Source organism: Bacillus mesophilum (assembly GCF_008923265.1).
Taxonomy (GTDB): domain Bacteria; phylum Bacillota; class Bacilli; order Bacillales; family Cytobacillaceae; genus Cytobacillus; species Cytobacillus mesophilum.
The window spans coordinates 634,053-691,367 of record NZ_WBOT01000003.1 but is presented as its reverse complement, the minus strand read 5'-3'; the positions used below and the strand labels follow the sequence as shown (position 1 = coordinate 691,367).

Below are 57,315 nucleotides of genomic sequence, written 5' to 3'. Positions count from 1 at the left end.
TACAATACATACTGCGGGAGTTTTTACACGTACAGGAACAATACCTTTGCTATATCGATGAATTTGCTTCTATTCATAAGGGGCAATATTCACATGAGAAGGTTCAGCTTTGGCAACGCATCATCATTCGAGCCTTTAAAGAAGTTGTTCTTAGATTTGTGCAGGAAAATCAGGTCTATTCTGAAAAGAAGCTGCTGGCACAGCAAGAAATCATCATTGAGCTTAGCTCTCCAATCATTACGATTAATAAAGGAGCAGCACTGCTTCCTCTTGTTGGCGATATTGATACAACGCGTGCAAAATTTATACTTGAGCATTCTCTAAATGAATGTTCGAACAAGGGGATTAATCACCTTTATATCGACCTTTCAGGTGTGGTCATGATTGATACGATGGTTGCACATCAGATTTTCCAGTTGATCAGTGCCTTAAAAATGATTGGTGTACAAACTACTTTATCAGGTTTAAGGCCTGAAGTTGCCCAAACAACTGTTCAGCTTGGACTTTCGTTTGAAGAAGTCGTGATAAGATCAGACTTGGCTGCTGCACTTTCTGCAAATGAAATAGATTCGGCAAAGTAGACTGGACAATAGTGCTTTTTAAGAGTTCATTCAATATTTTCTGTCATACTAATAACTTTCCATTATAAAAAGGGATCACAACACGTGATCCCTTTTACTGACCATATAATTCTTTATATGCAACAACTTTTAAAGCGAGGATTTCTTCCTCAGTCAAACTGGCTTCCATTTGTGAGATGACTTGCTCTTTTGATACAGTGCCTTCTTGAGCCTGAACCCGCAAATCATTTAATTCTGTTAAACCAACCTTTTGGATCAGCACTCTTGTCGCTTCTTCCTTAGTAGTAAAAGGCAGGCTTTCTGGGTCTGCTGCCTCAGCTTCAGCAACAAAAGCCATCAATTCCGGGTCACTTTCAATCGCAGACTTAATATTTTCCAATTCCCCACTATTCTCCAGCTCAGTAGAAATAGTTTCCATTACTTTCTCAGCAGCCATGTTTGTGCCAAAATAGTAAATAGCAAAACCAAGTCCTCCTATAACTACTAGCACAACAATAAGGATTTTAAAAAACTTCACTTTTTCCACTCCCAGAAAATTTCTTTTGTACACATCATACTATAGAAGCTGTCAGAAAGATACAATTACACTATTTGGAAATTATTTTAAAAATAAACTTATTATAATGGAACGTCGTCTAATGTATAAAAGTAAAAAAAGAGGTGAATTCCACTTGCAAAGTCATGACGTAATTACAGATTTAATGGACCGCCATGGCACATCCATTTTGCAGCTTGCCTATTCATTTGTCCGCAACAAGCAAACTGCTGAAGACCTGACTCAAGAAATATTTATTAAATGTTATGAAAAGCTCGATACCTTTGAAGGAAATTCGAGCATGCATACATGGTTGTACCGAATTGCAATCAACCATTGCAAAGATCATGTTAAGAGCTGGAACTATCGAAAAGTTCATGTCAGTCAGCATATCAGCAAATGGTTTACCAGCCACCAAGCAAGTCCAGAATCCAAAATGATTCATAAAAGCGAAAGTGAGCAGCTATTTAATGAAATACTGACACTGCCGCCAAAATACCGTGAAATTATATTTTTATACTATTTCCAGGAACTCCAGTTAAAAGAAATTAGTGAAGTCTGCCAGATCAATCTCAGCACAGTAAAATCAAGAATGACGCGGGCCAAACAATTATTAAAAAATGCAATGACAGAAAGGGGTGCAGAAGATGGACAACAAACTGATGAAGACGAAAGAAGATCTGTTAAAGGGTGAGATGCAGGGCCTGGTCTTTACCGAAGAAATGAAGAGAAACGTGTTAGCAGAAATCAGTCAAAGACCATCCATGTCCAGACAAAAGAAAAAAGTAAAAAACAAAACGGTACCTGCAGCCCTCAGCTTTGCAGCCGTGACAGCCTTCGCCATTGGCATGTACTATATTATCTCAAATGGACTATTGGAAGAACCTAATGCTGACAAGCCTCCTGAAGAAACAGAGATCATTACTCCGATTGAGGAAGATGTTAAAGAGAACGACAACGAGACAGAAGAGGAAACGGAAGAAAAACTCCCTGATGATACTGTGGAAGAGGAAGAGGAACCAGATTCCGATCCTGACAAAGAACAAACAGACACAGAGACAGATCAGGAAATAAATGACGATCAAAAACAAGATGAACCTGTGGTTGTGGAGCCGACGAAGGAGGAATTGGCCGATATAATCAATAACTTTACGGTTGAAATGGAAGAAATTGATAAAACTGTAAATTCTAATTATGAATTTGGATTTAAATATCCAGATATAGAAACAAGAGAAGAATATTATAGCTACTTTACACACCTAGCAACGCTAGAGGTTATTGATCAGTGCTTTAGCTTTCGTTTAGAAGAAAAGGATGACGGTTTATATATGTTACCAACCAATTACCCTTTTCATTTTTCATTTGAGAACCCATATGACATAAAAAAAATTAATGATAAAAAATACCAAATTCTACAAATTCAAAACAATGTTATGTTTTCACCAGATGACTTTCAACTTACCTTTACATTCGAAAAAATCAAAAATAGATGGATAATTACCAATATTGACCCAATATTTTAAAAAGCTTGCCACTCAAGGCAAGCTTTTTTTAAATTAAATATTCTTTCTTAGTATGAGTTTATTTGTAATAAAACAGGGTATAGACAACCATCTCTCATACGAAAGGACTATGTAAAATGTCACAAAATACCACAACAAGCCGCTTTATTAGCATCAAAGTCATTCTCGTCATCGCCATTGTGATTTCTAGTCTGATCTCATCACCGATTTCAGGTTTTTTAAACCAAGTTATTGCAGATTTAGGAGTATTGAGTGCAGGTGTCAAAACAGCTGTCACCTTTATCATTAATATTCTCATCAGCCCAATTTTAATTATCTTATTTACACGCTTTTTTATCCTAAAAAAAATAACTCTTATCAATAAGAAGCTTGAAGATATACAGCGCGGAGACTTTAGTTCATTGGATTTTCAGTTGAATGATGAATTCAGCCAAATTGCACATAACATAAACAATTTGTCACAAAGTCTGGAACAATATATTCAAACTGCTAATCAACAGTCTGCTGCGGTGAGTAAACAAAGCAATTACCTATTTCAATCCTTATCAAATGTTTCTCAATCAACTGAAAAGCAAAAGCAGCTGCTTCGAAATGTAGAAGATGAAAATAAGAGAATCGTTACTTCTATAGAAGAATCACATGCAACCTTAACTGAATTGGCTTCATCTATTGACGGGGTCACAAGTGCTACACATACCATTAATGAAAAAACTGCTGAGGCTTCAGGCATTTCTGATCATGTGAAACAGATGCTCACATTAGTAGATCAAAAGTTTACATATGTTCAGCAAAACTCAGAAGAATCTGTTCAGTCTATTGAGCATTTAAAAGAAAAAGGAATAGAAATCGGTAATATCATTTCTATTATTACTGGCATTAGCGGGCAAACCAATTTGCTGGCTTTAAATGCTACGATTGAAGCCGCACGTGCCGGAGAGCACGGAAAGGGATTTGCCGTCGTTGCCTCAGAGGTGCGCAAGCTTGCGGATGAATCTCTGAAAGCAGCAAACGATATTAAGGAAATTATAGATTCATTTACTGAGGATGTTGAAAAGGCAGTTGCTCTCATTTTAAATGGGAAAGAACATGTTCTGGATGGCCAAAAGTCCTTTAAGGAAGCAGACAGTGAAGTGGATGGCATCGCCCTATCGATTAGGCTGCTGGCAGATGAAGTAAACACCATTTATGCTTCGATGGAAGAAATGAATGCTGGAATTAAAGACATTACCATACAAATTGATCAGACCGTTGAATCAGCTGAGAATAATAATTCACTGCTGGAAACCTATACTCAGCTTCAGTCAGAAATTGATCAAATTATACATAATGAAAAGGACAGCGCTAAGCATTTATCTTCAAGTGCAACTTCTTTAGAGGGGATTTATCAAGGATAGGTTAGCTCTATTATTTTAGGCTAAAGGCTTTATTGGTATCTATCTAAAAAAAATCCTTCACAAATACTGTTTTTCACTTTTTTCCGGGGGATCTTATGTAACTGGCTCGTTTGTTTAGCATTTTATATACAATGACATTAAAGGGTGCTGGAGCAAAGCTATTTGTCATGGTTCTCTTTGTTTTTTGTTTCTTTATTAATTTTCCTTTTAGCAGTCCGAAACGATGAAAAATCAAAGCGTTCAACCTGGATATTTTTCGTATCTCCGACGTTATATAAATTTATCCGCCAAACGCATTATAAACAACGAAACAAACGAAAACGCAGGCAATCCATACTAAATTGGATCACCTGCGTTTTGCCATTTAACCAATATTATTCAGCGCAGCCTCAATCGTATCTACACCGCTAATCAAATCAAAAGAACGCTTAATCAACTTATCATTTTCCAGCGCTGCCACAATCACAGAAGCGACATCCTCTCGTGGAATCATTCCTCCGTGAATATTATCCGCAGCTGTAATTTTACCTGTGGCCCCTTCATTTGTAAGCCCGCCAGGACGAATAATTGTATAGTTCAGCCCGCTTGCCTCCAAATGTTTATCTGCGTAATACTTCGCAACATAATAAGGCTTTATTTGTTCATTCCAATTCTCGCGATTATGAGCCTGCAGTGCACTCACCATGATAAAGCGTTTAATGCCTGCCTTTTCAGCCGCTTCGATTGTTTTCACTGCTCCATCCAAATCAATGAGCAATGTTTGATCAAAGCCTGTTTGTCCACCTGACCCAGCTGTAAATACGATGGCATCACAGCCTTCTGCTGCGTCCGCAATATGTTCGACACTGCCATGCAGACTGGCAAGGACAGGTTCTGCCCCCAGCTTGCTCAGCTCTTCTTTCTGCTCTTCTTTTCTAACCATAGCTTTCACTGAAAAGTTGGGATGTTCTGCTAGCTTCTTCACAACGAATTGTCCAATTTGTCCGTGTGCTCCTACAACTAAAACGTTCATAACCACATTCCCTTCTTTATGAGATACTGTTCATTATTTCAAAATCAAGTTTATATTTCAAATGGTCTGCTTTAACCTAGCAGTATGCCAAAGGAACCATATGGTGGTTTTAAATTGCGATAACTTGGGTATATAATCATTGATCTCAAATCGTAAGGAGCATGATGATGACGAAAGAATTTGAACAGCTTATCTTGACGAAACAATTGTCCTTGATGACTTGGGAATATAAAAGATGTGAAATTAAAGAGGTAAAACAGCAAATTCTAACAGATATAAAATTGCTAATTAAAGCTCTGGATTATTTAATATAAATATAGATTATTCACATTTTCTCCCCAGCCCCCTTAACCTCGGAGCGTTCATATACACCCCTTATGAAACCTATAAAACATGTCCATAATGGAATTAGTACAGCACACTACTTCAAGGGGTGTTTTTATTTTATGCCGCATTTTTTAATGTCTAGATTTATCCGCTTACCGCTTGTTCTTCGAATTTTAACCATTGCACTCTTAGCTATATTTATTTTTGGCTGGTTAGTTCACTTAATTGAACCTCATAACTTTCCCAAATTAGCCGATGGAATCTGGTGGGCGATCATTACAGCATCTACCGTCGGATATGGAGACTTTGTGCCTGAAACTGCTCTTGGCCGTTTTACTGGAGTTGTTTTAATTATGACTGGGGCGGGTTTTCTGGCGAGTTATTTTGTTGCTTTAACAACTGCAGCTGTAACAAGGCAAAATGATTTTCTAGAAGGGAAAGTTGCATATAAAGGAGCTGACCATATTATTGTGATTGGTTGGAATGAACGGTCACGGGAAATTTTAAATACGATTTGCAGCAGTAAATCGAATCATTATGTCACGCTGATTGATGAAACTCTCGAATATAATCCTTTACCGCATAAGAATCTCCACTTCATACAAGGGCGCGCTAATCGTGACGATGTATTATTGAAGGCAAATATCCATTCTGCCCGAAAGGTCATTATTACAGCAGATCAAAATAAAAATGAATTACATGCAGACATGAATTCGATTTTGACACTTCTGGCTGTAAAAGGTTTAAATGCCAAACTTCCATGTATTGTTGAAATCTTAACAGCTGAACAGTCTGAGAATGCCAGAAGAGCAGGTGCGGATGAAATCATTCAAACTAACTTGTTAACAAGCTTTGTTATGATCAACAGCATCACCTCTCAAGAACTTGTTAACTCCTTCTTGGGATTGCTGAATCAGCTTGATAAGCGAAAATTAACCTTTCAGCCTGCATCAGAGGAAATCATTAATCAGTCATTTCTACATTTAAGTCAAATGTTTATCGCTGAAGGAATTTTACTATTGGGGATAAAAAGAGGAGAAGAAACCATTGTAAATCCTCCCCATCCTTTTATCGTCGCAGGTGAAGATCAGCTTATAGTAATTATGAATTAATCTGGCAATATATTCGATTCCAGCTCTTGTACAAGTGCTTTTCCTGCAGCTACATATTCATCCGGCACCATTCCATCTTTATCCACTGGCTCTGAAAACTGGTCAAATGATGCAGTGAAATTTGATGTGTATGCATGATCATCTAAACCAATTTGATAGATATGCGACAGGATAAAGGGATTGCCGCATTCAACAGTGCAATTACGCGAATCAAGCTGCCCATCAATGGCTTTAAATGGAATGCGCAAAAAATGATATCCTTTGTTTTCGGCATCCATTTTATAATCAAAGTAGCCATGATCATAATCCCAATTTCCTCCGATCATATAACCCATTGGCTCTAACAGCTGCTCTAGTTTGTATAAATTAAAATGTGTTCCCTTAACCTTTGAAGGTATTTCAACCATTATCATAGCCCCTTTATGTTGATTTACTATTAGCTTGTACAAAAAGGGAGCAAATCATGAAAAAAGAAGAAGCGCCTGCTTAGACGCTTCCTCAGAATTTTTATTACAGTCTTTTTTCAAGTTCAGCTTTTTTCTCTTCAAAGCCAGGTTTTCCAAGCAGTGCAAACATATTCACCTTATATGCTTCAACACCAGGCTGATCGAACGGATTGACACCAAGTAAATATCCGCTCATCGCACATGCTTTTTCGAAGAAGTAAGCAAGATATCCGAATGTATAAGCATCCATTTTAGGAATGGTTACAATTAGGTTTGGCACTCCGCCGTCAGTATGAGCAAGAAGTGTCCCCTGGAAAGCCTTGTCGTTGACAAAATCAACTGATTTTCCAGCTAAGTAGTTTAAGCCATCAAGGTCGGATTCAGCTTCCTCAATAGTCAGCTCATGACGTGGCTCGTCCACTTTAATAATAGTTTCAAACAAATCTCTTCTTCCTTCTTGAACATATTGTCCAAGTGAGTGAAGATCTGTTGAGAAGTTTGCAGAAGCCGGGAAAATTCCTTTTTGGTCTTTTCCTTCACTCTCACCAAATAGCTGCTTCCACCACTCAGAGAAGTATTGAAGCCCTGGCTCGTAGTTGATAAGCATTTCAATTGTTTTTCCTTTATTATAGAGAACATTACGGACAGCCGCATATTGGTAAGCTGCATTCTCCCCTAATTCAGATGTGCCAAAATCTCCGCGCGCCTCAGCTGCACCTTTCATCATTTCTTCGATATTAACGCCTGCAGCTGCAATTGGAAGAAGACCAACAGCCGTAAGAACAGAATATCTTCCGCCTACATCATCAGGAATAATAAATGATTCATATCCTTCTTCAGCAGCTAGTGTTTTAAGTGCCCCTCTTGCCTTGTCAGTCGTAGCATAGATTCGTTCACGCGCACCTTCTTTTCCGTATTTCTCTTCTAGCATTTTGCGGAAGATACGGAAAGCAATTGCAGGTTCAGTTGTTGTACCGGATTTAGAAATAACATTAACCGAGAAATCCTTCCCATCAAGAAGGTCCATAAGGTCTTTCATATAAGAAGAACTGATGTTGTTCCCGGCAAAGATGATTTGCGGTGTTTTTCTTTGTTCAGCAGAAAGTGCATTATAAAAACTGTGCTGAAGCATTTCAATCGCAGCACGCGCACCAAGATATGAACCGCCGATTCCGATGACGATTAAAACATCAGAATCACTTTTGATTTTTTCTGCAGATTTTTGGATACGTGCAAATTCTTCTTTATCATAATCTACGGGCAGATCAATCCAGCCTAGATAGTCGTTTCCTGCTCCAGTTTTTTCGTGTAAAGAATGGTGGGCAACCTTTACCGCATCCTGTAAGTATGTAAGTTCGTGCTCTCCAAAAAAGCTGAGTGCTTTTGAATAATCAAATTGGATATGTGTCATAGCGAAACCTCCTAAGTATTTATATTATCCGTACTCAATATCACTTTATCGAAATGCTTAAATATAATCAAGAAACAACCCATCGTGAAAACGTAATCATTTTTACATATTTTCAAACTTAAGGTGCTATTTGCATTTATGAATAAAGTTTTTAAAAAATGAGAAAGCCTGGAGCTTGTCAGCTCCAGGTTTCCATTTATAAAGAAGCCCTATAAATAGCCATAACGTCCTCTTTATTCAGTTTTGCAAAGTTGCCGAATTCTCCATTGATAACCGCTTTATCAGCCATCACTTCAATGCTTGATTCATCGATATTGTAATCAGCTAACGTCGCAGGTGCTCCAATGCTGTTCCAGAAATCTCTTAGTTTTCCAATTCCCTCAAGCGCTGCCTCTTCATCAGATTTCCCTTCTGGATCTACGCCAAATACACGAACAGCCAGCTTTTTAAAGCGTTCTGGCTTTACATGTAAATTATGCTTCATCCAATTAGGGAAAAGGATAGCAAGACCGCCGCCATGCGGTATATCATGAACAGCTGAAACAGCATGCTCAATATTATGAGTAGCCCAGTCGCCGCGGTAGCCCATGGATAGCATTCCATTTAATGCCATTGTTCCGCAGTATAAAATGGTCGCTCGATGCTCGTAATTTGATAAATCCTGAAGCAGCTTTGGTGCTGTTTCCATGACCGTTAATAATAATGATTCACACATACGATCCTGAAACTCTGTGTGCTCTGTTAAGTGGAAATAGTGCTCGAGTACATGTGACATCATATCAACGATTCCATAGATGGTTTGATCCTTTGGAACACTGTATGTATGAACTGGATCTAGAATTGAAAACTTCGGAAATACAGCTGGACTGCCCCATCCATATTTTTCATTTGTTTCCCAGTTGGTAATAACAGAACCCGCATTCATTTCCGAGCCAGTTGCCGCTAATGTCAAAACCGTACCAAATGGCAATGCGTCTTGAGCGAAAGCCTTTTTAATAACTAGATCCCAAGCATCTCCTTCATACTTGGCACCTGCAGCAATTAGTTTTGTGCAGTCGATTACACTTCCTCCGCCTACTGCAAGCAATAAATCAATATTTTCCTGCTTGCATATCTCTACACCCTTGCGGACGGTAGAAATACGGGGATTAGGTTCAACACCAGATAATTCAAAAACACTGCATTCCAATTCATTCAAAAGGTTCATGACTTGATCGTACAGGCCATTGCGTTTGATGCTCCCGCCGCCATATACCACTAAAACTCTTTTTCCATATTGCGGAACTTCTGTTTTTAGCTGTTGAAGCTCCCCTTTTCCAAATATTAATTTAGTTGGATTCCAAAATGTAAATTGATCCATTAATATCAACTCCTCTATTGTTTATTATCATGCAAACTGAGTTGTTAATGCAAAAACTATGATCTCTTTTTATTTTAATTTGATTGCATAATATCGTATATGGAGCAAAAACTACAGAATGTAAAACCTATAAGGAGGTTACATCATGAGTACAATTCAACGTATTGCACTAGTTCTTACCATTATTGGTGCCATCAACTGGGGACTAATCGGTTTCTTTCAATTTGACCTTGTGGCTGCCATTTTCGGAGGACAAAATGCTGCTCTTTCCAGAATCATCTATGGATTAGTTGGTATTGCTGGATTAATCAATTTAGGATTGCTCTTTAAACCAAGTGAAGAAGTAGAAAGAGCTCCTGTTACAGATTCAAACAATAGATAATAAAAATAAAAATCCTTGCCATTTCCGGCAAGGATTTTTATTATGAAAGGACCTTTTTCACCTTTGCAATCGCCCAATCCAAATCTTCTTTACTGATAATGAGCGGCGGAGCGAAACGGATGACTGTATCATGTGTTTCTTTACAAAGCAATCCTTCTTGTTTCAGCTCTTCGCAAAACGGGCGAGCTGCTTCGGTTAACTCAACACCAATAAACAAACCGCGTCCTCTTACTTCTTTAATGATTGGGTTATTTATTTCTTTTAGGTTTTGCATAAAGTACTCGCCAAGCTCAAGAGAACGTTCTGCAAGCTTTTCATTTTTCAGAACATCAATGGAAGCTATGGACACTGCACATGCCATCGGATTTCCTCCAAAAGTGGAGCCATGTGATCCTGGATTAAACACTCCCAGAACTTCTTTGCCTGCGGTTACACAAGAGATTGGGAATACTCCGCCCCCCAATGCTTTCCCCAGAATATACATATCCGGTTTAATATCTTCCCACTCACATGCAAGCATTTTACCTGTTCTGGCTAAACCTGCCTGAATCTCATCGGCAATGAATAAAACATTCTTTTCCTTACAAAGATCGTATGCTTTTTTCATAAAGCCTTCTGTAGGGATAATGATCCCCGCTTCACCTTGAATGGGTTCGATTAAAAAAGCTGCAGTGTTTTCTGTTATAGCTTCCTGTAACGCATCGAGATCACCATATGGAACTAATTTAATCCCTGGCAGCATTGGTCCAAATCCTCGCTTATACTCCTCTTCTGAGGAAAGAGAAACCGCTGTCATTGTACGTCCATGAAAATTCCCGACACAGGCAATTATTTCAGCTTGGTTTTCTGCCACACCTTTGACATCATATGCCCAGCGACGTGCAGCTTTCACGGCTGTCTCGACCGCTTCCGCCCCCGTATTCATCGGTAAAGCCATATCCATGCCAGTTAATTCGCAAATCATTTCATACCAAGGGCCAAGCTGGTCATTGTGAAATGCTCTTGAAGTAAGTGTAACCCGGTCTGCCTGCTCTTTCAGGGCTTGAATGATCTTTGGATGCCGATGCCCTTGGTTGACAGCAGAGTAAGCGCTTAACATATCCATATATTTATTTCCTTCTGGATCCTCTACCCATACACCTTCTGCTTTTGCTATGACAATCGGAAGAGGATGATAATTATGTGCACCGTATTTTTCAGTTTGTTCAATAAGTGTTTTTGATTTCATCGTCTCTTTACTCAAGCTCATTCCTCCCATTCAAAATTCTACTTTCTATTTTAACGTTAATTGTCCCGCCTTAAAACTAAATAGAGCGAATTTTTTTGAAAAAGAAAAGAAAAATCTTTTAAATGAGCTGTACGGCTATTAACTTAGTCACCAAAAAATCTACTTCATTTTAAACAATCAAAAAAGCCAGGCATCCGCCTGACTTTACTCTATATTACTTTTTAATTAGATCATCACGTTCAGACTGGTCAATCCACTCTTGAAGTTTATCTTTCAAAGTATTAAACCCTTGAGCTGATTCATCTTCAAATTTAATTGGTGCAGCTTGGCGCTTGCGTGGTTTCTTTGGTTTACTTTCCGCTTGTGCAGGTGCTTCTTCTGTTGCACGAATAGAAAGACCAATTTTTCCAGCTTGCTCGTCGATAGATAAAACTTTTACGTTTACCTCATCACCAACTTTTAAATGTTCATTGATATCTTTTACAAATCCGTGTGTAACCTCTGAAATATGCACAAGACCTTGTGTATTTTCATCTAAAGCCACAAATGCTCCATATGGCTGAATACCTGTTACTTTCCCTGTAATTACACTTCCAACTTCAACTTTCTCTGACATGAAAACACTCCTAATTGATTAAATTTATACGTTAATTATTCGCAATAAATAATTATAACATAAGGTGATACACATTACAAAAATAAGCAAAGAATATGTTCTAATGCAAACGGACACAAATTTTACAAGCGCACTGGATTTAATCACACTAATGCGTGTTAAAATAAAGATATTAGATTAAAAAAGAGGTGGGAACATTGTCTTATTTAAGTGAAAATCTAAAGCTTGCACGGCAAAGAGCAAAGTTAACACAATCTGAATTAGCCATGAAGATCCGAGTTGGCACTGCAACAATCGAAAAGTATGAAAAAGGTGAACAAGTACCGGATACCAATACCGTTTTAAAAATCTCTACAGTATTGGACATTCCCGCATCAGAGCTGCTGGAGCAGGAACTTCATACAGAACATAATGGCATTGACAAAGAAATTGAACAGCTGGTTCAGGAGATCGGACTAAAAAAGGCTAAGCTAATCCTCCGAAAAGCGAAGGAATTTCGGGAAGAAGATTTCCTTCGAGTGATGCAAATGCTCTATGAAGTTAAATATGAATCTCAATAAAGAAGTATAAAGGCATACAGAATTGGACATGATAGTTTTATAAGCTTTCTAGTATTCCCCCCTTTTTGAAGTGACAATCTAATTTTGGATTGTCCTTTTTTTTGTTCAGATTTCCCCCTGATAAAAAGGGGATTTTTTCTTTTTTTATGTGTAAAAGTTTGGTATAACGGCAAAATAAACTATAGTAAACTTTGACATGTAAAAGGAGGAGCACTGTGAAAAGTAAGTTCTATTCTGGCATTGAAAATATAAACGGCAATGAGTTTTATTATGAATATTTTAAGCATCCATCAGCAGGTCCAACGATTATTATGCTGCATGGCTTCCTCTCCTCAGCATTCAGTTTTCGCAAGCTTATTCCACATTTGCAGGAAGAATATAATATTCTAGCAGTCGATATTCCTCCTTTCGGAAAGAGCGGAAAGTCGAAACGATTTCTTTATTCTTATCAAAACATGGCAAGTTCTATATTTGAACTTACTGATCGCCTGCAGATTTCAAATATGATATTGGCCGGACACTCTATGGGCGGACAAATTGTCATGAATATGCTTCTGCAGAGGCCTGCAGCAGCAAGCAGTGCACTGCTCCTGTGCAGTTCTGCTTATCTGCCCAAATCACATCAATCTTTAGTCTATACAAGCTATATTCCTTTTTTTCATCTATATGTTAAACGACATCTTGCGAAATCTGGACTGGAGAAAAACTTAAAGAATGTCGTTTATAATCAGGCAATGATTGATGAAGATATGAGAAAAGGATATATGTCCCCTTTCCTTAATAACTCCATTTTCCAAGGATTAACACGAATGATTCGTCATCGGGAAGGTGATTTAACGGAAGAGGATATAAGACGAATTCATACACCATGCCTGCTTATTTGGGGTGAGCATGACCGTGTAGTTCCTCTTTCAAAAGGAAAGAGACTGCACAAAAATTTGCCTAATTCAAAATTGATCATCTTAAAAGAGACAGGCCACCTCGTTCCTGAAGAGAGGCCAGAAGAAATTGTAGCAGAAATGAAAGGTTTTTTATCTGCTGTGAGTGTGTAAAAGAGTTGCGAAACCTCATAGCTGATACAATAAAAAAAATACGGCTTGCCAGCAGGCGTGCCGTATTTTTATATGCTGCATGAACCATCATTTTTAATAGAAAGCAATTGTACAGCCATTGTATAACAATGCTTGAGAGGAAGCACTTCTTCAAAAGAAAACTCAAAGATTGCTTGTATTTTTCTTGAAAGCTGCTCAGCATCGTTCAGATCATGTACAGCCTGCAGGATATCCGCAATTTCAGTATCATAGCTGCCAGCCCCGATCTGAAAGGGATCCCAGCTGTTTAACGTATCAACAAGCCTTAGATTCATTTCTTGACTTTGCAATCTGCTCACCTTTTATTTTCATTTTTAGTCTTCATATCTTATCATAGAAAGAGAAAAGTGCAAATCTAAAAAGGGCGGTGCTAAAATGACAAATTATGATTTTCACACACCAATTAATCGCGAGCAGACGAATTCGGTTAAATGGGGATTAAGAAAAGATCTATTTGGTTCAGATGAAGTTTTGCCAATGTGGGTGGCTGACATGGAATTTATGCCCCCTAATGAAGTTATAGAGGCACTTGAAAAGAGAATTCAGCATAAAATCTATGGATATACATATGCATCAGCCTCAACCACTAATGCGATTACTGAGTGGCAAAAAAAGCGCCATAACTGGGAAATATCAAAAAATGCGGTATTATTTAGTCTTGGTGTTGTCCCTTCCATTGCTGCAGCTATTCTGGCGTTTACCGAAAAAGGCGATAAAGTTATGCTGCAATCTCCCGTATACACACCATTTTTCAGCATGATTGAAGGAAATGAAAGAGTAGTTGTCAATTCACCTCTGATATTAAAAGATGATCAATATGAGATTGATTTTGTTGATTTTGAAGAGAGACTTAAAGAGGGGGTAAAACTATTTCTTTTATGTAACCCTCATAATCCCGGCGGCCGTGTGTGGACAAAAGATGAGCTAAAAAAGATTGGCGATTTATGCTGCCAATATAATTGTTATATTCTTTCAGACGAAATTCACGCAGATTTAGTTTATACTCCACATCAACATCTTCCGATTGCTTCATTGGACCAGCGTTTTAAAGAAATAACCATCACTTGTATTGCACCGACAAAAACATTTAATTTAGCAGGTCTGCAGGCCTCAGCCGTATTAATTGAAAATGAACAGCTGCGTAAACTGTTTAGTGATGTTCAAGCAAAACAAGGGTTCTTCACATTATCAACTTTTGGATTAACAGGTATGGAAGCAGCCTATCGCTATGGAGATACATGGCTAAATGAATTGCTGCATTACCTAGAAGAAAATCGAAGAATATCCATTCAATTTATTGAGGAAAACCTTCCTGATATAAAAGCAATAGAGCCGGAAGGAACTTATTTGTTATGGCTTGATTGCCGTAAACTTCAATGGTCAGATGATGAAATACAGGAGCGCCTGCTAAAGAAAGGCAAGGTAGCTCTTGAACCTGGCAATAAATACGGATCTGGCGGAGAAGGATTTGTACGTTTAAATTTTGCATGCTCTCAAACGGTCTTGCTGGACGGATTAAATCGAGTTAAACACGCCTTCTCTAATCTTTCTTAATGATTGACCTTTACCTAAAGTAAACCCAAGAAGGACTAATGGCCTCTTGGGTTTATTGTTCATTACTCTTCTTCTCCTGTATCATCTTGTGCGTTTTTCGTACTTTTTTCATCTTTATCCTTTGATATTCTGCCACAGGCAATTCTTTCTCCTGAATCTCCAGAAGGCTGGGTCATTCCATCATCTATTCCCTCATCGATGACAATCGCTGTTCCGTCTTTTGTAAAAAGGGAGGTTTTATCCTCTTTTAATGATACTTGCGGCGCCATTAATTCTGCCTTTACTTTCCCATCATCTTCTACAATAATATTCGGTAGATCACCCGCGTGAGCTCCTTTTGGATGAAGCAAACCATGCTCTTTATCATCCGGATTAAAATGGTTTCCTGCGGACTTAAAGTCAGGCGCTTCACATTCACCTTTCTCATGAATATGCAAAGCATGCTCTCCTGGAGGCAAGCCTTCTAAATCAAGCTCCAGTTTAACACCTTGTGCTTGCTGCCCAAGCTTAATCGTCCCCAGCGAATCTCCTACCGCGTTATGCATTTCAACATCTACGTTTGTTATGTTTTCTTCGCCGCATCCTGCTAAAAGTAAGACAGCCAATGCCGCAACTAGTTTTTTCACTGTAGAATACCTCCAAGCACTTTGTTTTCCATATAAGCTAAACTATTAACCATTTGTGAAAAGGACATGCTATATTATTTCCTATTTGCATGCTGAATATCCGTCACCAGCATCGGTGTTATAAGATTGAAATACAGGAACTGCAGACCTCCTAATAACACAAAAAAGAGAACAGTTTTAACTGTTCTCTTTTTGCTGACTTGCCATCTGGCGATTTATACGCTCTTCTAATTCTTTTGTTTTTTCGCCTTCACGCTTTGAAACATGTATAATAAATTTCATTGTTAACGCAGCGGCTATGAGGAAAATAATGCACCAAATTGCTGCAGGTATATATTCTGTCTTATCTTCTGGAAAATACAAAAATAAAGAAAATATGAACCATTGAGCCATTAACATCCATCCTTTCTGCAACTGTCATGGTCAATGCCTAATTATAACAGATTTCTCAAAAAAAAGCTGTCTAGAGTGAAAGGGAACTATGCGCATTTGAACAGTCGTTTGGGATCTAGAGCACTATTCAAAAACGGTTATCTTTTCGATCACAATATCTTCAAGCGGTTTATCATTTTCCGCTTCGGCAGCCGCAATTTCATCTACTACCTCCATGCCTTCTATAACTTGTCCAAATACAGTGTGCTTACCATCCAGCCATGGTGTTCCTCCTGCTTCGTAGGCTGTCACTGCTTCATCAGGATATTCTGCATCCTGCATTTGTTTAGTGAGGTTCGGATCAAGGGTTTTATTTTGAACTATAAAGAATTGACTGCCATTTGTATTGGCACCAGAGTTGGCCATAGCTAAAGCCCCTCTAAAATGAAAAAGGTCGCTGGAAAACTCATCTTCAAATGGTTCTCCAAAAATACTTTCGCCGCCCATTCCCGTTCCTTGTGGATCTCCAGTTTGAATCATAAAATCTTGTATAACACGGTGAAATATGATTCCTTCATAATAACCATCCTTACTATGTGCAATAAAGTTTTCAACTGCTTTTGGAGCCTGCTCAGGAAATAGCTTCATTTTGATGACTCCTAATGAAGTTGTCATCTCTACGAGTTTTTCATTATCGCTGATTTCTTCACTCAGCTGAGGCAAACTCGATTGAACAGATTCAGTTCCATTGGGCTCAGAGGAGTCAGTTCCATTGGATTCAGAGGGTTCAGCCGAATCCTCCGTATTTGTTCCGCAAGCTGTCAATACCAGCAGCAGAATAGTCAATACTGCCAATAATCGTATTTTCATCATTTATCCTCCATTCGTTATGTATATGGAAATTATAATTTGATTTTGCACTTTAGACAAACCATAATAGTAATAAGAGGAGGGTATAAAACAATGGCAGAATTTCAAATCGGCGACAAGGTGACAGGAATTTATAAAACAGGTAAATATATTGGGGAGATTACAGACATCCGCCCCATGCATTATGTGATGCGTGTGTTAGCTGTGGCCAAACACCCCATGCAGGGAGATTTACATAACCCTAAACAAACAGATGTGATGATATTTCATGAGAGAAAAGCATTATCATATCGAGAGCAAACCAATATCCCGAAACAAATGGTTCGAGCGTATGAGGGCGAAATCCCTTCGTATACAGATTCACTTAAAGATGTTTTGGAACACATGAAAGAAGACCTTTTGAAAACGGATAATGAATGGGCACAAAAAAGCCTGGATAATATCCGTATATTAGAGAGTTCTTACTTTAAAGATTAAAACTGCTGCACTGTCTGCGGCAGTTTTTTTACATTTTACCCCTTATTGTATAAGTCCCTGACAGTTCTTTTTCAACTAGGCAAATTTATTAAAGAGCTTCGCCAAATCTACTCGATCTCCAATTGTAGTAGGCTCATGTTTTTGTAAATATTGTTTGTCCTTTTCGACAAGCTTAAAAATCTTATAGGTTGTTAAAGCATCATCCAATGCACGATGATGCGAACCAACACCATCTTTGCCGTATTCTTGAACAGCCTTCCATAAACCAGTCTGATTTTTGTCACCAAAAAAACGCTTATATTCCATTGACAGGTCTACCTCTTTTCCTGAAAAAGGAAAATACAGCCCTGCCTTTTCACAGTTAGAACGCAGAACCCTCATATCAGTATTTCCCCAGGTTACAATTGTATATGAATGTTCTCCCGTCATTTTCTTTAGCTTATGAACAAGTTCTGAAAAAGCAATCCCATCATCAACCTGCTGCTGCGAGATGTTTAGAAAGGATTTACACCGTTTCGATAATTTCGGATATTGGATTGGTGTTACATAAGAGGAGAATTCTTCGAAGATTTGATTATTGATAACTGATACGACACCCACTTCAATGATTTCCGGATAAAATCCTTTGTATTGTTTGCCTTTATCAGGCATCGTAAATTCAAAATCAATAAATAAATGCTGCCTAACTTCCATCTGAATCACCTGCCCCGGCTACTTTCTTCCATTATATCATGAGAGAATTCCATTTACTGCTGAAAAACGCAATTTTTCGTTAATTGAAAGTTAACGGATCAGCATACCCTAAGATACAACTAATAGCTCCTGTGCAGCTAATTTTTAGTTTTTAAAGTACAAAAAGAACGAGATCGCTCTCGTTCTTTTTAAGAAGCTTTTTTGATTCGCACATATTCCCTTGATTGAAAGGCTTCAATCTTTTGTTTCTCCAAAGGAGCCTGCATGATATTCTCGACTGATTCCACTGGCATCATTTCAACAATTTCGTCAGCTTCACCAGGAATATAAAATTCTCGTTTTCCAGTTTCGTTAACGAGCCATGCTCCAGAAAACAGTACGACAAAAATGGATACTGCAGCAATAATTTTTGCTCTCATCCATAACACCACCTATTTATAAGTGTGGGAATAAGAGCGGATTTTTATTCAAAGGAGATTATTTCAAAATATTTTTTATATTTTTTTCCGTGTTTCTACATATTTAATAAGAAAGTCAGAAACCCACGTATATAAAGGTTTTTGAGCATGCATGCAATATAATTTTAGGTTATAATTTGGTTTGATATGCTTTTTGGAAAGGTATAAGGTCGTATTTTTTATTTTTTGGGTAAATAAATAAACATAACTTTGTACATAAGGTGTGGATACTATGTACAGACACCCCCGGAAATACATACTTATATCCATTCTAAAAGAAGAGGGACTGCCGTTTTCATATGCCCCATACTTCAAAAATCTTTAGAAAAATAAAAAAGGCTGCTTTAACAGCTCGCCCATCATTACATTCTTAGAAAAATAAAGGAGGTCTTGTTTTGTCTCTGCTTCATTTGGCTATTATTTCACCATTCCTTCTGGCGGTGCTCGTACCTATTCTGTACAAGCTTTTCAGGAAGGTTCATACAGGTTGGTTTATCCTTCCATTGCCGCTTGTATTGTTTGTTTATTTTGTCTCTTTTGTTTCAGCCACTTCAACTTCACAGCCGATCATTGAATCGTTTACATGGATTGAAGCATTAGGGATTGAGTTTACTGCAAAAATTGATGGACTTGGCTTGCTTTTTGCCCTGCTAATTACGGGTATTGGCACCTTAGTCATTCTTTACTCCATTTATTATTTATCAAAGGATAAAGAAAAGTTAAATACATTTTATGTGTATTTGCTTTTATTTATGGGGGCTATGCTTGGGGTTGTCCTATCTGATAACTTAATTGTCCTGTACGCTTTTTGGGAATTAACAAGCTTTTCTTCTTTTCTGCTAATTGGATATTGGTATGATCGTGAAAAGTCTCGCTATGGTGCCCAAAAATCGATGCTGATCACCGTTTTTGGCGGTCTTTCCATGTTTGGAGGCATTATCCTCTTATACATAATGACTGGTACTTTTAGCATAACTGAAATTATTGCACAATCAGATGTAATCTTTACACATCCATTGTTTGTTCCTGCCTTGCTTTGTATTTTGCTTGGCGCCTTTACAAAATCAGCTCAATTCCCATTTCACATCTGGCTGCCAGACGCAATGGAGGCACCAACACCTGTCAGTGCATATCTCCATTCAGCCACAATGGTAAAAGCAGGTATCTACCTCGTTGCAAGAATGAGCCCTGTATTTGCTGACCATGCGCTTTGGCTATGGCTAATCGCTGGTTTTGGAATCGTTACCTTGTTCTGGGGATCTTTTTCTGCTGTGAAACAAACAGATCTAAAGGCGATCCTTGCGTTTTCAACGATCAGCCAGCTTGGTATGATCATGTCATTGCTGGGAATAGGTGCTGCTGCGCTGCATTTTGATGGCATTGATGACAAATACCATACAATTGCCACTACTGCTGCAGTCTTCCATTTAATCAATCATGCAACCTTCAAAGGAAGTTTGTTTATGGTTGTCGGGATTGTCGATCATGAAACAGGAACACGTGATATACGGAGACTTGGCGGTTTAATGCAGCTGATGCCTATAACATTCACATTAGCGATTATTGGCTCATTTTCTATGGCCGGTCTTCCGCCATTTAATGGATTCCTAAGTAAGGAAATGTTCTTTACTGCGATGACACATATTATAGATTTCAATGTATTCCAATTAGATACATGGGGTATTCTGTTCCCTGTCATTGCTTGGATTGCTAGTGTATTCACATTTATTTACAGCATGATCCTTGTTTTCAAAACGTTCACAGGCAAACTTCAGCCTGAAAAACTGGAGAAAAAGCCTCACGAAGCACCGATTGGCATGTTAATTTCACCAATCATCCTTGCTTCTTTAGTGATTATCATTGGGTTTTTCCCAAATATTTTATCAGTCAATATTATTGAACCTGCACTATCAGCGATTATGCCTGAATTCTTATTCGAAGTTCATATCTCTTTCTGGCATGGCTTTAATCTGGAGTTATGGATGACCATAGGCGTTATCGTATTAGGAACATTGCTTTACCTCTCTTTAGCAAAGTGGAGGAAGATCTATGGTCTGTTCCCTGAGAAACTTGCCTTAAATAAGGCATATGATCATGGGCTGCTATTTGCACAAAACGGCTCTTTAAAAATGACAAAAATGTATATGAATGGTTCAATCCGAAGCTATCTTATTTATATTTTTGCATTTTTTATCGCCATTTTATCGTCTGTATTGTTCTCACAAAATGCCTTTAAGATCGATCTCGAACATGCAGCAGATGTACGTTATTACGAAGTATTGCTGGTTGCCGTCATTGTGATTGCATCCGTGGCTATTTTATTTGTTAAATCAAGACTGACATCCGTAATTTTGCTTGGTACAGTTGGTTATACGGTTGCATTATTTTTCGTTAACTTCCGGGCACCGGACTTGGCGTTGACACAATTGGTTATCGAAACGATATCCGTTTCCTTGTTCCTTCTATGTTTTTACCACTTGCCAAAGAAACGGAATGAAGAACGAATGGCTTTTAAAGCAACCAATTTAGTCATCTCTATTGGTGTGGGTGCAGTTGTAACACTGATTGCACTATCAGCACATAGTACAAAACTGTTTGAATCCATTTCACAATATTATGTGGAAAACACTTATACCGAAGCGGCTGGAAAAAACATGGTAAACGTTATTCTTGTTGACTTCCGCGGATTTGATACGTTATTTGAAATTGTGGTGCTTGCCATCGCATCTATTGGAATCTATGCCATGATTAAACTTAGAATGAAAGGGGCGAAATAGCATGAAAACGAATGATCTTATCCTTCAGACAGCAACCAAAATCGTGCTGTTTATTATCGTCCTTTTCTCGATCTATATCTTTTTTGCCGGTCACTATACACCAGGAGGCGGTTTTGTCGGCGGATTGCTTACAGCAGGAGCCATTATCCTGCTGCTGCTTGCCTTTGACATGAAAACAGTCGCTAAGATCCTGCCGATTAATTATATGACCATGACAGCGGTTGGGCTTTTGTTCGCAATCGGAACAGCCGCTGGCGCTTTATTGTTTAATGTTCCATTTTTAACTCATGCTTTTGGTGATGTTCATCTGCCTATTTTAGGTGAGATGGCCCTGCATACGGCTACTATATTTGATTTAGGTGTATTTCTGGTAGTAGTAGGTGTAACTATGACCATTATTCAAACGATTGGAGGAGATGAATAATGGAAATACTAATGGCTTTTGTTATCGGGATTTTATTTATGTGTGCTACATATTTAATACTCTCAAAAAGCTTGCTGCGAATTATCATCGGTACTGGACTTTTAAGTCACGGCGCTCACCTTTTATTATTAACAATGGGAGGTCTTAAAAAAGGAGCTGCACCGCTTCTTGGCGAAGAAGCCCCTTCTTATACAGATCCCCTTCCGCAGGCACTTATTCTAACAGCAATCGTTATTAGTTTTGGTGTAACTGCCTTTTTCCTTGTGCTAGCTTACCGCGCATACAAGGAGCTTGGTACAGATAATATGGAGAAACTGAGAGGAACTGAAGGAAATGATTAACTTTTTATTACTGCCGATTCTGATTCCGCTTATTACTGGGGTCCTTCTCATGTTTATCAATAAACATGTTATGCTGCAAAGGTGGGTTGCAAGTATTTCAGCATTTGTAACAGTGATCATTGCAGCAATGCTCGCTCATAAAGTACATACAGAAGGCATTCAAACACTTAATTTATCAAACTGGGATGCTCCATTCGGCATCACACTCGTTTCAGATATGTTATCTGCTTTGCTTGTCCTTACGACGAGCATCATCTCTTTTGCATGTATCATCTTCTCTTTTCGAGGGATTGGACAAGAGCGTGAAAAGTTTAACTATTATGCTTCGATGAGCTTTTTGATTGTAGGGGTCAATGGAGCATTTACTACAGGGGATATTTTCAACCTCTTTGTATTTTTTGAAGTAATGCTGATGTCTTCTTATGTGTTAATTGTTCTGGGAGGCACAAAGATTCAGCTGCGCGAATCAATCAAATATCTCTTAGTGAATGTGATCTCTTCTGCTCTATTTGTCATTGCGGTAGGTTACTTGTATTCTGTGACCGGCACCTTAAACATGGCACACTTATCTGAACGGATCGCTTCCATTAGTGCAGATGGTCAGCTTGGGATCATAACGGTAATTGGTGTTTTATTTATGATTGTCTTTGGCTTAAAAGGAGCCGTGTTTCCGTTATTTTTCTGGCTTCCAGGTTCCTACTATGCACCTCCAGCTCCGGTAATGGCTATTTTCGGGGCATTGCTGACAAAGGTTGGAGTTTATTCCATCACCAGAACATACTCACTTTTATTTTATCATGAAGGCGGGACAATTCAGGCCCTTTTAGGTGTGATGGCAGTACTCTCAATCATCTTCGGAGTCATTGGAGCTATTGCTTATTGGGATATAAAGAAGATTATCATTTACAATATTATTACAGCAGTAGGGGTTATACTTGCTGGCGTTGCCTCCATGAATGAAGATGCATTAGCTGGTTCTGTCTTTTACATTATTCATGACATGATCGTCAAGGCTGCTCTCTTCCTGCTGGTTGGGATTATGATTGCTATTACAGGAACAAGTAATCTTAAGCAAATAAGCGGTTTAATTAAAAATTATCCCGGACTTGCCTGGACATTCTTCATTGCTTCCCTGGCATTAGCAGGCATTCCGCCGCTAAGCGGATTTGTCGGGAAACTGCTTCTGATAAAAGGAGTATTTGACGCTGAACATTATTGGACTGGCGCTATTATCCTAATGTCTAGCTTGTTCGTCTTATTCTCAGTCATGAAGATTTTTATTAACGGATTTTGGGGAAAACCTCTTACATACAAAGGTGAGGAAAAAGCTCCTGTGCGCCAGCTGATGGCAGCACCAGTGATCTTAGTCATTTTAGCTGTTGTTTATGGAGTTGGTGCAGATTTTGTTTTCCCATACATTTCACAGGCCGCCAATATACTAGTGAACCCTGATCTTTATATTGACGCTGTTCTAAAGGAGTGATGAGCATGGCATTTCAAATATTATTAAACATGTTTCTCGGCTTTACTTGGATGTTCTTAACCGCAAGCTATGAACCTATAGCGTTTTTGAAAGGTTACTTTTTTGGTCTGCTCATTATCTTTGCTTTTAGGCGTTTTTTTCCATCTCGGTTCTATTTGCTAAGAGTGTTTGCGATTATCAGTCTAATCCTGCTATTTTTGAAAGAGCTCGTCTTATCAAATGTAGCAGTTGTAAAATCCGTCTTAAAACCAAAATTGGACATGAAGCCCGGCATTTTTGCACTTCCGACTGTTCTGGAAAGAGATTGGGAAATCACGACACTTGCAAATCTAATTACATTAACTCCTGGAACATTGGTTATTGATGTATCAGATGACAAAAAAATCTTATATGTTCATGCAATGGACATAGAGGACGCCAACGAAGCAATTGATTCAATTAAGAACACCTTTGAAAAAGCCATTCTGGAGGTGAGCAAATAATGATTCATACGGTTGTGATGATTTCTATCATCTGTATTGCAGTGGCCATATTAGCGCTCACTTATCGAGTTATTAAAGGCCCATCAACTCCCGATCGTGTTATTGCTCTAGATGCAATTGGAATTAATTTAGTCGCCTTGATTGCACTTATTTCAATTGGCTTAGATACAAATGCATTTCTTGAAGTAATTTTACTTCTTGGAATTCTGGCATTTATCGGCACTGTTGCCTTCTCTAAATACTTGGAGAAGGGGGTCATTATTGAACATGATCGAGATCGCTAATATTTTAATTGTTGTATTTCTATTAATTGGTGCTTTTTTAAGTCTGGTTGCCGCCTTTGGAGTTATTAGACTGCCTGATGTCTACACAAGAAACCATGCTGCCTCTAAGTCAGCAACACTTGGTGTTATGTGTATTCTGATCGGTGCCTTGCTTTACTTTTATTTTATAGACGGATACTTTAACCCCCGAATTATCCTTGGGATTGTGTTTATCTTTTTAACCTCGCCGGTAGCTGGACATTTAATTGGGCGTGCTGCCTATAATTCTGGTGTAAAGCTATGGGATCAAAGCGTGAGAGATGACTATAAAGAAGTTTCCGAAAAGAAGAAAAAGCTTGCTGAAAAAGGAAACCGCTGATTACATAAAAAACCTCCAGAAGTTTTCTGGAGGTTTTTTGTTTACTTTCTTTTCATTACAGCCATAGTGCATCTGGACACACAAATCAAATTACTATGTTCATCTGTTATCTTTATATCCCATACCATTGTGCTTTTACCTTGATGGAGGATTGTTGCATTCGCAGTAACTATGCCTTCTTTTACACCTCTAATATGATTAGCATTAATCTCTAGACCAACAGCCGCTTCTGTTTCCTGATCAATCAATTCGAATGCTCCCACACTTGCAGCCGTTTCGGCCAGCGCGACGGAAGCACCTCCATGAAGCAGACCAAAAGGCTGCCTTGTTCTTTCGTCTACAGGCATGGTTGCAGTGACATGTCCTTTTTCTAGCAAGGTAATTTTAATGCCTAATGATTCCATTAAAGTGTTTTTTAAACTTGTCATTCTATTTCCCCCATTACACTGTTATCTTTTGCATCTAAGTCATCTTTTCTCTCTTTTTTATTCTTTTCCTTCTTATTAGTTTAAATGAAACAAAAAACAATAGAATAATGCCCAATAAGATCAAAATCTCCTGTTCATGAGCAACAATGGTTTCAATATGGTCCCCAAATAGCAGTCCAAGCGGAAAGACTATGGATAACCATAATAAAGCGCCGCTATAGGCAAACAAAGCAAATGTCTTATATGGCAATTTGCTGAAGCCATAGAGAAAGGGAAGAAAGTTTCTGACTCCCGGTATAAAATAGCTGATTGATAACGAGAGTGCATGATACTGATCCATTATTTTCATTGACTTTTGTATAGGCTTTGAAAAGCGTTCTCTCTTTTCAAAATATGAAAGCAGCGGTCTGCCAATTACCCTCCCTAGTGTATATGCTGTTGTAAGCGCAGCTACTATTCCCCCATAAACGGCTGCAAACGCTCCAGCAGGGTGAAGAACTCCCAATGAACTTGCCAAACCTACAGTCATCGTAATCACTTCGTTGGGAACTGGAAAGACAAATACGCCAACCCAAAGCCAAATAAAGAGTCCTATGTATCCATTATTTTCAATCATATCTAATATGACTTCCAGCTCCATCGCGTCCGCCCCTTTTATTAAATGCCTCAAAATAATGGAAGTTTAATTAAGTCCAAACCTATGCCCAAATAGTTTTCTTTATTTTAGCAAGTTCCCCTTAAAAATGCTCTTATAAAGTCATCATTCTGCCTTTTTAATTTAAGTTAGCTGTTTTCGTTTGGTAATTTAACATATTTTACAAATCAGAAGCATATAGTGTAATTGGTATTTTTAAAATTGAACATGAAAGGGGATGTCAGCATGAATTATTATTATTTTTATTACCCAACTAGAACCCCCTATCCTCCTGTAAGATATCTTCCTTATGTACATAGAAATCCACTTCCATTCACTAGACCGCACAGACAGTTTCCGTCCATTGATCCTGGGATGTTTATGAACTCAGCGAAGGAGCTTGAGGTCATGATGCAAAGCGCGAGTGTACTGCTTAGTAAAATGGCACAATCTAGAGCCTTTTCCTTTGAACTTATGTCAGCAGCTCAGGAATCTAAAATGGAGAAAGTCCAATCCCTCATTAAAACAACAGGAATTCCCCTGATTCCAAAGGTGGAATATACACCTAGTGGACTTCGCCTAACATTTGAATCATCAGCTGACAGCAATACTGCCGCAAATTGCTGTCAGTTGGCTCTTAAATTACGATGGAGCTGAGCAGTTGCTGGAAAAGATAAAAAGCTCTCCTCTGAATGAGGAGAGCTTAACAACTGATTATTTTAATACGGATAACCGTAAGGTCCTGGTCCGTATGGTCCTGGCCCGTATGGCGGTGGCCCATAATATGGAACTGGATATGGGCGCGGTCCGTAGAATGGACGAGGAGCAAGGATGGCACTTCCTACTAACCCTCCAAGTAAACCGCCGACGAATGGTGCTGCAAAGAAAAAGCGGCTATCATTTCTTGGAGCATGATAAGGGCTTCGATATGGCATCATCTGTGTAACCTCCTTCTATTTTATGCCTACACTAAAACATATGCAAATACCCTTATATGTGAGTGGGCTTCGAATTCCGGCAGCATACATTGGCACTAAAAATCAGGTCCCAATTGTCTACTATTTCTTTAGAGATGACAACAAAAAGGATGCCCCTGCACGTGACCTTTTGAACCGCATGGACATCCTTTTTATATTTGTTTATGCTTCATAGTACTCTTAAATTTCAAAACCTAACTCATCTTTTTTTCGGGATCAAAATTTCGTCAATAATCCCATAATCCTTCGCTTCTTGTGCATTCATAAAATAATCCCTGTCAGAATCCTGAGCCACTTTCTCCACGCTTTGTCCTGTCCGCTCTGAAATAATCAGATTTATGTCCTCGCGAAGCTTCAGAATTCTCCGAGCTGAAATTTCAATTTCCGATGCCTGCCCTCTTGCACCGCCAAGCGGCTGATGAATCATGATCTCGCTGTTTGGTAGAGCATATCGCTTTCCTTTTGTTCCAGCTAAAAGAAGCATCGCTCCAAAGGATGCTGCCATCCCCGTGCATGTAGTCCGAACATCTGGCTGTATATATTGCATGGTATCAAAAATAGCAAAGCCAGCAGAGGTCGATCCTCCTGGTGAATTAATATAAATGGAAATATCCTTATCAGGGGCTTCTGCTGCTAAAAATAACAATTGCGCAACCACCGTGTTGGCCAGAGCATCTGTAATTTCTTCACCAATCATAATAATACGATCCTTCAAAAGGCGTGAATAAATATCATAGGAACGTTCCCCTCTGCTTGTTTGTTCAACAACATAAGGTATGGTAGTCATCGTTACTCCTCCGCTTCGTTATACGGCTAAGCCGCCATGTAAAGGGAAAAGGATGGTGAGCTTTTTTTCTGATGATTTGCAGGCAATCCAAATGTTTTGTTCTTCTGCTCATGGATAACAGCTGCTCTTTCAATTAATAACGATGGATTTTCAAGCGTTAAAGATCTTTTCAGTAGAATTGAAAATTCATCCCTATCGTCTTCATTCCAGTATGTTTCGGCAAATGATTCTTCTTTTTTCAGCCGCTCTTTTGCTCGATGCAAAATACTCTTTACCGCTGTTTCAGATATTCCAGTCAGTTCTGCAATCTCAGTCAGTTTAAACTGAAATCCTTCCTTTAGGGTAAACATAATTGCCTGTTTGGGAGTCAATTTTTCAACTACAGTTTCGACTGTTTCAAGGATAAGATTGTCTTTGGCAGTACCTTCCTCCGGGAGTAAGGATACATGCTCTTTTTGTCTATTCCTCAGCATATCAATCCAGTGGTGATAAGCAATTTTATGGAGCAGTGCCATAGTGATTTGTGCATCTTCACCATAGTGCTTGATTGCTTTCATCATGGTTTCTTGAGTCAAATCGTTTCCATCCCATTCATTTTTTGAAAGAAAGCAGCAGTAACGGTTTAAATCTGGATATAGCTCCATGAGCTGATTCTCATTAGCCGAAGACTGTTTCATTTGGATTTTTTTTACCTTGCCGTACATGTTCTCACTCCTTTAGCACCTTTCTGTTAGTAAACGGAGAAAAGATTCAAAAAGATACGGGTACAAAAAAATTTTATTTGTTTTTTATTTAGTAAGCTTTGGCCCAGTATACAAGCTGCTGTGCATCTTTTCCACAGCATACACATGTTTTTGCAATGCTTTCTGCGTCAAACGGAATGCAGCGGGAAGTTGCTCCTGTTTCCTCTTTTATACGGTCTTCGCAGCTGCGGTCGCCACACCACATAGCTTTTACAAAGCCTGTTTTAGCTGCAAAAATTTCTTTAAGTTCATTGAATTCAATTGCCTGATATGTTTTCTCTTCACGATGATTTTTTGCTTTTTCAAATAAACTATGCTGAATATCTTCTAAAATACCAGGCAGCTTCTGCTCCAGTTCGGATGCAGCTACCGTTATTTTTTCACCTGTATCCCGTCTTGCTAAAATTACCTGTCCTTTTTCTATATCCTTAGGACCAACCTCAAGCCGTAAAGGCACACCTTTCATTTCATATTCATTGAATTTCCAGCCTGGTTTTTTATCACTTGCATCGATGCCGACCCGAGCCATTTTTGAGAGTTTTTCCTTTAGTTCATAGGCATAGTCCAGTACGCCATCCTTGTGCTGTGCAATTGGCACGATCATCACTTGAGTTGGTGCTGCTTTTGGAGGAATGACTAAGCCGCGGTCATCTCCATGCACCATAATCATTGCTCCAATAATTCTTGTTGTGAATCCCCAGGATGTTTGCTGTACGTATTGCAGCTTCCCTTCCTGATCGGTAAACTGAATGCCAAAAGCTTTAGCAAAGCCATCGCCCAGGTGGTGGGAGGTGCCTGATTGCAGTGCTTTTCCGTCATGCATAAGACTCTCAATGGTGTACGTGAATTTCGCTCCGGCGAACTTTTCTTTTTCTGTTTTTTGTCCTTTAATGACTGGAATAGCGAGGATATTCTCACAAATCTCTGCGTACACATTGAGCATTTTAACTGTCTCTTCAAGTGCCTCTTCATCAGTCGCATGGCAAGTATGACCCTCCTGCCATAAAAATTCCAGTGTGCGCAGAAACGGCCTTGTCGTTTTTTCCCAACGTACGACATTCGCCCATTGATTGTAGAGTTTTGGCAAATCCCGATATGAATGAATGATATTTTTATAGTGCTCACCAAATAATACTTCAGAGGTCGGACGGACACATAAACGTTCCTGGAGCTCTTCTTCTCCTCCGTGTGTAACCCAAGCCACTTCAGGTGCAAAACCTTCAATATGATCTTTCTCCTTTTGCAAAAGGCTTTCTGGTATGAAGAGAGGCATATAGACATTTTCATGTCCAGTTTCTTTAATGCGCCGATCCAGCTCATCTTTAATATTTTCCCATAACGCATAGCCGTATGGCCGAATGATCATCGATCCTCTAACACTTGAGTAATCGACTAAATCAGCCTTTTTCACAACATCTGTATACCATTGCGCAAAATCTTCATCCATTGCTGTTATTTCTTTTACAAATTCCTTGCCCATTTTGGTCACCTCAATGTTTTTATAGTTATTTTTGCTGCTTTGTTCCCGGCTGCTCTTGGTTTTTTGAGTGACGGGCACTTTGTTAGCTCTTTAGTTCCCGCCACCTGACGGGCACTTTCCTTGCTCTTTTGTTCCCGCCACCTCTCAATTTCCCGCCTTCCTATAACGAAACAAAAAAAGCATTGCTTTGTATAGGGACCAAACATGGCGGTACCACCCTATTTCAAAGCAATGCTTTACACTCAATATGATAACGGACTTGCATCCGCGGCATTTTCATATCACAAAGACATCCAATGCAGAACTCAGGGAGCAGGTTCCAGTGTTCGTTTATAGGAACCTTGCAGCATATGGCTCCCTCTCTGTTATAAACATCTTCACTATACTAATCTCCATCAACGTTTCCTATTCATTTTTCAAGATTATATAAATTATTATGATGAAAGTCAATTGTGAATATAATCTAAATCTATTTTCTCCAAAAAGTAGGACAATCAGCCTTGTCCAAGATATTAAATTGGATCATCTTTTCCAGTAATTCATAATCAATGGGCTCTTTCCATTTAAAGCGCACTAACTCCTTCGTATGATCATGTCCTGCCTGTTCAATGTCCTCTAATACATGGTTCATGCCTGCTTGTTCAGGAGCAACACTCATATGGTTTTTCGCTGCGCTGAAACCAATAATAAACGTATCGTGATCGGTAAACATCGGCTGGTTCCATTTGATGACAGGCATCAAAGTAGGGAATGTACTTTTTATCCATGTAAAAACTTCTTCCATACGCACACGATGCTCTACAGTCTTTAAACTTGCTAAATACTCTTCAAACACTTCCATCTTCTTCTCTCCTGTCTTAACATTAAATTTGATAGAACCTGCACTAATCACACTGTAAAATTCTCCACTCTATCTTTTTCAAATATATATTCTAGGAGAAGATTAGTCAAAATGACCATCAGGATTGCAAAATCAATAGGATTAAAGGGCATCTCAGAATGACAACCTTATTGCCTGCAGATTTTATATCAAACAGGAAATGCAGCTTGGCGGAGTTGTTATTCTAAAGCATGCTTTTAATCCAAACATTGATAAAATTTTATATTGGTATAAATCTTTTCCGAATAAAAGTACGCTAAATTTCAGTCGCGAATGGATAACACAAAGAATCCCCCTTTTGCTCGAAAAAGGGGGACTGCTATTATTTTGAAACCTCAGCACTTACAAATGCTTCGGCAACAGGCACATATGGGTAGCCAAGATCTCTTGCCACAGCTTCATAAGTGATCTTTCCGTTCACAGCGTTAACACCAAGCTTAAGTGCAGCATTTTCTGCAACAGCTTTTTCAACGCCTTTATTTGCTATTTGCACTGCATAAGGAATCGTTACATTTGTTAAAGCGAGTGTTGACGTTCTAGGTACTGCTCCAGGCATGTTTGCTACAGCATAGTGAACAACACCATGTTTCTCATATGTCGGAAAATCATGAGTTGTTACATGATCAACAGTCTCAACAATTCCGCCTTGGTCAACAGCAACATCAATGACAACTGATCCTGGCTTCATCGTTTTGATCATATCTTCTGTCACTAGCTTTGGTGCTTTTGCTCCTGGAATCAGAACAGCACCAATAACAAGATCCGCTTCTTTTACACTCTCAGCAATATTGAATGGATTGGACATGAGAGTTTGAATATTATTGCCAAAAATATCGTCAAGCTGACGAAGACGCTCTGGACTTAAGTCGATGATTGTTACCTCTGCACCAAGACCAATCGCCATTTTCGCAGCATTGATGCCTACTACACCACCGCCGATGATCGTTACTTTTCCGCGTGATACGCCAGGAACTCCTGCAAGCAGAATCCCTTTTCCGCCATTTGTTTTCTGCAGGAACTGCGCACCAATTTGTGATGCCATCCGCCCTGCAACTTCACTCATTGGTGTAAGTAAAGGCAATGTGCGATTTACTTCAACGGTTTCATATGCAATTGCTGTTACTCCGCTTTCAGTTAATGCTTTTGCAAGTTCTGGCTCTGCTGCCAGATGCAGATAAGTGAACAATACTAACCCTTTGCGGAAATATCCGTATTCAGATGAAAGCGGCTCTTTTACTTTCATGACCATGTCCGCATTCCAGGCTTCCGCAGCTGTATTAACAATTTTTGCACCTGCTTGTACGTAATGAGCATCCTCAAACCCGCTGCCCTCACCTGCATTTGTTTCAATCAGCACTTCGTGGCCTGCTTTAACCAGTGCATCAACCCCAGCAGGTGTCATCGCAACACGATTTTCATTATTTTTCACTTCTCTAGGTACCCCAATGATCATGTAAAATTCCCCTTTCATCTTAACAAAGTAAACGTTATCAACAGTATAATAATTTAAACACTTTTTGGCATTGTCGATATATGAAAATAAAAAAAGCATCGTTTGTGAAATTCTACAAACGATGCTTTTTATTTTCTAACCTTCTCATTTTCAATTCAAGAAACAGACTCACTTTTTGGTTTGTATTTTTCAAATCAATACCGCTGATCTCAGTGATTCTTTTTAATCTGTAGGTTAATGTATTTACATGAACATGAAGCTTTTTAGCCGTATCATTTACATTACTGTCGTAATTAATATAGCTTTCAAGCGTTTGAAGCAGCATGGTTTTATGTTCTTGATCATAGTTTTGCAATTTTTCCAGTGCAGGATGCGCAAAAGGATCCTGCCGCCTTTTTTCCATTAACAGTTCAATATAGCGAAAAATTCCCAATTGCCTATGACTGTTAATATTGTCTATTTCATCCTTAAACTGCTCTTTTAAACGGACAACCTCTTGCGCTTCCTGATAGCTTGCTTCCACCTTATCATATGTATCATATAATCCGCCGCAGCCACCAATAATACCGTCAACTTGAAAACGGGATTTCATTTCTCCTATGAAAAAATTTAGAAACTCAATAATGGGTGCTTCAGATTTTTCCTGTACTGGCGGTGAGGCAAGCACGATGAATTCATTGCCCATTGCAGCGTGAAAAGAAATATTAATCTTTTGGCTCGTTGTCATTAAATAAATAATATTTTGTGTGACTTTCTCTGTGATGTTCTCAGTGAATTGAAATACGAGCACAATAAATGGCGAAGGCGGCTTAATATTCAATTCTTCAAATTTATTCTTTATTTCATTATGATTTCGATCGCTTCCGGTAAGAAGCTGCCAAAAAAAGTCCTGATAGCTCTCTACTCGTTTTTTCTTTTGCACATTTAGTTTTAACAATTCCGTTCTAGCAGCTGCTGCAGCCTGTTTTAAAAGATTTAGCTTTTGCTCGGTTAATTTCACTTCTCCTTCGACAACCCATATGTAACCAAGCACTTCATTATGATTGCGAATAGAAATGGCTACTCGGTCACCTAATCCTATTTCCTTCATTTCATGTATTCTTAAAGGTTCACCGCTTTGCATCAATTGTGGAATAATCCTTGCTTTCCATAGTGAATTAATCACCTTTTCGGGCACCTTTCGGCTAATGATGGTTGCAATTCTTGCGGAGTCCGTTGTGTCATCGTGTGTGCTATAAGCAAGAAGCCGATGGGTGGCATCTTCAATTGTAACTGGGCATTCTAAAACATCCCAAATTTTATCCACAAGATCCTCTAAATTCAGAAATGCATGTTTAAACGGATCTTTACCAGCCCGCATATCGTCCATCGCATAAACCTCCTTGCTTTTTGCCTCAAAATATACGAAACTTATTCCTTCATTATAACGGATTTTAAAAGTATGGATATCCCCAATAATATATTTAATTTTCGGAATAATAGATCTTTTTAAACATAGCTTGATGTTCCAACCCCTTGATCTTACAATAGAAAATATTCAAAATACTATTTTAAGATAAAGTTTCACTCATTGACTATGGGTTGAAATCAGCATCTTGTACCTGCATTAGTAACTGCCAAATGAAGAAACACTGTAATGGAGAATGATTGGTCACTTCACAGACGAAAAGGGGTTTGCATCTTGGATATTTTAGAAGTACTGAATGAAATAAACAGTGTTCTTTGGGGAACACCCAGCCTGCTATTATTATTTGGGACTGGAGTCGTCCTCACATTATTGTTAAAAGGAATTCAATTTACAAGATTGAAGTATGCTTTTAAGCTCGCCTTTACGCGAGAAGGACGAGCTACAGATGATTCTGAAGGGGACGTAAGTAATTTTAAAGCCTTAATGACCGGGCTTGCTGCTACAATTGGAAACGGAAATATTGCAGGAATTGCAACTGCCATTACACTCGGTGGACCTGGAGCTATTTTCTGGATGTGGATTGTCGGTTTACTGGGCATGGCTACCAAGTATGCAGAAGCTCTCCTAGCGATGAAATACCGCAAGAAAAATGCAAATGGCGAATATTCAAGCGGTCCAATGTATTATATTGAATATGGATTAGGCAGAAAGTATAAATGGCTCGCCATTTTATTTGCTATCTTTGGCGCTTTTGCGGCATTTGGAATTGGCAATAGTGTACAATCAAATACGATTGCCTCTGTAATGAAGGATTCATTTGGCGTTAATGAGATTGTGACTGGTGTTATTCTTGCCGCCTTAACCGCTCTGATTGTGTTCGGCGGTATTCAGAGAATAAGTACAGTAGCAAGCTTCTTTGTGCCCATTATGGCCTTTTTATATATCAGCGGCTCCTTAATCATTCTTTTTATCAATTATGATCAAATTATTCCAGCATTTGAAACCATCTTCCATTATGCATTTAACCCTGTCGCTGCTGCAGGAGGATTTGCAGGTATCCTTGTAATGGATGCTATTAAGAATGGTGTTGCCCGCGGAATATTCTCAAATGAAGCTGGGTTAGGAACTGCAGCATTAATCGCCGGAAATGCGAAAACCGATCATCCGGTTAAACAAGCATTGGTTGCCATGACTGGAACGTTTATCGTTACGATTATCGTCTGTACAATGACAGGACTTGTTCTTATTATTACAGGCTTCTGGGATACAACAGGCGGATTGCTTTCCGGAGTTGCACATGACCCCGCTTTAGAAGGCGGAGCTTTAACAAGTGCAGCTTTCGCTTCTGTATTAGGAACAGCTGGAGAATATATTGTTGCCTTCTCTGTTATTTTCTTTGGCTTTTCGACCATTGTAGGCTGGTATGTGTATGGCGAAAAATGCTTTGAGTATATCGTTGGGACAAAAGGTATTATGAGCTACAGAGCGATCTATATTTTAGCCTGCGGAATTGGAGCAGCAGCTAACCTGACAACCGTATGGGCTTTTGCTGATATGGCGAACGCTTTAATGATGATTCCAAACTTAATTGGGTTGATCCTTTTAAGAAAAGTGATTGTCGCAGATACAGAGGATTTCTTTGCAAATCATTATAAAAAGACCATAAAACCATAAGAGTTTACCAAAAACAAACTAATATATCAGCTTTGCTGATTGCTGTATACAAAAGGTGAGGTTCCTTAATGTGGGACCTCACCTTTTCACCTTAAAAAGGATAACGCGACATATCATGATATTGATGCATATTTTTAAAAATTCGAAAATGATAGAGGAAGTCATCCATAAACAAGGTTTGATCTTCATTAAATCCATATACCTGCAGAAAAAGCTCTAAGATGTGCAATTCCTCCTCACTCCAGTGCTGATAAATCCACAGCTTGCTTCCGAGCCTCTCATATAAGTGAGCATGACCTGCAAACGTAAAGACCTGCTCAAAATTCACTTCATCATTTTGCACACTCTCACTCCTTCTCTTATCATATCTAACCATCATTTCCAAAACTTATACTTCAGCAAAACAGGCAGCAGGCAAATCACACAATTTAAGCACCATCACCCATGCTTGTCTATATGATATAAGAAAAGTGGAAATCTGATCACTTTTGTTTAGCCATACGAAATGTGATGAGCAGTAGCATGCAGCAATTGTTTCGTTATGCTGGCAGTTGACTTACAGATGATGATAAAGAGGGAAGGTGTCATTGAATTGGAAATAGCAGATTTGTTTGATTTAAAAGGAAAAACAGCCATTGTCACTGGCGGGGGCAGAGGTCTTGGGAGGCAAATGGCTCATGCACTTGCAGAAGCTGGAGCTAATATCGTCGTTTGCTCACGAAAGCTGGAGCAATGTGAAAAGACCTGTGAAGAAATACATGAGCTTTATAACGTAAAAGCCATAGCCTTAGCCTGTGATATCAGAAATGCAGAAGAAATACATCAGATCGTGAAAGAAACGATTCAGCAGTTTGGTACATTAGACATTCTGATCAACAACAGCGGCGCTTCTTGGATTGGCGATGCCCTTACATTACCGGAAGATAAGTGGCAAAAGGTCATGGATGTCAATGTAAAAGGAACATTCTTATTCTCACAAGCAGCAGCAGCGATCATGAAGCAGCAGGGTTCTGGAAAAATCATTAACATTACTTCCGTTACAGGCATGTATGGAGCACCGGCAGCATTCTTAGATGCGATTGCCTATAGTACGAGCAAAGGCGCTGTCATTTCTTTTACAAAAGATTTAGCTGTTAAACTTGCTCCCTTTAATATACAAGTAAATGCCCTTTCTCCTGGCCTTTTCCCTACAAAAATTACTGCAGCATTGGAGCATGCTAAACCTGGCATCTTAAGAAAAATTCCAGCAGCTCGGTTTGGAGATGATAAGGACCTTAAGGGTGCTGCTCTCTTTTTGTCCTCCAGAGCTTCAGATTACATGACAGGTCAAGTCATGGTCCTGGATGGCGGACTGACAGCCTCTCTGTAATAAACCATTGTGTGCTAAAACACTTAACAATAGAAAGGAATAAAACGAAATGGATATTACACAACAGTTTTTTAACATATTAACAAGATCAGGTTTTCAAGTCGAACAAATGGTCAATCGCTCTATTCAGAACCACTTAAATAAACCAGCATTTGTGAAACTTGCCTCACAGCGTGCAAATGGGATGGCAAAAGGAATGAGCAGCCTCCAAAATACGGTGGAAATGCTTTCTGTTCCATTTAACTTTCCTACTAAAAATGATTTGGCAAATACAACAAACCTCATTGTTCAGTCCGAGGAAAAAATTGATAATCTTGAATATCAAATGATCTCCTTAACAAATGCTATTCACGATCTGCAGACAAATATCCGCTCAGCCAATCAAACACAAAGGGATAACCGTTGAAATGGCTTCTGAATTGGATAAGCTCATTAATAGCAGATTAAAAAATGTCTTTAACACGGTCAATAGTCCAGCTCCCGAAGTTGGACTAACGCCTAGACAAGCTGTTTGGAAAAAGAATAAAGCCACCCTCTGGTACTATCCTGCATTGCAAAAAAAATATGATACTCCTTTGTATTTTATTTATTCACTGATTAACCAGCCTTTTATCTTAGACTTAGGTCCAGGATACAGCTTAATTCAATTTCTAAACGAAAAAGGCTATGATATTTATTTACTGGATTTTGGCATTCCAACATACGCAGATAAGGGTCTTACAATGGATGATTATATTCTTCGCTATATTAAAAAAGGCGTGCAGCGCGCCTTAGTTCACAGCGGAGCATCACATATTTCTATCATTGGCTTCTGCATGGGCGGCACTTTTGCTTCAATCTATGCCGCCATTGCCGATGAACCCATCCAAAATCTTGTTCTGGCTGTTGCTCCTATTGACTTTTCCCATTTTCCAATATTTGATGAGTGGCAGAATGGTCTTAGAAATGGAGAAATAGATTTTGATGCCATTTTAGATACAGTAGGAGTTGTACCACCTGACTTTATGAAAATTGGACTTAGAGTTGTCGCCTCTCCTGTCTATATATCTCCTTATTTATCATTATTAAGAAAAGGGCATGATGAAGAATATGCACTAAAATGGAAAAGGTTTAATTTTTGGGCTGATTCGCATATTCCCTTTTCAGGTGCAGCACTAAAACAGATGATTCAGACCCTAGGAATTGAAAATGGGTTAATCAATGAAACATTATTAATCGATGGGGAACCTGTCAAATTATCAAATATAAATGCAAATTTGCTTGCTGTTGGCTCAAATGTTGATCGCCTGGTACCAAAGGAACAAGTTCAGCCAGTTATGGATCTTGTATCGAGTAAAGATAAAACATTTTATGCTCTAAAAGGCGGACATGCCACACTGGCAAGCAACAGAGAGGTACAGGAGTTTTTAAGCAGCTGGTTATCGGTCCGCTCAAATCCGATCAGACTAGGCTAAATTGTGATTTCTATAAAATATAGCTGAGAGGAGGTAGTGTAAGTGACAGCTGTTTTATCTAATGAAACTGCGATTGATTTTTCCCATACTCACATATGTTATTTAGGCTTCGCTGCCTTTGTTTTTAAAGAGTATATTTATTCCTTATATCAATAAAACGACATTTCCCTCTAAATATTGTTAGAATATCACCTTCTTTGTCTAATAAGAACTTCTTTTGTCACCCATACAGGAAAAAAAAGAGAGAAGTTGAATTTTTATATACATTAAAGGAGGGAATGTTCATGAATACAACAAATGTCGCACAATTGCTTAATGTATCAAAAAGTACAGTTCAGCGCTGGGTGAAGCAGCTTGATCTGCAGATGAAACGCAATGAGTTAGGCCATTATTCGTTTTCTGAAAATGATGTTGCATTACTGACGCAAGTCCATGAACAGCTGCAGGCAGGAAAGAATCTCCAGGAAATCAGTATAATGAGCAAAAAGCGAAGAAATGGCATCGTGAAAAAAGAAGAGAAAGATCACCGTACAATCGAGCTTCTAAAAAGAATTGACGAACTAGAGCTCCGGATTAATCGAAAAGCAGATGATGTTGTATCTTATCAGCTTTTACAGCATCGTCAAGAAATGGAAGAATTGCAAAAGCAAATTACGTCACTCAACGAACGAATGTCTGCTCTTGAAGCCACAGCCAGCACTCTGCAAAATTTCCCGCAGCGTCCCCAGGATACACTCCTGCTTTTAGATCAGGAGATACCACAGAAAAAATTAAAAAGAAAAAGCTTTTTCACCATGCTTTTTGGATAAAAAACAAGCTAAATAGCGTTACAGCAAATGCTGTAACGCTTTTATTTAAAGTGGACCAAACATAAAATAATCTGTCACGCCCTAATTGAATAGGTTACGCCGATCATCATTATGCGATAAGAAGCTCCACATTAAATCGCTCTAACAATTTCACAAATTCATGATCTGGCATCTGATCTGTAATCAGCAAATCGATCTCATCCAGACCGGCTATGCAGAAAAAGTCGGTAACCCCAAGCTTTGTATGGTCAGCTAAAACGATGGTCTGACTCGCCTGCTGAATCATTTTCCTCTTTACCATACCATCTTCTTCATGCGCCAGAGTAATCCCAGCTTCGGAAACACCAACAACGCCGATAAAAGCACGATCAACACGATAATGGCTGAGCTTTTCAATCACAGAAGAACCATACAAGAAACGATGCTCCTTATGCAGCATGCCTCCAAGCAGAATAATATCCACTTGCTTAAGATGAGATAAGATTTCAGCCTCATTGATGGAATTTGTAATGATCGTACAGGGAATATCATTCAACTGTTCGGCACAGGACTGAACCGTTGTCGATGCATCCAATATCACTTTATCTCCTTCGCCAATAAGCGAAGCTGCCCTTTTGCCGATACTCTTTTTTTCTTTTGATACCGTAATCAGCCTTTTCTCATAGTTTTTTATTTCATGATGAGATGACGGCAATATCGCACCGCCTCGGGTTCGAATAATCACACGGTCCTCTTCAAGTCTAACAAGGTCCCTTCGTGCGGTATCACGTGAGACATCAAAAAGCTGGCAAATTTGATCAACGGAAATCGAGTTGTTTTCCTTTAAATAATGCATGATCCGAATAATTCGTTCTTCTTGGTACATTTGATCAGCTACTTTTTAAGTAATTGTAAGTATTTAATGTTAATTTTAAGCTATATATTAAGTGATTTCAAGCAGTTTAATGAATTTCCATCAATCCCATGTAAAGCGCTGCTCTTTAAATGGGTCACCATAATTATGATAGCCGTTTCTCTCCCAAAATCCTGGTGTATCCACTGCTGAAAATTCAATGCCTCTTAGCCACTTTGCACTTTTCCAAAAATACAGATGCGGAAAAACGGCACGCAATGGAAAGCCATGCTCAGGAGTCAGCTTTTCATGGTTGTAGGAATGAGCAAGCAAACTGCTTTCTTTCATAAAATCCTCTATCGGAATATTGGTGCTCCAATCCTCCTCCGCATGTAAAATGACGTAGCGAGCGCTCTCTTTTACTTCTACACGCTGTGCAATAGACCTGCAGGATATACCTGTCCATACCGTATCAAGCTTCGACCAGCCCGTGACACAATGAATATCATTTTGATATTCTTTCTGCTCCAGCTTTAATACTTCATCATATCCTAATGTTATAGGCGAGTGTACCTCTCCGAAGATCTGCAGCGACCATTGATCCATGTCAGAGTAATAAGGAACATTGCCATAGTGAAGAACCGGAAAAGTTGTTGTGACATTCTGATTCGGCGGAACTCTGGAAGAAGTATGTTCTTTTATTTTTCCGAAATACATATGAACCTCTCCTTTGTTTTTAGTTTTATCATACCCTAATTCTTGATCAATAGGTGATAGTGATAGATTCTACTACCCATAATGCTTATATAATAAAAAAAAGTGCCCAAGCGAATGGACACTCTCTCATTTATAAAATCATTGCTGCAATCCAGCCAAAAGCGATAAGCGGGATATTGTAGTGAAGAAATGTTGGAACACATGTATCCCAAATGTGGTTATGCTGTCCGTCTGCATTTAATCCGGATGTCGGTCCGAGTGTACTATCAGACGCTGGTGAACCTGCATCCCCAAGGGCAGCTGCTGTTCCAACAAGTGCGATCGTTGCCATTGGACTGAAGCCAAGTTCTAGTGCAAGCGGAACAAAGATCGTTGTAATAATTGGAATAGTTGAAAACGAAGAACCAATTCCCATCGTCACCAGCAAACCAACGACAAGCATCAGCAACGCAGCCATCGCCTTATTCCCAGCTACTGCATCTGCCGCAAGCTGAACGAGTGACTCTACGTCACCAGTTGCCTTCATTACTTCTGCAAAACCAAACGCTGCCAGCATGACAAATCCAATGAAAGCCATCATTTTCATGCCATCTGTTAAAAGCTGATCAGCTTCCTTCCACTTAACAGCTCCACTGATATACAGAACAATTAGGCCTGAAACTGCACCTATAATCATAGAATCCGTAACAATTTGAACAATAAGAGCTGCAGCAATGGCTGCGAGTCCGAAAAGGATATCATTTTTCCGATAAGATATTTTTTCTTGGTCGACAACACTAATATCTGAGTAGCTTCTATTTTTTCTATATGATATAAACGCAATTGCCAAACCAACTGCCATGCCGCCTACCGGAATCAGCATTGCTATTGGAATATCATTCATATTCACAGCAAGTCCGCTATTATTCATGTTCTCTGCAAGTATCTCATGAAAGATCTGTCCAAAACCTGCTGGAATCAGCATATACGGAGCAGTTAACCCGAAAGTCAGCACTGCTGCAATCAATCTGCGATCTATTTGCAGTTCATTCATAATCTTTAAAAGCGGCGGAATCAAAATGGGTATAAAGGCAATATGAATGGGAATAACATTCTGTGACATGCAGGCCATTAATAAAATAGCAAAAATCATAAAAGCCTTCGACAGTGTCTTTCCTCTGCCTTCTCCATTCACAGCTACCTTGCCCAGCACCCAGTCTACTAATACATTCGGAAGACCTGTGCTTGAGATTGCAACCGCAAACCCGCCAAGCAATGCATAGCTTAAAGCAACTTCTGCACTTCCGCCAAGACCGCCTGAAAAGACTTCAATCGTTTCAGTTAGGTTAAGACCACCCGTTAAGCCTCCGATTACAGCACCTGTGATTAAAGCGAGAACAACATTTACTCTGAATAAGCTAAGTAATAGCATAATTAATACAGCAATGATGACTGAATTCATAATAGTAACCCCTTTTTGCTTTATTACGATAAATTGGTAGAGAACTAAAATACGATTATAAAATTATCATAGTATTGCAGTGCATGTCAATCATTTTATTTTAGTTCGCTAGTGTGATAAAGAGTATGGAGTTCTTTTTATTGCAATAATAAAAAAACTGAAGCCAGAGAAATAATTCTCCGGCTTCTACTTTTACAATGCTGCTTTTTTCCCTCTTAATTCTTTCGGAATATATACACAATATGGTTCGCTCTCAAGGTAATCGCCTGTAACAGCATAGGTTCTAGAGCGAGAGCCTCCGCAAACGAATCGATATTCACATACACCGCATTTGCCTTTATAAAGATCTGGATTGCGCAGTTCTTTTAAGACTGGTGCATGACGATATATGTCCTTTAATGGTTTTTCACGCACATTTCCGACTTTGATTGGGAGAAGTCCGCTTGGCAATACATCACCTGTATGTGATACAAATATAAAGCCATTGCCATCATTAACGCCTTTTGGAGCACGGCTCAATCCGTCGATGCCTGATGCAGCATCTCTCACAATTGTGTCCTGGTACTCAATTTTATCTCCAGCTACAAGCTTGTCCTTCACCTTTTGCTGCAAAACAACTCGTCGATAATGCTGAGCAGCAGTTGTTTTAATGTCAAAAGGAGCTTTTTTGCCTAATTCGTAAAGCCATTTAAACACCTTTTCATGTTCAAGCGGTGTCAGGCATGCATCCTGCTGCCCTCTGCCTGTAGGAACTAGCAAAAAGATATACCACATCACGGCTTTTAAATCTTTAACCAGTTCCGCCATTTGCTCCAGGTGGTCGTAGTTGTAGCGTGAGATTACGGTATTAATTTGCAGCGGCATGTCCAGTTCATTTAAATAGTGGATTTTTTCAACCGTTAAATCAAAGGAGCCAGATGTTCCCCTGAAGTGATCATGAATTTCTGGAGTTGGTCCATCCAAACTAAGTCCCCAGCGGGAAAGCCCGACACTTTTGGCGCGTTCCATTTTCTCTTTTGTGACATTTGCTGTTGCACTTGGCGTCATAGACACACGCATACCTTTTTGCACCGCATATTCAGCAAGTTCAAACAAATCTTCCCTCATCATGCAATCTCCGCCGGTAAAGACAAGCATCGGTTTATTCATTTCATATATCTGATCAATTAATTCAAAACCTTCTTTTGTTGTCAGTTCATTCGGATCACGCCTTAATTGCGCGTCGGCTCTGCAGTGAACACATTTCAATTCACATGCTCTAGTTACTTCCCAAATAACGATAAAAGGGTTTTCATTAAAGTCCATTGACGTCCTGTTCATATGTCCGGGATGCCCTCCCATTTTACCATGCATGTTATCACCATTTTCCCATTTATTATTGTTCAAAATCAGTATATCGAGTATTGATTTGACAAGCTGTGGTATTTGTTACATTTAGCTATTATAAATTCGAAAATTTGTTCACATTCAATCAATCTAAAAAGATGATTAACAAATAATTCGTGAGTAGATATTTAAAATTGAAACAAACTAAAAAAAGAGGTGGGCAAAATGAAAAATCACAAATTATCTAAATTTTTTTTAGTTTGCATTAGTGTCATTGGACTTGTTCTGTTGCCATTTGCTATTTTTAAACGGTCAACAAAGGATTGGGTCATTATTAACCTTGTAGCAGTGATCGGCAATTCCTTTATAGATAAATATTTAGTGCTAAAAGGTTTTTTAAAATATCCGCACCGGTTATTTCCGAAGTATGTCATTCATCTTCCTTTTGACTTTATTCTTTATCCACTGCTGCTGCTTTACTATAATCAATGGACGGTCGACAGTAAGCCTCTTGGCCTTTTTCTAAAGTTATTTCCTTTTATTATCCCTCAAGTCATAATCGAGACCTTTGCCGAAAGGAAAACTAAATTGATTACATGGAGAAGGGGATGGGGTTGGCATCACTCCCTCATTAGCTTGGCTTTAAAACTATTAGTATGCCGGGGCATTATTGCTTTCATTAGAAGAATAGACTAAATGCAAATCAGGATTGGTGGATTCTCTTGAAGGAAGCTTAGTCTCCTTTCCTAGACTGCGGGAGCTCAGTCTTCTTCCAATCCTCCTCTTAAAAACCCTAACGTACAAGGCTACTTTTCATAGTTATCCTGCTAAATATTTGAATTTTATGATAATATTACTTAATAGTCTTTCTAAACACAAAGGAGCTGAATTTGTGCAGTTAGGATTAAAAAGAGAGGAAATCAGATTGGCGGATTACAATCCAGAATGGACAAAAGAGTTTAGTAGAGTGAGAGTTCATCTACTGCAAAATATTCAAATGAACGAGAATTGGATCCAGCATATTGGCAGCACAGCTATAAAAGGAATGCCTGCAAAACCCATTTTGGATATTTTAGTTGGAGTAAATGATTTGAATAATGTAAATAGCAGCCTATTTACCGGTTTAAAGAATTGCGGATTTTTACGGCTAAAGGTTGAACGGCCAGGAGAAATAGTGTTCGCTAAATTCACTGACCAAACTTATGAAGTAAAAACACATTACCTGCATCTAACTGAATATAGAAGCGAACTTTGGAATAATTTGATTTTCTTTAGAGACTATCTAAATTCAAACGAAACAGCTAGAAAAAGATATTTAAAGATTAAAAAAGAATACTTAGAGAAGTCTTCATCTGGAATGAATGAATATACCGACTATAAAGAGAAATTTGTAAAGTATATTTATAACAAGAGGACCAGCCAAAACTAGAATAGTCTTGGTTTTCTATTTCCCCATGTGGAAGGAAAAAAATTTTCGGCTGTTATACAGAAAGGAGAACCTTGAATGACCTATAATCCAGCCACTCAAACAATCAAAACCAGCAGGTTAATATTAAGATTATTTACTACTGAAGATGCATTACGGGTTGCCGAGCTATGCAATAATGACAATATTTATAAAAACACTTTATACCTTCCCTTTCCATACAAAATGGATGATGCTTTATCGTGGATCAGACTTCATTCACACCATTTCAATGAAAATAAAAAATATGAATTTGCCATAACAGATAGAATTTCAGGTGAGTTATACGGAGCAATTGCGTTATCTAACAATCATCATTTTAATCATGGAGAACTTGCCTACTGGGTTGGTGAAGAATACTGGGGAACAGGTTATGGTACAGAAGCAGCTAAAGCCGTCATTGACTTTGCTTTCCAAGAGAAACAGTATCAAAAAGTATTTGCTCGCTGCTTTGTATCAAATCCAGCATCAGGAAGAGTGTTAGAAAAAATAGGAATGAAAAAAGAGGGAATCTTAAGACAGCATGTAAAGAAAGAGAATGAATATATCGATCTTGTTTGTTATGGCATTCTCTCTCATGAAGCTGCTCCTTCGTCATAAAATGAGAGAGGCTCCCAAAGGAAGCCTCTCATAAATAGATTATTTAAGTGTTTCAAATCTTTCAACAAACAATGCAAGTGTACGAGCCATAACACCTGTTGCTCCGGAAGGTCCTAGGTCGTAGGCTTGATTCGTTGTTGCTGTGCCCGCAATATCCAAATGAACCCAAGGAGTATTTTCCGCAAATTCCCCAACAAATGCTCCGCCCATAATAGCGTGTCCTTCACGGCCTGGTGAATTATTGAGATCAGCAATTTTACTGCTTCTTACCCGCTTTTTGTCCTTTTCAAATAACGGCAGCTGCCATACTGGCTCATCAGCTTCATGTGAAGCTTCTAAAATTTGTTCAAACAGTGCTTCATTATTTGTTAATGCACCTGTAGTGTTCGTACCGAGCGCAACAATCACTCCGCCAGTTAAGGTTGCTACATCTACTAAGTAGTTAGCTCCATGATGCTTTGCATATGTCACAGCATCTGCTAATGCAAGCCTGCCCTCTGCATCCGTATTTAACACTTCAATGGTTTTACCGCTCATTGATGTAATGACATCATCCGGTTTAAGAGCAGCACCGCTAATCATATTATCAGTAGAAGGAATAACAGCTACCACATTTTGTTCAGGCTTTAGTTCACCGATGATTTCCATGGCACCTAAAACGGCCGCTGCTCCTCCCATATCACTTTTCATTCCGACTATCCCATCTTTCGGTTTAATCGAATATCCGCCTGTGTCAAAAGTGATCCCTTTTCCAACCAAGCCAATGACATCTTCCCACTCATCCTTGCCTTGGTATTTCAAAACAATCATTTTTGGAGGCTCTACAGAACCTTGGTTAACAGCCAATAAAGCACCCATGCCAAGCTTAATCATATCTTCTTTTTCTAAAATTTCTGTTTCAAATTCATAGCGTCCAGCCAGTTCTTTTGCATATTCAGCCATATCTGTTGCTGTCAGCATATTGCCTGGAAGGTTCACAAGCGTTCTGGCAGAATTCGTCCCCATGCCATATGCATAACCAACCGTTAAAGATGCTTTTATTTCTTCTGCATCAGTCTCAGAACCGTATACAAAAAGGTGCTCGATTTTTTTCTCGGGTTCATTTGATTTCTCTTTATAGCCTTCAAATTGATATGTTGCTAAAGCAAATGACTCTGTTACAGCGTGTGCAGCATCAATAGAGTCAAGAGAACCTGCTGTAAGTGAATCCAGATAAACTGCTGCTTCGGTCATCTTCGCAGCCTGAATTTGTTTAAACGCTGCTCCTAATGCTTCTCTTAAAAGATCAAAAGTGTATTCCTTTTCTTTTCCCAGACCTACAAAAATGAAGCGTTTACTGCCAACTTTTTGAAATGTATGTATTTTTGAAATGGCTTTAGGCTTAGCCGAAATGTCTCCATTTTTTACAAGCTCTGTTAGAGCGCCATCAAACGCTTTATCAATACGTTCTAATTTGCCTTCAAATTTCTGAGGCTGATCAAAAAGCCCAATGATTAAGCATTCGTGTTCTGCTGTTAAATTTAATTCTGATTGTACTGTAAACATGTTAACACCCCCAATATTGATAATATTATTATACATAATTATCTGATTTATTTCGACTTCCTAACCATCCAGTTTCAAGAAATCTTTTCTAACTAGTGTAATTTTGCTCTCATAGTGTCTTTTTAACTTCAATGTGATTTCATATTTTTGTATAAAATAAAAAAAAGTTGATTTATTTGCATGAAGAGAAATAATATTGAAGAATAGTAACTAGAGCAGTGTAAATTTTTCAAAGGTGGTTTTTATGGAATTATTTATGAACTTCCCGTTTTGGTCAGCACTCGCTGCCATCTTCTTTGCCCAATTTGTAAAGGTGCCAATCACATTTATTGCTACAAAAAGATTAGATTGGTCATTGCTGACGAGTACGGGGGGAATGCCAAGTTCACATTCTGCCGCGGTCACCGCATTATCAACTGGGGTCGCACTGGAAGCTGGACTAGATTCCGCTCTGTTCGCTGTATCCGCTGTGTTTGCAATCATCACAATGTTTGATGCTACTGGCGTACGCCGCCAAGCTGGCGAGCAGGCTATTGTGCTTAATAAGCTTGTTGCCGATTTTCAAAAGTTTTTAGATGAAGCAAAGGATTGGCAAAAAAAACCTGAACAAGAAAAAAGACAGGAGTTAAAAGAGCTTCTTGGCCATAAGCCGATTGAAGTCCTATTCGGCGGATTAACCGGGGTCTTGCTCACGCTTGTCCTGTATTATTTTTTCATCATGTAGAAAAGATATCGTGCAACAAAACAAAAAAGACAGGGAATTCCTGTCTTTTTTGTTTTAAGAATATACATGTATTATTCTTCTGCAGATTTAATATAAGCCTGACGGAATACCTGCATGGATTCATTTTCATTCAGTGCTGTCAGTTCCTCTTCTGTTAAAGAGCCATCGCCCATTTTTACAACATAGACGTCTAGCGTCTTCTTTCCCCAATGTTCATAAACTTCATCAACGGTTTCATAGTAAAGATCCAGTTTATTTCCTTTAATGGCTCCACCTTTATCAGCAACTACCCCATAGCCATAGTCAGGGATAAATAAAATGGTTCCAATCGGAAATACGCTTAAATCAGCAGCCACTGTTGAATATAAATCGCGTTTCACTTTAACACCTGAGTATGTAATACCAAATCCTGGATGATTAGGATGTTTTCCTGTTGATTCATAATAAGCGGTATAACCTGTAGCAACAACATTTTTCCGCTGATATTGAGACCAATCAATCGACTCTTCCAAAGTTGGAGGCTCTCCAACCACAGGTTCACTTGAAGAGATTTGGGATTCCCCTACTGTTGCTAATTGCAACTTCTTAAAAGCTACTCCAACCGTTTTAAATGTATGTGTTACCTTCTCCATAAGGGAAAATTCATTATTTTCAGCTGCCACTTCAGCAATTTCTCGAGCTTTTACTCCTGAGATTGATTCAAACGTCGTTAATGTTGCACCCATAACTAAAATGGTCATCACAATACGTCTTGTCCAATTTTTTAATGTATTCATACTAAATTTCACTCCTCCCAACCATATTCATTTCCCATCTGAACAGAAAATATTCATAAGTTAAGAGAATAAGCGAAAAAATTTACTATTTTCAAATTATTGAACAATAAGAAAATTCACAAGAAAAAGCTCTGCGCTTTTTTGAACGCAGAGCTTTTAAAACATTCGATATCCTTTTTTGCGCAACAGTTTAATGGTAATGCCAGCTACAATGGCACCTGCCAATCCGCTGCTTAAAATTAAAATATCTGCCATTGCCAAGCTTGATAATTCTGTACCAAGATCTGAAAAAGCAAATCCTGTGTTTGTAAAATATTCTATGAATCTCACCTGATCAATAATTAAAATGGCTATAACTGGATAAATTATTGCCATGATCCAGGACATTCTTAAAAGCATATTCAAAATAAAACCGATTCCAAAAAATAAAACAAAAAATAAAAGCATGGAAATTGGCAACACAAATATGGTCATCTGCATTAGTATTTGTCCCCCTTAGCACATCAATATTTAGTGTACTGAAAAAAATAGAATTTCGTCAACTAAAATTGGGAGAAAGGGAGATTTCTCTAACTTAGAAGTGAGAATCCATCATGAACTCGAAACAAAAAGCCCTCAATTTGAGAGCTTTATTAAACGCAACTAACTATCGCTACTGTTAACTTTTTTTCTTTCCTGACCCTCCGCAGCAGGAGCATGTTTCTGACCCGCCAAGCAAGAGTTGAAAATAACCCTTTCCTGAACAATATGGACAATTTTTTGTATCATAGCTGTTTGATTTCATTGCGTTGTCATCTCCTCTTACTACTGAATTTTCTGATAATATATCAAGGATCAGACCATTTGGAAAGGCTTAATTTTAACTGAAAACCTTTACTGTAAACGCATACAACTACTTATTGCATTGTTTTTCTTTTATTATCGTAATATTTCGAAAAATTATAAAAATAATTTATATGCCGTATATGAAAACTGATTTCCTGGATTTATGTTTTCAATTGCCTGCTGCATGATCTCTTCTGATCGGTTTAATAAATGCTTTAGCATAATGGAGGATTCAGTTTGATTAACAATGTAATCAGGTTTTATAAACGTTGCTTCTTCTATTTCTTTTTCCTGAATTGTAATATTTTTTTCTGCTATGGGCTCCAATAAAAAGATCAGCATATTATCACTAATTTCCTCTTTTATAACCCCTGTTCTTAAACCAATCATTCCTTTTACCTTGCAGGCAATTCCAGTTTCCTCGAAAACCTCTCTCACTGCAGCAGCATCTGCTGTTTCTCCTTCATGGACAAAGCCAGCTGGGATCGACCACATCCCTTTTAGACCGCCATATTTTTTCTTTACTACAAGCCATTCTCCTTGCTCCGAAATGACTAAACCAGCTGCTGCAAGCCAAACCTTCCCCCTCTTGCTCATATATATTCCTCCCTGACTGCAATTTTTCATCTTCTTTAATAAACAGTTTAACATAGATAAAAATAGTAATTTACAGTTGAAATAATATGAGATCACAGGTCAATTTATAGGTAGTTTTGTTTCTTGGAGTAGATGGCTGTTAGATTTGCTGCATTTTTGTTTAGATGGGAAATAAGGGTAGATATAGAGTAAGATGTGATTGCTTATTCTTGAATATTGGTTAATAAGGTGGATTAGAGACAGAGCTGGACCTTTTTATCCAGATATTGGTGGTACATGGCGTGATTTGAGCAGAAACAGGACTTCTTTATCCAGATATTGGGGTTTTGTGGCGTGATTGGAAGCGGAAACAGGACTCTTTTATCCAGATACTGGGGTTCTGTAGTGTAATTAGCGCAGAAACACGACTCTGTTGTCCATATATTAGGGTTTTGTGGCGTGATTAGTGCAGAAACACGACTCTGTTATCCAGATACTGGGTTTTCGTGGTGTGATTAGTGCAGAAACACGACTCTGTTATCCTTATATTGGGGTTTCGTGGCACGATTAGCTCAGAAATACGACTCTGTTATCCATATATATTGGGGTTTTGTGCCGTGATTAAAGTGAAAACCTAGATTTTGCTTCCACACAGAGCGATCATCTCTAAGACTGGACTCATTTTCAAACATTCATGCTAAACAGCCTATTAGAGCCTATCTACCCTTCCCCGAAACTATATCATACAGCTCACACCATCTCTCACCTAAACCACCGAAAACTCCCCAACAAAAAAAGAGCAGACCATGCACAGTCTGCTCTCCCTCACTTATTATAAAACGTTAAATTTACCTTTTTTCAATACAAGACCAGCTCCGCCGATCATGTAAAGTGAGCGGTTATCAACCACTTTTTTCATGAAGGAAGCTTTTTTCCCTACTAATTTTTTGCCGAAAACAACACCAATTGCATCGTTTTCTCCTAAAGAACAAACTGTACCTTTAATATCTGGCTTGAAGTTTTCTAAAGGCTTATTATGAATAAGTGCAGCAATATTTTTTGCACATGTCTCACCTTGCTGCATCGCAATTTGTGCAGTTGGAGGATATGGGCGGTTAATTTCTTCATTAATCATTAGTGAGCAGTCACCGATGACAAAGATATTCTCATGCTCTGGTACGCGCAGATCAAGATTGACTTTTACGCGGCCACGCATTGCTTCAATACCTGATTTCTCAATAATCGCATTTCCTCGGATACCAGCTGCCCATACAACTGTAGCTGCTTTAATCTCTTCTGGCTCTTCTTCACCTTTAGCAACGATAATTCCTTCTGGAGTAGCTTCTTTAATCGCTGTGCCAATACGGAATTCAACACCTTTTTTCTCAAGGTGTGCTACTGCATATTCCACTAGGTCCGGATCAAATCCTGGAAGAACCATTGGTGCAGCTTCCACACAGATAACTTTTACTTTATGAATATCAATATCATACTCATGGCATAGCTCAGGAATACGGTTTCCTAATTCGCCAAGGAATTCAATTCCAGTAAAGCCAGCTCCACCTACTACGATTGTAAGGCGTTCGTCTTTTTTCTCTTCTTCTGTATGGTATGTTGCAAATTGCAGTTCTATATGCTCGCGGATTTGGCGTGCAGCATTCACATTCACAATTGAAAATGCATACTCTTTTAAGCCTTTAATGCCAAATGTTTCAGATTCTCCGCCTAGTGCAACTACTAAGTAGTCATACTCTACTTCGCCGTTTTCAAGCAATACTTTCTTTTCTTCTTTTTTGATTTCTACGGCAGTTCCTTGAATAAACTCAACCTTGTTTCGGTCAATTACACCGGAAATATCGTATCTTACTCGATCATGATGAAGTGTTCCTGCAGATGCTTCATGCAGCCACGTCGTTTCATAATGGTAATCATTTTTATTTATTAATACGATGTCAGCTTCATTTGTCCCTACAGCCTTTTGAAGGCGAGTAGCAGTCATTAATCCGCCGTAACCTGCACCTAGTATTACTATTTTGGGCTTTCTCAAGTCTATCACTTCCACCTTTTAATTTTTTGCGTAACATTATGTTCCGCAATTTTATACTATTTTATTTTACAAAAAACAGAAAAAGATTGTGATCCAATTCACGAACATGGACAAAAAAATGTTCCAAAATTGTCACAGAAAATTAACATTAATACTCCCATTTCATATTATGCTACTTTCACATGTTTTTCAAGATAAAATCATACTTTATTAATTTTTAGACTAGTCAGAAAAGGTTTCATTACAAGATTAAGAAATGGTGAGCAAAAGATGTATTTATGGTAATATTGATGAAAGTGAAAAATACATATTTGGAGGGATTAACTTTGAGTGAAGATCTAAAAGTTTATGATATAACCATTATTGGCGGAGGACCAACAGGACTTTTCACTGCTTTTTACGGCGGTATGAGACAGGCATCCGTTAAAATTATTGAAAGCTTGCCGCAGCTTGGCGGACAATTAAGTGCATTATATCCTGAAAAATATATCTATGATGTTGCCGGCTTTCCAAAAGTTCGTGCACAAGAATTAGTAGATAATTTAAAAGAGCAAATGGCAAAGTTTGAACCTACTATTTGCTTAGAAGAAGCGGTTGAGCAGCTTGAAAAACAAGCTGATGGCACCATTAAATTAACAACAGATAAAGATGTGCATTATACAAAAGCTATTATCATTACTGCCGGAAATGGTGCGTTCCAGCCTCGCAGACTTGAATTAGAAAGTGCGAAGGAATATGAAGGAAAAAATCTTCATTACTTTATTGATGATCTTAATTCATTTGCCGGCAAAAAGGTTGTTGTATTCGGCGGCGGGGATTCGGCTGTTGACTGGGCTTTAATGCTTGAACCGATTGCTGAACAAGTGACGATTGTACACCGTCGTGACAAGTTCCGTGCGCATGAGCACAGTGTTGAAAATCTTCATAATTCAAAAGTTGAAGTAAAAACACCATATGTGCCGTCTGAACTAATTGGAAATGATGAAGGTGTTCATCAGGTCGTGTTAGAGAATGTAACAAGCAAAGAAAAAGAAGTTTTCGATGTGGATGCTGTCATTGTAAACTACGGTTTCGTCTCTTCCTTAGGTCCAATTAAAGAGTGGGGATTAAATATTGAAAAGAATTCCATCGTGGTAAATTCCAAAATGGAGACAAATATCGAAGGCATTTATGCTGCAGGCGACATCTCAACTTATGATGGGAAAGTGAAACTAATTGCAAGCGGATTTGGTGAGGCACCAACAGCGGTAAATAACGCGAAATCATATATTGATCCAAAAGCAAGAGTACAGCCACTGCACAGTACTTCTTTATTCGATAAATAATGTTTATAAAAAAACTCCGAAAGGCTAAGCCTTCCGGAGTTTTTTTTCGATTAGATCCAAGATCTTCTGCGATTATGACAGCAGCAATCTCTATCGTGGTCGTTTCTGTTGTCATCCTCTGCACCAGCTACAAGATCATTGACTAAGCAGCGGCGGACAGCTCGGCAAAGATCATCACTATCAATAGTACCATTCACTCTAACCTTAAAATTGTTGTCAAAAGCTCCTGCAACATTTCCGTTATTACGGCGGCGATTTTTCCCCATAATAACAACTCCCTTCCTCTTATTTTGTTGTTACAATATATCTTATGTAAGAGGAGGACAAGCTGCTAAGGCCAGCATCTAGCAAAAATAAAAATGTGCTTGTACATATTAATTTTCTAAAGAAAATTGAAATAGCGGGAGAGTAATATAGAAAGTAGTTCCCTGACCTTCTTGGCTTTCTGCCCAGATTATTCCTTTATGTACCGTAATAACCTCCTTGCAGATGCTTAATCCTAGGCCATGGCCTTTTTTCTTGTTATCACCATAACTATTTGTATAATCACGGTCAAAAATAAAGGGAAGAATATCAGCCGGTATTCCGAGACCGCTATCACGAATCATAATCAATAATTCATTATCTCCTTGTAATCTAAATGACAAGATAATCTCGCCAGACCTAGTATACTTTTTGGCATTGCCTATTATATTTGCAAAGACCTGCCGTATTCTTTCAGGATCCACACCGATCATATAGTCTTCTATCTCTTTATTTATGAGCACATTTTCTATGCGGAAAGCTAAATGCTCTCCAAGCTGCTCATTCTTATATCTATTTTCAATATAAGCAATAAATTGCGATAGCGGGATATAATCAATATCAAATTGTAAACGGCCAGACTCCGCCTGCGACAATTCAAATAAATCCTGTATAAGCTCCTCCAATTCATTAGATCTTTCGAGTGCCTTGCCAATTAAAAAGTTCTTTTCCTGCTCATCACTGGCAAGTCCGTTCATGACTGCTTCTAAATAGCCGCTGATGACGTTTACTGGCGTACGGAGATCATGAGATATGTTCGCTAGAAAATGCTTTCTCTTTTGCTCAACTTCCTCAAGCTTCATGTTAATTTTTTCCAATGACTGATTGGCATTCAGTAATTGCTCCGTTTTCTCAGCTACAGCTTTTTCCATGCTTTCATAGACATAAACATTTTCAATTGAAATGGATAATTGAGTTGTCAGGATTGAAAGCAGTTTCGTCTTTTTTTCAGTAAAAACATGTGATGCATGCCTGTTTTCTAAATATAAGACACCGATTATTTTACCCTTTCTCATAATGGGATTACAGAAAAGTGATTGCGTTTGAGTTTCTATAATATATGGATCTTTTATAAATAATCCTTCTGCCGCAGCGTGATGAAGAACCACGAGATCACTGCTCGCTTTCACATAAGAAACAACCTTTTCAGCCAGCAGATTCTTTCCTGTAATCGGCAGATCACGGTAAACTTCAGCTTCAGGTTCATTTACGTTTTTGCATTCTCCAACAAAGAAAGTATCCTTTCTTCTGTATAAAATAAAACCTCGATCAGCACCGGCATATTCCATAGCAACGCCAAGTAGCTTGGAGGCAAGCTTTGACATTGTCATTTCATGGGAAATACTTTGTGCTGCACCCTGCAATGCTGCGTGGACATCATAGTAAGCTTGAGGCTCTACCTGAATAGGAGCAGATATTTGCTTAAAACTAACACCTAATTGTTTTCTCTTAAACCCGGCTCCCCATTTTTCATAAAGATAGACAGCACTTTCGAAATAGGGACGTGCCAGTTTTGCATAGCCTAATTCTTTAAGATAATAACCGGCACATTCATTGGCAATCGCAGCATCTTGAATGAATCCATTCTCCTCTGCAAGCCGTATGCTTTCATCATACAACGCAAGTAACTTCGTACTAATAGCACCATCTGTTATTCTTTGTTTTTCTGCCTTCATTAATAAAAGTTTATGCTTATAGTTCTGAGGGGATAGCTTTGCCCATCTTTCAAGCTTTTTTAAACTCTTTCGCCATTCTCCCTTATATGCTCTGCCTATTTCAGAATCCCTTGTACACCATAAGGCGAGATAATAATAATACTCGGGCACAATGACAAGCGTAAGCCGATTGCTGACTAGTGGACTTAGCTCTTGTAAAATGGCTGCGGCATATTCCCTTTGATAGAATAGATAGGCCATTTGCAGGCGAATCGTATAGTGCATAATCTTAGCAGAGTCATCCTCTAAGACCGGCTGCATTTCCCAATGATAATGGGGATGATTACTTTGCAGCATGCTTGTCCAATGTTTTAGTTCATTTAAAAAACCAATTGAAATGGGATATTGAATTGTGTTGATAAATTGAATCTGCTGATTAACACGAGTTAAAACGATGTCCAGCTGTACTCCCTGTATGAGCATAGATACGACGATAAAGGAACTGTTTGCTCCTGCGAGATGCATGTTTCCCGCATCAAGACAATAGCGCTGGGAGCTTTCCATGTATGTAACATTTTTACTTATATGCGAATGCCATTGATTCACAAAGCTTCCATATACAAAGTGCACACGGCCTTTAATTCCCACATCGCCAAAATACTCTGATAGTTCTAAAGCAAGCTTGCCATACAGTACACTTCCTTCAAAGTCTTTAAATCCGGAACTCAAAATTAGTGCATAATTATTGATGACAAGGGCGCTAATATTGGCAATTCCATGCTTAAGCGTATAACGGACAGCCCGCAGCATTAAAAGGGCAGCTAAATTCTGGTTGATATGATAGGCAGCCGAATTCATGGTGATCATCGTATTCAGCACTTGTTTTTCATCATTATTAAGTTCCGGGAGTTTTAGTATCTGCTCCCTTTTTCGCTTGCTGAGCGCCAGACGAACCAGCAAAAGCTCTTTGGCTACATCTCCTTTTGTCAGCTTCTCTGGAAACGTTATCCCATAAAGCTTTAGCCCTTCTAATCCTGCCTGAATCGACTCTTCCACTCGATGCATATGTGTATACAGTATCATTTTAGAATTATATATTTCGAGCTGATCTGCTTTCTTTTCTGTATAACTCAGCAGTTCGTCAAAGGTTTGCTCCGCCTCAGAAAATTGGCTTGTTACGTACTGGCATTCTCCCAATCCCTTCATGAGTCTATAGGTTAAGTTATCATCTTTGCCTGAAGAGGCATCATTAAATAAATGCTGTGCGTATTCATAATAAGCAAGTGCTTCTGAATGTGCGGATGCATTTTTAGCCTTTTCTGCCGCAATAATGTTCCACTCTCTTAATTGCTGTTTTTCATGTGAAGTTAGTTTATTTTGAACTCTATTCAAGTGGTTAACCACTGTGAAGATATCGTTTTTAATGGAGGATTCATGCTTACAGAGCAGTCGCCCAATAGTAAGATGTGCTGCTTCTTTTTCGTCATTGGTCATCATTTCATAGAATGCCTGCTGAACTCGGTCATGCAAGAAAGTGTAATAGAGGGGTTCTTCTTCAACCATTGCTTCAGCTTCTTCACGATAAATCCATTTATACGATACACTGGTCGGCAAAACCATCCCAGCTTCAAGGGTATCCCATACATGCTCAGCTGTTTGTTCCAGCGATGCTCCAGAAATAATAGATAATGTTTTTAGGTCAAAACGATTCCCAATACAAGAAGCCAACTGTAATATATTTTGAACATGCGAAGGCAGCATCTCAATTCGCCCAATTAAGAAGGATAGGATATTTTCATCAACGTAGCTATCTTTATACTTCTCATCAATACGCCATTTCCGCTGCTCTGAAAGAAGTGTAATGAGCCCATCATCTTCATAGGATTTCAATAGCTGTCTGATATAAAAAGGATTTCCTTGTGTGATCCGATAAATATGAACAGATAATTCCTCAATATGTGTTCCCTTGTCACAGAAGGACTCTTCCAGCCATAATGTCACCTGATTTTTGGCAAGGTATCTAACTGGGATACTAGAGAAAAGGATCTTTTTTTCCTTTAATAGATTTATTGTTTTATTAAAAGGATGCTGTTCACTTATCTCATTTTCACGAAAAGCAGCAATGATCATAAAATATCGGCAATCTGCCTGTGTTAGCATATATTCAATCCATTCCAGCGATGCAATATCTGCCCATTGCAAATCATCAAGAAATAATACGAGTGGATGATCCTTCGTTGCACAGATATTTATAAATTGCTGAAAAGTATATAGCTGCAGACGCT

63 protein-coding genes, 2 pseudogenes and 1 other annotated feature (2 of these 66 running past the window's edge) are annotated in these 57,315 nt (G+C 38.7%); of the genes and pseudogenes, 30 read left to right on the top strand and 35 right to left on the bottom strand.

What is annotated here, in order from left to right:
* Positions 1-581, top strand: partial view of an STAS domain-containing protein gene (locus F7732_RS13070; protein WP_151574461.1) — the 3' portion only. It extends 268 nt beyond the left edge of the window; the window shows 581 of its 849 coding nt (coding positions 269-849); the start codon falls outside the window, past its left edge; the stop codon is at positions 579-581.
* Positions 582-675: 94 nt separating this feature from the next.
* Here F7732_RS13070 and F7732_RS13065 read toward each other — a convergent pair whose 3' ends face one another.
* Positions 676-1,098, bottom strand: coding sequence for a hypothetical protein (locus tag F7732_RS13065; RefSeq protein ID WP_066442852.1), 423 nt, complete (start codon positions 1,096-1,098; stop codon positions 676-678).
* 154 nt (positions 1,099-1,252) lie between these two features.
* On the opposite strand from F7732_RS13065, the gene F7732_RS13060 reads away from it, so the two are divergent.
* The 4 genes and pseudogenes from F7732_RS13060 to F7732_RS13045 form a co-directional block, all read left to right on the top strand.
* Positions 1,253-1,810 (top strand): sigma-70 family RNA polymerase sigma factor, encoded by a 558-nt coding sequence (locus tag F7732_RS13060; RefSeq protein ID WP_151574460.1) that lies wholly within the window; start codon positions 1,253-1,255, stop codon positions 1,808-1,810.
* Positions 1,764-2,639 carry a hypothetical protein gene (locus F7732_RS13055; RefSeq protein WP_151574459.1) on the top strand — a complete coding sequence of 292 codons (876 nt, stop codon included), beginning with the start codon at positions 1,764-1,766 and terminating at the stop codon, positions 2,637-2,639. Before F7732_RS13060 ends, F7732_RS13055 begins: the two co-directional genes overlap by 47 nt.
* Positions 2,640-3,481: 842 nt before the next feature.
* Positions 3,482-4,033: pseudogene (locus F7732_RS23470) on the top strand (methyl-accepting chemotaxis protein); the annotation flags it as partial.
* 78 nt (positions 4,034-4,111) lie between these two features.
* A pseudogene (locus F7732_RS13045) lies at positions 4,112-4,233 on the top strand (formate/nitrite transporter family protein); the annotation flags it as partial.
* Positions 4,234-4,397: 164 nt separating this feature from the next.
* Here F7732_RS13045 and F7732_RS13040 read toward each other — a convergent pair.
* Complete coding sequence (locus tag F7732_RS13040) at positions 4,398-5,045, bottom strand: SDR family oxidoreductase (RefSeq protein ID WP_151574457.1); 648 nt, start codon at positions 5,043-5,045, stop codon at positions 4,398-4,400.
* A 167-nt stretch (positions 5,046-5,212) separates the two neighbouring features.
* Here F7732_RS13040 and F7732_RS22665 point away from each other — a divergent pair, with 167 nt between their 5' ends.
* Together F7732_RS22665 and F7732_RS13035 are read left to right on the top strand one after the other, a co-directional pair.
* A complete protein-coding gene (locus tag F7732_RS22665; protein WP_156495704.1) occupies positions 5,213-5,359 on the top strand; it encodes a hypothetical protein in 147 nt (48 codons plus the stop codon).
* Between the two features lie 132 nt (positions 5,360-5,491).
* Positions 5,492-6,484, top strand: a complete 993-nt coding sequence (locus F7732_RS13035) for a potassium channel family protein (RefSeq protein WP_151574456.1) — start codon at positions 5,492-5,494, stop codon at positions 6,482-6,484.
* On the opposite strand, the gene F7732_RS13030 is transcribed toward F7732_RS13035, so the two are convergent.
* From F7732_RS13030 to F7732_RS13020, 3 genes are all read right to left on the bottom strand, one after another.
* Positions 6,481-6,891: a YugN-like family protein gene (locus tag F7732_RS13030; RefSeq protein ID WP_151574455.1), complete on the bottom strand. Its 411-nt coding sequence runs from the start codon at positions 6,889-6,891 to the stop codon at positions 6,481-6,483. The genes F7732_RS13035 and F7732_RS13030 overlap by 4 nt on opposite strands.
* Before the next feature lie 103 nt (positions 6,892-6,994).
* On the bottom strand, positions 6,995-8,341 hold the full coding sequence (locus tag F7732_RS13025) for a glucose-6-phosphate isomerase (RefSeq protein WP_151574454.1): 1,347 nt from the start codon (positions 8,339-8,341) through the stop codon (positions 6,995-6,997).
* A gap of 196 nt (positions 8,342-8,537) precedes the next feature.
* Positions 8,538-9,701, bottom strand: coding sequence for an iron-containing alcohol dehydrogenase (locus F7732_RS13020; RefSeq protein ID WP_151574453.1), 1,164 nt, complete (start codon positions 9,699-9,701; stop codon positions 8,538-8,540).
* A gap of 145 nt (positions 9,702-9,846) precedes the next feature.
* Between F7732_RS13020 and F7732_RS13015 the strand changes: the two genes are divergently transcribed.
* Complete coding sequence (locus F7732_RS13015) at positions 9,847-10,083, top strand: DUF378 domain-containing protein (RefSeq protein WP_151574452.1); 237 nt, start codon at positions 9,847-9,849, stop codon at positions 10,081-10,083.
* A 40-nt stretch (positions 10,084-10,123) separates the two neighbouring features.
* Here F7732_RS13015 and F7732_RS13010 read toward each other — a convergent pair whose 3' ends face one another.
* Together F7732_RS13010 and yugI are read right to left on the bottom strand one after the other, a co-directional pair.
* Positions 10,124-11,311: an ornithine--oxo-acid transaminase gene (locus F7732_RS13010; RefSeq protein WP_151574515.1), complete on the bottom strand. Its 1,188-nt coding sequence runs from the start codon at positions 11,309-11,311 to the stop codon at positions 10,124-10,126.
* A gap of 214 nt (positions 11,312-11,525) precedes the next feature.
* Positions 11,526-11,927, bottom strand: a complete 402-nt coding sequence (gene yugI, locus F7732_RS13005) for a S1 domain-containing post-transcriptional regulator GSP13 (protein ID WP_066442841.1) — start codon at positions 11,925-11,927, stop codon at positions 11,526-11,528.
* A gap of 197 nt (positions 11,928-12,124) precedes the next feature.
* Here yugI and F7732_RS13000 point away from each other — a divergent pair, with 197 nt between their 5' ends.
* A complete protein-coding gene (locus tag F7732_RS13000) occupies positions 12,125-12,487 on the top strand; it encodes a helix-turn-helix domain-containing protein (protein ID WP_151574451.1) in 363 nt (120 codons plus the stop codon).
* Between the two features lie 215 nt (positions 12,488-12,702).
* Positions 12,703-13,539, top strand: coding sequence for an alpha/beta fold hydrolase (locus F7732_RS12995; protein WP_151574450.1), 837 nt, complete (start codon positions 12,703-12,705; stop codon positions 13,537-13,539).
* A 68-nt stretch (positions 13,540-13,607) separates the two neighbouring features.
* Here F7732_RS12995 and F7732_RS12990 read toward each other — a convergent pair whose 3' ends face one another.
* Positions 13,608-13,877, bottom strand: a complete 270-nt coding sequence (locus F7732_RS12990; protein WP_338024097.1) for a DUF1871 family protein — start codon at positions 13,875-13,877, stop codon at positions 13,608-13,610.
* A gap of 76 nt (positions 13,878-13,953) precedes the next feature.
* Here F7732_RS12990 and F7732_RS12985 point away from each other — a divergent pair, with 76 nt between their 5' ends.
* Positions 13,954-15,132: a MalY/PatB family protein gene (locus tag F7732_RS12985; protein ID WP_151574448.1), complete on the top strand. Its 1,179-nt coding sequence runs from the start codon at positions 13,954-13,956 to the stop codon at positions 15,130-15,132.
* 62 nt (positions 15,133-15,194) lie between these two features.
* Here F7732_RS12985 and F7732_RS12980 read toward each other — a convergent pair whose 3' ends face one another.
* From F7732_RS12980 to F7732_RS12970, 3 genes are all read right to left on the bottom strand, one after another.
* Positions 15,195-15,758, bottom strand: a complete 564-nt coding sequence (locus F7732_RS12980; protein WP_240056614.1) for a superoxide dismutase family protein — start codon at positions 15,756-15,758, stop codon at positions 15,195-15,197.
* Positions 15,759-15,935: 177 nt separating this feature from the next.
* On the bottom strand, positions 15,936-16,151 hold the full coding sequence (locus tag F7732_RS12975; protein ID WP_066442835.1) for a hypothetical protein: 216 nt from the start codon (positions 16,149-16,151) through the stop codon (positions 15,936-15,938).
* Between the two features lie 123 nt (positions 16,152-16,274).
* A complete protein-coding gene (locus F7732_RS12970) occupies positions 16,275-17,003 on the bottom strand; it encodes a peptidylprolyl isomerase (RefSeq protein ID WP_151574446.1) in 729 nt (242 codons plus the stop codon).
* A 90-nt stretch (positions 17,004-17,093) separates the two neighbouring features.
* On the opposite strand from F7732_RS12970, the gene kapB reads away from it, so the two are divergent.
* Complete coding sequence (gene kapB / locus F7732_RS12965) at positions 17,094-17,477, top strand: kinase-associated lipoprotein KapB (RefSeq protein WP_151574444.1); 384 nt, start codon at positions 17,094-17,096, stop codon at positions 17,475-17,477.
* Positions 17,478-17,552: 75 nt separating this feature from the next.
* On the opposite strand, the gene kapD is transcribed toward kapB, so the two are convergent.
* Together kapD and F7732_RS12955 are read right to left on the bottom strand one after the other, a co-directional pair.
* Positions 17,553-18,170, bottom strand: a complete 618-nt coding sequence (gene kapD / locus F7732_RS12960; protein ID WP_151574442.1) for a 3'-5' exonuclease KapD — start codon at positions 18,168-18,170, stop codon at positions 17,553-17,555.
* A 188-nt stretch (positions 18,171-18,358) separates the two neighbouring features.
* Positions 18,359-18,589, bottom strand: a complete 231-nt coding sequence (locus tag F7732_RS12955; protein ID WP_080844275.1) for a hypothetical protein — start codon at positions 18,587-18,589, stop codon at positions 18,359-18,361.
* A 434-nt stretch (positions 18,590-19,023) separates the two neighbouring features.
* Between F7732_RS12955 and F7732_RS12950 the strand changes: the two genes are divergently transcribed.
* Genes F7732_RS12950 through mnhG form a run of 7 tightly spaced genes read left to right on the top strand, consistent with a single transcriptional unit; the run spans position 19,024 to position 24,777 of the window.
* Positions 19,024-21,405 (top strand): Na+/H+ antiporter subunit A, encoded by a 2,382-nt coding sequence (locus F7732_RS12950; protein ID WP_151574440.1) that lies wholly within the window; start codon positions 19,024-19,026, stop codon positions 21,403-21,405.
* Between the two features lies 1 nt (position 21,406).
* The gene (locus tag F7732_RS12945; protein ID WP_066442829.1) at positions 21,407-21,829 is read left to right on the top strand and encodes a Na(+)/H(+) antiporter subunit B; all 423 of its coding nucleotides are present in this window, start codon (positions 21,407-21,409) and stop codon (positions 21,827-21,829) included.
* A complete protein-coding gene (locus F7732_RS12940) occupies positions 21,829-22,170 on the top strand; it encodes a Na(+)/H(+) antiporter subunit C (RefSeq protein ID WP_066442828.1) in 342 nt (113 codons plus the stop codon). Before F7732_RS12945 ends, F7732_RS12940 begins: the two co-directional genes overlap by 1 nt.
* Complete coding sequence (locus tag F7732_RS12935; protein ID WP_151574438.1) at positions 22,163-23,653, top strand: Na+/H+ antiporter subunit D; 1,491 nt, start codon at positions 22,163-22,165, stop codon at positions 23,651-23,653. The genes F7732_RS12940 and F7732_RS12935 overlap by 8 nt, the downstream gene beginning before the upstream one ends.
* Positions 23,654-23,658: 5 nt before the next feature.
* Complete coding sequence (locus F7732_RS12930; protein ID WP_066442826.1) at positions 23,659-24,135, top strand: Na+/H+ antiporter subunit E; 477 nt, start codon at positions 23,659-23,661, stop codon at positions 24,133-24,135.
* Positions 24,135-24,419, top strand: coding sequence for a Na(+)/H(+) antiporter subunit F1 (locus F7732_RS12925; RefSeq protein ID WP_151574436.1), 285 nt, complete (start codon positions 24,135-24,137; stop codon positions 24,417-24,419). The genes F7732_RS12930 and F7732_RS12925 overlap by 1 nt, the downstream gene beginning before the upstream one ends.
* On the top strand, positions 24,403-24,777 hold the full coding sequence (gene mnhG, locus F7732_RS12920; protein WP_151574513.1) for a monovalent cation/H(+) antiporter subunit G: 375 nt from the start codon (positions 24,403-24,405) through the stop codon (positions 24,775-24,777). The genes F7732_RS12925 and mnhG overlap by 17 nt, the downstream gene beginning before the upstream one ends.
* Before the next feature lie 41 nt (positions 24,778-24,818).
* Here mnhG and F7732_RS12915 read toward each other — a convergent pair whose 3' ends face one another.
* Together F7732_RS12915 and F7732_RS12910 are read right to left on the bottom strand one after the other, a co-directional pair.
* A complete protein-coding gene (locus F7732_RS12915) occupies positions 24,819-25,205 on the bottom strand; it encodes a PaaI family thioesterase (protein ID WP_151574435.1) in 387 nt (128 codons plus the stop codon).
* Positions 25,206-25,239: 34 nt separating this feature from the next.
* On the bottom strand, positions 25,240-25,845 hold the full coding sequence (locus F7732_RS12910) for a DedA family protein (RefSeq protein WP_151574434.1): 606 nt from the start codon (positions 25,843-25,845) through the stop codon (positions 25,240-25,242).
* A 240-nt stretch (positions 25,846-26,085) separates the two neighbouring features.
* Between F7732_RS12910 and F7732_RS12905 the strand changes: the two genes are divergently transcribed.
* Entirely contained in the window at positions 26,086-26,496 is a 411-nt protein-coding gene (locus F7732_RS12905) for a YuzC family spore coat inner layer protein (protein WP_151574432.1), read from the top strand.
* Between the two features lie 62 nt (positions 26,497-26,558).
* Here the strand turns inward: F7732_RS12905 and F7732_RS12900 are convergent, their stop codons facing one another.
* The 7 genes from F7732_RS12900 to F7732_RS12865 form a co-directional block, all read right to left on the bottom strand.
* Positions 26,559-26,777 (bottom strand): hypothetical protein, encoded by a 219-nt coding sequence (locus F7732_RS12900; RefSeq protein ID WP_420837690.1) that lies wholly within the window; start codon positions 26,775-26,777, stop codon positions 26,559-26,561.
* Between the two features lie 238 nt (positions 26,778-27,015).
* The gene (gene clpP / locus F7732_RS12895) at positions 27,016-27,603 is read right to left on the bottom strand and encodes an ATP-dependent Clp endopeptidase proteolytic subunit ClpP (protein ID WP_151574430.1); all 588 of its coding nucleotides are present in this window, start codon (positions 27,601-27,603) and stop codon (positions 27,016-27,018) included.
* A gap of 26 nt (positions 27,604-27,629) precedes the next feature.
* Entirely contained in the window at positions 27,630-28,307 is a 678-nt protein-coding gene (locus F7732_RS12890) for a sigma-70 family RNA polymerase sigma factor (RefSeq protein WP_151574428.1), read from the bottom strand.
* 88 nt (positions 28,308-28,395) lie between these two features.
* Positions 28,396-29,826: a proline--tRNA ligase gene (gene proS, locus F7732_RS12885; RefSeq protein WP_151574426.1), complete on the bottom strand. Its 1,431-nt coding sequence runs from the start codon at positions 29,824-29,826 to the stop codon at positions 28,396-28,398.
* Between the two features lie 190 nt (positions 29,827-30,016).
* Positions 30,017-30,234, bottom strand: a binding site (T-box leader).
* 61 nt (positions 30,235-30,295) lie between these two features.
* Positions 30,296-30,667 (bottom strand): iron chaperone, encoded by a 372-nt coding sequence (locus F7732_RS12880; protein WP_151574425.1) that lies wholly within the window; start codon positions 30,665-30,667, stop codon positions 30,296-30,298.
* A 361-nt stretch (positions 30,668-31,028) separates the two neighbouring features.
* Positions 31,029-32,159, bottom strand: a complete 1,131-nt coding sequence (gene ald / locus F7732_RS12870) for an alanine dehydrogenase (RefSeq protein WP_151574424.1) — start codon at positions 32,157-32,159, stop codon at positions 31,029-31,031.
* A 112-nt stretch (positions 32,160-32,271) separates the two neighbouring features.
* Positions 32,272-33,528, bottom strand: a complete 1,257-nt coding sequence (locus F7732_RS12865; protein WP_151574423.1) for a PucR family transcriptional regulator — start codon at positions 33,526-33,528, stop codon at positions 32,272-32,274.
* A 312-nt stretch (positions 33,529-33,840) separates the two neighbouring features.
* Here F7732_RS12865 and F7732_RS12860 point away from each other — a divergent pair, with 312 nt between their 5' ends.
* Positions 33,841-35,241: an alanine/glycine:cation symporter family protein gene (locus F7732_RS12860; RefSeq protein WP_240056613.1), complete on the top strand. Its 1,401-nt coding sequence runs from the start codon at positions 33,841-33,843 to the stop codon at positions 35,239-35,241.
* Between the two features lie 91 nt (positions 35,242-35,332).
* Here the strand turns inward: F7732_RS12860 and F7732_RS12855 are convergent, their stop codons facing one another.
* Positions 35,333-35,584 (bottom strand): hypothetical protein, encoded by a 252-nt coding sequence (locus F7732_RS12855; protein ID WP_151574422.1) that lies wholly within the window; start codon positions 35,582-35,584, stop codon positions 35,333-35,335.
* 249 nt (positions 35,585-35,833) lie between these two features.
* Here F7732_RS12855 and F7732_RS12850 point away from each other — a divergent pair, with 249 nt between their 5' ends.
* From F7732_RS12850 to F7732_RS12835, 4 genes are all read left to right on the top strand, one after another.
* Positions 35,834-36,610 carry a glucose 1-dehydrogenase gene (locus tag F7732_RS12850; RefSeq protein WP_151574510.1) on the top strand — a complete coding sequence of 259 codons (777 nt, stop codon included), beginning with the start codon at positions 35,834-35,836 and terminating at the stop codon, positions 36,608-36,610.
* Positions 36,611-36,659: 49 nt separating this feature from the next.
* A complete protein-coding gene (locus F7732_RS12845; RefSeq protein ID WP_151574421.1) occupies positions 36,660-37,016 on the top strand; it encodes a hypothetical protein in 357 nt (118 codons plus the stop codon).
* Between the two features lies 1 nt (position 37,017).
* Positions 37,018-38,064: an alpha/beta fold hydrolase gene (locus F7732_RS12840; RefSeq protein WP_151574420.1), complete on the top strand. Its 1,047-nt coding sequence runs from the start codon at positions 37,018-37,020 to the stop codon at positions 38,062-38,064.
* Between the two features lie 284 nt (positions 38,065-38,348).
* The gene (locus F7732_RS12835) at positions 38,349-38,873 is read left to right on the top strand and encodes a MerR family transcriptional regulator (RefSeq protein ID WP_161598881.1); all 525 of its coding nucleotides are present in this window, start codon (positions 38,349-38,351) and stop codon (positions 38,871-38,873) included.
* Positions 38,874-38,982: 109 nt separating this feature from the next.
* On the opposite strand, the gene F7732_RS12830 is transcribed toward F7732_RS12835, so the two are convergent.
* The 4 genes from F7732_RS12830 to F7732_RS12815 form a co-directional block, all read right to left on the bottom strand.
* A complete protein-coding gene (locus tag F7732_RS12830; protein ID WP_151574418.1) occupies positions 38,983-39,738 on the bottom strand; it encodes a DeoR/GlpR family DNA-binding transcription regulator in 756 nt (251 codons plus the stop codon).
* A gap of 90 nt (positions 39,739-39,828) precedes the next feature.
* Positions 39,829-40,422, bottom strand: a complete 594-nt coding sequence (locus F7732_RS12825; protein ID WP_151574417.1) for a sulfite oxidase-like oxidoreductase — start codon at positions 40,420-40,422, stop codon at positions 39,829-39,831.
* A 130-nt stretch (positions 40,423-40,552) separates the two neighbouring features.
* Positions 40,553-41,863, bottom strand: a complete 1,311-nt coding sequence (locus tag F7732_RS12820; RefSeq protein WP_151574415.1) for a Na+/H+ antiporter family protein — start codon at positions 41,861-41,863, stop codon at positions 40,553-40,555.
* Positions 41,864-42,055: 192 nt separating this feature from the next.
* Positions 42,056-43,216: a TIGR04053 family radical SAM/SPASM domain-containing protein gene (locus F7732_RS12815; RefSeq protein ID WP_151574413.1), complete on the bottom strand. Its 1,161-nt coding sequence runs from the start codon at positions 43,214-43,216 to the stop codon at positions 42,056-42,058.
* 198 nt (positions 43,217-43,414) lie between these two features.
* On the opposite strand from F7732_RS12815, the gene F7732_RS12810 reads away from it, so the two are divergent.
* The 3 genes from F7732_RS12810 to F7732_RS12800 all read left to right on the top strand — a co-directional run bounded on the left by F7732_RS12810 (position 43,415) and on the right by F7732_RS12800 (position 45,254).
* On the top strand, positions 43,415-43,885 hold the full coding sequence (locus F7732_RS12810) for a CBO0543 family protein (protein ID WP_151574411.1): 471 nt from the start codon (positions 43,415-43,417) through the stop codon (positions 43,883-43,885).
* Between the two features lie 196 nt (positions 43,886-44,081).
* Complete coding sequence (locus F7732_RS12805; protein WP_151574409.1) at positions 44,082-44,618, top strand: GrpB family protein; 537 nt, start codon at positions 44,082-44,084, stop codon at positions 44,616-44,618.
* Positions 44,619-44,693: 75 nt separating this feature from the next.
* Positions 44,694-45,254, top strand: coding sequence for a GNAT family N-acetyltransferase (locus tag F7732_RS12800; protein ID WP_151574407.1), 561 nt, complete (start codon positions 44,694-44,696; stop codon positions 45,252-45,254).
* 39 nt (positions 45,255-45,293) lie between these two features.
* Here the strand turns inward: F7732_RS12800 and F7732_RS12795 are convergent, their stop codons facing one another.
* Complete coding sequence (locus tag F7732_RS12795) at positions 45,294-46,799, bottom strand: leucyl aminopeptidase (RefSeq protein ID WP_151574405.1); 1,506 nt, start codon at positions 46,797-46,799, stop codon at positions 45,294-45,296.
* Between the two features lie 244 nt (positions 46,800-47,043).
* Between F7732_RS12795 and F7732_RS12790 the strand changes: the two genes are divergently transcribed.
* Entirely contained in the window at positions 47,044-47,523 is a 480-nt protein-coding gene (locus tag F7732_RS12790) for a divergent PAP2 family protein (protein ID WP_151574403.1), read from the top strand.
* 71 nt (positions 47,524-47,594) lie between these two features.
* On the opposite strand, the gene F7732_RS12785 is transcribed toward F7732_RS12790, so the two are convergent.
* The 5 genes from F7732_RS12785 to F7732_RS12770 all read right to left on the bottom strand — a co-directional run bounded on the left by F7732_RS12785 (position 47,595) and on the right by F7732_RS12770 (position 51,747).
* Positions 47,595-48,299, bottom strand: coding sequence for a 3D domain-containing protein (locus F7732_RS12785; protein ID WP_151574401.1), 705 nt, complete (start codon positions 48,297-48,299; stop codon positions 47,595-47,597).
* 156 nt (positions 48,300-48,455) lie between these two features.
* Complete coding sequence (locus tag F7732_RS12780; protein ID WP_420837695.1) at positions 48,456-48,773, bottom strand: YuiB family protein; 318 nt, start codon at positions 48,771-48,773, stop codon at positions 48,456-48,458.
* A 184-nt stretch (positions 48,774-48,957) separates the two neighbouring features.
* Complete coding sequence (locus tag F7732_RS22660) at positions 48,958-49,083, bottom strand: YuiA family protein (protein WP_161598880.1); 126 nt, start codon at positions 49,081-49,083, stop codon at positions 48,958-48,960.
* Between the two features lie 155 nt (positions 49,084-49,238).
* Positions 49,239-49,721: an NUDIX domain-containing protein gene (locus F7732_RS12775; RefSeq protein ID WP_066442799.1), complete on the bottom strand. Its 483-nt coding sequence runs from the start codon at positions 49,719-49,721 to the stop codon at positions 49,239-49,241.
* A gap of 811 nt (positions 49,722-50,532) precedes the next feature.
* Positions 50,533-51,747: an NAD(P)/FAD-dependent oxidoreductase gene (locus F7732_RS12770; protein ID WP_151574399.1), complete on the bottom strand. Its 1,215-nt coding sequence runs from the start codon at positions 51,745-51,747 to the stop codon at positions 50,533-50,535.
* A gap of 326 nt (positions 51,748-52,073) precedes the next feature.
* On the opposite strand from F7732_RS12770, the gene F7732_RS12765 reads away from it, so the two are divergent.
* On the top strand, positions 52,074-53,072 hold the full coding sequence (locus F7732_RS12765; RefSeq protein WP_151574397.1) for an NAD(P)/FAD-dependent oxidoreductase: 999 nt from the start codon (positions 52,074-52,076) through the stop codon (positions 53,070-53,072).
* Positions 53,073-53,122: 50 nt separating this feature from the next.
* Here F7732_RS12765 and F7732_RS12760 read toward each other — a convergent pair whose 3' ends face one another.
* A complete protein-coding gene (locus tag F7732_RS12760; protein WP_151574395.1) occupies positions 53,123-53,338 on the bottom strand; it encodes a hypothetical protein in 216 nt (71 codons plus the stop codon).
* Between the two features lie 108 nt (positions 53,339-53,446).
* Positions 53,447-57,315 carry the 3' portion of an AAA family ATPase gene (locus F7732_RS12755; RefSeq protein WP_161598879.1) on the bottom strand. The gene runs 1,300 nt beyond the window's last position, so only the last 3,869 of its 5,169 coding nucleotides appear in the window; its start codon lies off the right edge, out of view — the gene reads right to left on this strand; its stop codon occupies positions 53,447-53,449.

Coding starts and splice junctions, on each gene's coding strand:
- F7732_RS13055 (WP_151574459.1), top strand. CDS start 1,764: ATGGACAACAAACTGATGAAGACGAAAGAAGATCTGTTAAAGGGTGAG.
- F7732_RS13040 (WP_151574457.1), bottom strand. CDS start 5,045: ATGAACGTTTTAGTTGTAGGAGCACACGGACAAATTGGACAATTCGTT.
- F7732_RS22665 (WP_156495704.1), top strand. CDS start 5,213: ATGACGAAAGAATTTGAACAGCTTATCTTGACGAAACAATTGTCCTTG.
- F7732_RS13035 (WP_151574456.1), top strand. CDS start 5,492: ATGCCGCATTTTTTAATGTCTAGATTTATCCGCTTACCGCTTGTTCTT.
- F7732_RS13030 (WP_151574455.1), bottom strand. CDS start 6,891: ATGGTTGAAATACCTTCAAAGGTTAAGGGAACACATTTTAATTTATAC.
- F7732_RS13025 (WP_151574454.1), bottom strand. CDS start 8,341: ATGACACATATCCAATTTGATTATTCAAAAGCACTCAGCTTTTTTGGA.
- F7732_RS13020 (WP_151574453.1), bottom strand. CDS start 9,701: ATGGATCAATTTACATTTTGGAATCCAACTAAATTAATATTTGGAAAA.
- F7732_RS13015 (WP_151574452.1), top strand. CDS start 9,847: ATGAGTACAATTCAACGTATTGCACTAGTTCTTACCATTATTGGTGCC.
- F7732_RS13010 (WP_151574515.1), bottom strand. CDS start 11,311: ATGAAATCAAAAACACTTATTGAACAAACTGAAAAATACGGTGCACAT.
- yugI (WP_066442841.1), bottom strand. CDS start 11,927: ATGTCAGAGAAAGTTGAAGTTGGAAGTGTAATTACAGGGAAAGTAACA.
- F7732_RS12985 (WP_151574448.1), top strand. CDS start 13,954: ATGACAAATTATGATTTTCACACACCAATTAATCGCGAGCAGACGAAT.
- F7732_RS12975 (WP_066442835.1), bottom strand. CDS start 16,151: ATGGCTCAATGGTTCATATTTTCTTTATTTTTGTATTTTCCAGAAGAT.
- F7732_RS12970 (WP_151574446.1), bottom strand. CDS start 17,003: ATGATGAAAATACGATTATTGGCAGTATTGACTATTCTGCTGCTGGTA.
- kapB (WP_151574444.1), top strand. CDS start 17,094: ATGGCAGAATTTCAAATCGGCGACAAGGTGACAGGAATTTATAAAACA.
- kapD (WP_151574442.1), bottom strand. CDS start 18,170: ATGGAAGTTAGGCAGCATTTATTTATTGATTTTGAATTTACGATGCCT.
- F7732_RS12955 (WP_080844275.1), bottom strand. CDS start 18,589: ATGAGAGCAAAAATTATTGCTGCAGTATCCATTTTTGTCGTACTGTTT.
- F7732_RS12945 (WP_066442829.1), top strand. CDS start 21,407: ATGAAAACGAATGATCTTATCCTTCAGACAGCAACCAAAATCGTGCTG.
- F7732_RS12940 (WP_066442828.1), top strand. CDS start 21,829: ATGGAAATACTAATGGCTTTTGTTATCGGGATTTTATTTATGTGTGCT.
- F7732_RS12935 (WP_151574438.1), top strand. CDS start 22,163: ATGATTAACTTTTTATTACTGCCGATTCTGATTCCGCTTATTACTGGG.
- F7732_RS12930 (WP_066442826.1), top strand. CDS start 23,659: ATGGCATTTCAAATATTATTAAACATGTTTCTCGGCTTTACTTGGATG.
- F7732_RS12925 (WP_151574436.1), top strand. CDS start 24,135: ATGATTCATACGGTTGTGATGATTTCTATCATCTGTATTGCAGTGGCC.
- mnhG (WP_151574513.1), top strand. CDS start 24,403: ATGATCGAGATCGCTAATATTTTAATTGTTGTATTTCTATTAATTGGT.
- F7732_RS12915 (WP_151574435.1), bottom strand. CDS start 25,205: ATGACAAGTTTAAAAAACACTTTAATGGAATCATTAGGCATTAAAATT.
- F7732_RS12910 (WP_151574434.1), bottom strand. CDS start 25,845: ATGGAGCTGGAAGTCATATTAGATATGATTGAAAATAATGGATACATA.
- F7732_RS12905 (WP_151574432.1), top strand. CDS start 26,086: ATGAATTATTATTATTTTTATTACCCAACTAGAACCCCCTATCCTCCT.
- F7732_RS12900 (WP_420837690.1), bottom strand. CDS start 26,777: ATGATGCCATATCGAAGCCCTTATCATGCTCCAAGAAATGATAGCCGC.
- clpP (WP_151574430.1), bottom strand. CDS start 27,603: ATGACTACCATACCTTATGTTGTTGAACAAACAAGCAGAGGGGAACGT.
- F7732_RS12890 (WP_151574428.1), bottom strand. CDS start 28,307: ATGTACGGCAAGGTAAAAAAAATCCAAATGAAACAGTCTTCGGCTAAT.
- proS (WP_151574426.1), bottom strand. CDS start 29,826: ATGGGCAAGGAATTTGTAAAAGAAATAACAGCAATGGATGAAGATTTT.
- F7732_RS12880 (WP_151574425.1), bottom strand. CDS start 30,667: ATGGAAGTGTTTGAAGAGTATTTAGCAAGTTTAAAGACTGTAGAGCAT.
- ald (WP_151574424.1), bottom strand. CDS start 32,159: ATGATCATTGGGGTACCTAGAGAAGTGAAAAATAATGAAAATCGTGTT.
- F7732_RS12865 (WP_151574423.1), bottom strand. CDS start 33,528: ATGGACGATATGCGGGCTGGTAAAGATCCGTTTAAACATGCATTTCTG.
- F7732_RS12845 (WP_151574421.1), top strand. CDS start 36,660: ATGGATATTACACAACAGTTTTTTAACATATTAACAAGATCAGGTTTT.
- F7732_RS12840 (WP_151574420.1), top strand. CDS start 37,018: ATGGCTTCTGAATTGGATAAGCTCATTAATAGCAGATTAAAAAATGTC.
- F7732_RS12835 (WP_161598881.1), top strand. CDS start 38,349: ATGAATACAACAAATGTCGCACAATTGCTTAATGTATCAAAAAGTACA.
- F7732_RS12830 (WP_151574418.1), bottom strand. CDS start 39,738: ATGTACCAAGAAGAACGAATTATTCGGATCATGCATTATTTAAAGGAA.
- F7732_RS12825 (WP_151574417.1), bottom strand. CDS start 40,422: ATGTATTTCGGAAAAATAAAAGAACATACTTCTTCCAGAGTTCCGCCG.
- F7732_RS12820 (WP_151574415.1), bottom strand. CDS start 41,863: ATGAATTCAGTCATCATTGCTGTATTAATTATGCTATTACTTAGCTTA.
- F7732_RS12815 (WP_151574413.1), bottom strand. CDS start 43,216: ATGCATGGTAAAATGGGAGGGCATCCCGGACATATGAACAGGACGTCA.
- F7732_RS12810 (WP_151574411.1), top strand. CDS start 43,415: ATGAAAAATCACAAATTATCTAAATTTTTTTTAGTTTGCATTAGTGTC.
- F7732_RS12800 (WP_151574407.1), top strand. CDS start 44,694: ATGACCTATAATCCAGCCACTCAAACAATCAAAACCAGCAGGTTAATA.
- F7732_RS12795 (WP_151574405.1), bottom strand. CDS start 46,799: ATGTTTACAGTACAATCAGAATTAAATTTAACAGCAGAACACGAATGC.
- F7732_RS12790 (WP_151574403.1), top strand. CDS start 47,044: ATGGAATTATTTATGAACTTCCCGTTTTGGTCAGCACTCGCTGCCATC.
- F7732_RS12785 (WP_151574401.1), bottom strand. CDS start 48,299: ATGAATACATTAAAAAATTGGACAAGACGTATTGTGATGACCATTTTA.
- F7732_RS12780 (WP_420837695.1), bottom strand. CDS start 48,773: ATGACCATATTTGTGTTGCCAATTTCCATGCTTTTATTTTTTGTTTTA.
- F7732_RS22660 (WP_161598880.1), bottom strand. CDS start 49,083: ATGAAATCAAACAGCTATGATACAAAAAATTGTCCATATTGTTCAGGA.
- F7732_RS12775 (WP_066442799.1), bottom strand. CDS start 49,721: ATGAGCAAGAGGGGGAAGGTTTGGCTTGCAGCAGCTGGTTTAGTCATT.
- F7732_RS12760 (WP_151574395.1), bottom strand. CDS start 53,338: ATGGGGAAAAATCGCCGCCGTAATAACGGAAATGTTGCAGGAGCTTTT.